This window comes from Streptomyces sp. NPDC003943, assembly GCF_053605265.1.
In genome coordinates this window covers 57,672-111,501 of record NZ_JBSGIW010000012.1, presented here as the reverse complement: position 1 = coordinate 111,501, position 53,830 = coordinate 57,672, and the positions used below count along the sequence as shown (strand labels likewise).

The window sequence follows — 53,830 nt, the reverse complement described above, 5'->3', positions numbered from 1 at the left end:
ATGGTCGTGTGGCGCAGCAAGGGCGTCTCCTGGCGCGACGGCGCCCCCGCCCTGCGCTGGGCGGGCGGTCGCGTCAGCCCGCTCGCGTACGGGCGGGACATCGCCTTCCGGGCCGTCGGCGAGCGGCACTGCGCCGGCGCCCGCGGCAACGCCTGTCCGCTGGCCGCCGTCGTGTCCGGGCGCAGCACGGGCGGGCGGTGCCCCGAGTGCGCGCGGCTCGACCGGGCGCACTCCGTGGCCGCCGACACGATCGCCGACGATCCGCGCCCGTACCGCGTGTACCTCGCCTGGTCGGGGCCCGGGATGGTGAAGGTCGGCATCACCGCCGAGGAGCGCGGCGACGCCCGGCTGCTCGAACAGGGCGCGGTCGCGTTCAGCTGGCTGGGGCGCGGGCCGCTCATGGCCGCGCGGCGGACCGAGGAGGTGCTGCGCCATGCGCTCGCCGTCCCCGACCGCGTGCCGTACGCCCGCAAGCGCGCCGTCCGGCACACCCTGCCGCCGGCCGCCGAGCGGGAGCGCGAGATCGGCGAGCTGTACGGGCGGGCGACCGGCGTCCCCGCCTGGGCGGAGACCCTGGAGGTGCTGCCCTGCGAGGTCCACGACCACGGGCGGCTCTTCGGGCTCGACGCCCTCACGTCGTACGCCGCCGCGGTCACCGAACTCGTCGACGGCGGCGTCGTCGCCGGCCGGCTCCTCGCCGCCGCCGGGCCCGACCTGCACCTCCTCGACCGCGCCGGGCGGACCGTCGTCCTCGACACCCGGCTGCTCACGGGCTGGGACCTCCGTCGCGCCGCCCCCGACGAGGCCGTGACCGTGCCCCTGGCCGGCGGCGAGAGCCAGGGAGCGCTGTTCTGAAGCCCGGAAGCCGAGACCTCCGGAAGCCCGGAAGCCCGGAAGCCCGAATGCCCGGCTGTCCGGATGCCCGGCTGTCCGGATGCCCGAACGCCCGGAAGCCCAGACGCCCTGAAGCCCCGTAGTCCTCAACCGTAAAGTCTTGGATCCCTTCGCCGGGCCCCCATGGACACCGGCCGCCCCGCCCCCGCAGGGTGATCACATGACCCAGAGCCTGGTGGCGGGCCTCGAACCGCCTTACTACACCGCTGTCTTCACCTCGATCCGGCCCGACGCCCCCGAGGGCTACGCCGAGACCGCCGCCCGTCTGAACGAGATCGTCAAGGACATCCCCGGCTTCCTCGGTTACGAGTCCGCCCGCACGCCCGGCGGCATCGGCATCACCGTCGCCTACTTCCGCGACGAGGCGGGCCTCACGGCCTGGCGGCAGAACGCGGAGCACGCCGCCGCCCAGCGGCGCGGCCGCGCGGAGTGGTACGACGCGTACAGCCTGCACATCGGGAAGGTCGAGCGGAGCTACAGCTTTGTCCGCGAGTGACGCGGCCGAGGTTCGCGCATGGGCCCGGCGCCTCGGGTTGCCCGGACTCGTCGACGTCCACACCCACTTCATGCCGCAGAACGTCCTCGACAAGGTGTGGGCCTACTTCGACTCCGCCGGGCCGCTCACCGGCCGCCCGTGGCCCATCACCTACCGCGCGGAGGAGGAGCGCCGGGTCGAGCTGCTGCGCGAGTTCGGGGTGATCGCCTTCACCTCGATGCTCTACCCGCACCGGCCCGGCATGGCGGCCTGGCTCAACGAGTGGGCCGCCGGCTTCGCCGCCCGCACCCCCGGCTGTCTGCACACCGCCACCCTCTTCCCCGAACCCGAGGCCGCCGGCTACGTCCGCCGGGCCCTCGACGAGGGCGCCCGCGTCTTCAAGGTGCACGTCCAGGTCGGCGACTTCGACCCCGGCGACCCGCTCCTCGACGACGTGTGGGGGCTGCTCGAAGAGACGGGGACACCCGTCGTCATCCACTGCGGCTCCGGTCCCGCGCCCGGCGCGCACACCGGCCCGGCGCCGATCGCGGCGCTCCTCGCCCGCCGTCCCCGCCTGCGGCTGATCGTCGCGCACATGGGCATGCCGGAGTACGGGGAGTTCCTGGACCTCGCCGAGCGGTACGAGGGCGTCCACCTCGACACCACCATGGCCTTCACCGACTTCGCCGAAGAGCTCGCGCCCTTCCCGGTGGAGGAACACAAACGGCTCCAGGGCCTCGGGGACCGGATCCTGCTCGGCACCGACTTCCCCAACATCCCCTATCCGTACGGGCACCAGCTCCACGCCCTCGAACGGCTCGGCTTCGGCGACGACTGGCTCCGGGCTGTCTGCCACGACAACGCCGTGCGCCTCTTCTCGCTTTCTCAGGAAATTCACAGGGAAGCGAAAGAAACGTCTCAGTAGCCGTGGACACCTTGGTCGCATGACTGCTGCGACCACTTCCCGCTCGCGGACCACCTCGCGGACCACCTCGCGGACCACCTCGCGCACCGCCGCCGATGCCTCCACCGTCCGCGTCCTCGTCGTGGACGACGAGGCGTCGCTCGCCGAGCTCCTGTCGATGGCCCTGCGCTACGAGGGCTGGCAGGTGCACAGCGCGGGCGACGGGGCCGGCGCGCTGCGGACCGCGCGGAGCTTCCGGCCCGACGTCGTCGTGCTCGACATGATGCTGCCCGACATGGACGGGCTGTCGGTCCTCGGGCGGCTGCGGCGTGAGCTGCCCGACGTGCCGGTGCTGTTCCTGACGGCGAAGGACGCCGTCGAGGACCGGATCGCCGGGCTGACGGCGGGCGGCGACGACTACGTCACCAAGCCGTTCAGTCTGGAGGAGGTGGTGGCCCGGCTGCGCGGGCTCATCCGGCGCTCCGGGGCCATGCAGGCGCGCAGCGAGTCGCTGCTCACGGTCGGCGACCTCACCCTGGACGAGGACAGCCACGAGGTGACCCGGGGCGGCGACTCGATCCACCTCACCGCCACCGAGTTCGAGCTGCTGCGCTATCTGATGCGCAACCCGCGCCGGGTGCTCAGCAAGGCGCAGATCCTGGACCGGGTGTGGTCGTACGACTTCGGCGGCCAGGCGAACGTCGTCGAGCTCTACATCTCCTACCTGCGGCGGAAGATCGACGCCGGGCGCGAGCCGATGATCCACACCCGGCGCGGGGCCGGCTATCTGATCAAGGCGGCGGAGTAGCGAGCCGTGCCCCTGATCCCCCGGCGGCCCCGGTCGGCGACCGCCCGGCGCCTGTTCCCCCGGCGGCCGGTTCTGCAAGGTCTGGCTCCCCGGCGCCTGATCCCCCGGCGGCCCTGGTCGCTGCGCACCCGGCTCGTCCTCTCCGCCGTCGGACTGATCGCGGTCGTCTGCGCCGTCATCGGGACGGTGACGACGATCGCGTTCCGGTCGTACCTCTACGAGCAGGTCGACCGGCAGGTGCAGGAGGTCGCCAACCGGGCCGCCGGGCCGCCTGCCTCCGCGCCCGGTCCCAGCCTCGGGCCGGGCCGCTCCGGGGCCCCGCTGGGCTTCGTCATCGGGCCCGGCGCGCCGCTCGGGACGGTCGGCGCCCGGGTGGAGGACGGGGAGGTGACGTCCGCGGACGTCTCCGTGGCGCCGCCGGAAGGGGTGTACGGGCCGCTGTACGTACGCCACCAGCTCGACGCCGGCCAGCTCGCCGCGCTCGCCGCCGCACCCCGTGACGGCGACCCGCACACCGTGGCGCTGCCGGGCGGCCTCGGGGACTACCGGGTCGTCTACGGGACCGGCAAGAACGGCGACTTCCTCATCGGCATCCCGCTGACCGGACTCCAGGACTCCCTCTCCACGCTGATCGTCGTCGAGCTGAGCGTGACCGCCGCCGGGCTCGTCGCCGCCTCGCTCGCCGGGACCGTGCTCGTCCGGGTCGCGCTGCGGCCGCTGCGGCGGGTGGCCGCGACGGCGGCCGAGGTCGCCGGGCTGCCGCTGCACAGCGGTGAGGTGGCGCTCGACCACCGGGTGCCGGAGGCCGAGGCGGATCCGCGCACGGAGGTCGGGCAGGTCGGCGTGGCGATCAACCACATGCTCGACCACGTGCATTCGGCGCTCGACGCCCGGCAGCGGAGCGAGACCCGCGTCCGTCAGTTCGTCGCGGACGCCAGCCATGAGCTGCGCACGCCGCTGGCCTCGATCCGGGGGTACGCGGAGCTGACCCGGCGCGGTCGTGAGGAGCAGGGGCCCGACACCCGGCACGCGCTCGGGCGGATCGAGTCCGAGGCCGTCCGCATGACGGGCCTGGTGGAGGACCTGCTGCTGCTCGCCCGGCTCGACAACGGACGCCCGCTCTCGTACGAGAGCACTGATCTCGCCCTGCTCGTCGTGGACGCCCTCTCCGACGCCCGCGCCGCCGGACCCGACCACCGCTGGCGCCTCGAACTCCCCGAGGGCGAGGCCGCGGTGAAGATCCACGCCGACGGTGCCCGGCTCCACCAGGTCCTGGTCAACCTGCTCGCCAACGCCCGCACCCACACCCCGCCCGGCACCACCGTCACCGCCCGGCTGCGCGAGACCGCCGGCCACGCGGTCGTGGAGGTCGAGGACGACGGACCGGGCATCCCGGCCGACCTGCTGCCCTCCGTCTTCGAACGGTTCGCGCGCGGCGACGCCTCGCGGTCGCGAGCCGACGGAAGCGCCGGCAGTACGGGCCTGGGCCTGGCCATCGTCCGGGCCGTCACCCTCGCCCACGGCGGCGAGGTGACCGTCGACAGCGCGCCCGGCCGCACCGTCTTCGCCGTGAGCATCCCGCGCCGGCGCTGAACTCACAGGCCCGCCACAGGCTCAGCACACGGTCGTGACAGCCGCCGCGTCGAGCCTCTGACCATGCGAACGCTTCCCGCGCGGGAGCACCTTCCCGTGGGCGCGGCCGGCGGTCCCAGCCGCCGGCCCGTCCTCGACGTGGTGATTCCCGTCTACAACGAGGAGAAGGACCTGGAGCCGTGCGTGCTGCGGCTCCACGACCACCTCTCCCGCACCTTCCCGTACGCCTTCCGCATCACGGTCGCCGACAACGCCTCCACCGACTCCACCCCCGAGGTGGCCCGGGTGCTCGCCGCCCGCCTCCCGGACGCCGTCCGCTCCGTGCGCCTGGAGGAGAAGGGCCGCGGCCGGGCGCTCCGTACGGTCTGGTCGGCCTCGGACGCACCGGTCCTCGCGTACATGGACGTGGACCTGTCCACCGACCTCAACGCACTGCTCCCGCTCGTCGCCCCGCTCATCTCCGGCCACTCCGACCTGGCGATCGGCTCGCGGCTCGCCCGCTCCTCCCGGGTCGTGCGCGGGCCGAAGCGGGAGTTCGTCTCCCGCGCCTACAACCTGATCCTGCGCGGCTCGCTCGCCGCCCGTTTCTCGGACGCCCAGTGCGGCTTCAAGGCGATCCGGCGGGAGGTGGCCGAGCGGCTGCTGCCGATGGTCGAGGACTCGGGGTGGTTCTTCGACACCGAGATGCTGGTGCTCGCCGAGCGGGCCGGGCTGCGGATCCACGAGGTGCCGGTCGACTGGGTCGACGACCCGGACTCGACCGTGCACATCGTCCGTACCGCCGCCGAGGACCTGAAGGGCGTGCTGCGGGTGGGGCGGGCGCTCGCGACCGGGTCGCTGCCGCTCGACCGGCTGGCCCGGCCGTTCGGCGACGACCCGCGCGACCGCGAACTGACCGGCGTGCCGGGCGGTCTCGCCCGCCAGCTGGTCGGCTTCTGTGTGATCGGCGCCCTCTCCACGCTCTTCTACCTGGGCCTCTACTCCCTCTTCCGGCTCGGCGCCGGCCCCCAGCTCGCCAACGCCGCCGCCCTCCTCGTGTCCGCCGTCGCCAACACGGCCGCCAACCGTCGCCTCACCTTCGGCGTCCGCGGCCGGGAGCGCGCCGCCCGCCACCAGGCGCAGGGCCTCGTCGTCTTCGGCATCGGCCTCGCCCTGACCAGCGGCTCGCTCCTCGCCCTGGACGCGGCGACCGGCGACCCGGCGCACTCGACCGAACTCGCCGTGCTGATCGTCGCCAACCTCGCCGCGACCGTCGTGCGCTTCCTCCTCTTCCGCCTCTGGGTCTTCCCGGCCCCGGAGCGTTCCCAGAACCAGAACAGGACGACTCGATGAATCCGCCGAACGCACGGCTCCGCCGCCTCTGGCGCGGGCGGCCCGAGGACGCGCCCTGGGTGCGGCCCGCCTTCCTGGGCCTGCTCCTCGCCACCGCCGCCCTCTACCTGTGGAACCTGAGCGCCGGCGGCTACGCCAACTCCTTCTACTCCGCGGCCGTCCAGGCCGGCAGCCAGAGCTGGAAGGCGTTCTTCTTCGGCTCGCTCGACGCGGCCAACGCCATCACCGTCGACAAGCCGCCGGCCGCGCTCTGGCCGATGGCCCTGTCCGTGCGGCTCTTCGGGCTCGGCTCCTGGCAGATCCTCGTGCCCGAGGTGCTGATGGGCGTCGCCACGGTCGCCGTCCTGTACGCGGCGGTCCGCCGCCGTTTCGGCGCGGGCGCCGGCCTGCTCGCGGGCGCGGTCCTCGCGCTCACTCCGGTCGCCGCGCTGATGTTCCGCTTCAACAACCCGGACGCGCTGCTCGCGCTCCTGATGACCGTCGCCGTCTACTGCGTCCTGCGCGCCCTGGAGCTGGACGAGGGCGCGGGGCGGTGGCTGGTGTGGGCCGGGGTGGCGCTCGGGTTCGCGTTCCTCGCCAAGACCCTGCAGGCGTTCCTGATCCTGCCGGCGCTCGCGCTGGTGTACGTGGTGTGCGCGCCGGGCGGCCTGGCGCGGCGGCTCGGGCGGCTCGGCCTGGGCGGGCTCGCGCTCCTCGGTTCGGCGGGCTGGTGGGTGGCCCTGGTCGAACTGTGGCCGGCGTCCTCCCGCCCGTACATCGGGGGCTCGCAGAAGAACAGCTTCCTGGAGCTCACCTTCGGCTACAACGGACTCGGCCGGCTCAACGGCGACGAGGTCGGCAGCGTGGGCGGCGGCGGCAAGGGCGGCCCGGGCCGGATGACGGTCGACCTGCCGGCCGGCATGGAGCTGCCCGGGCGTGGCGGCGGCATGGGCGGCGGCTGGGGCGAGACGGGCCTCGGGCGCGTGTTCAACGAGCAGCTCGGCGGCCAGATCTCCTGGCTGCTCCCGGCCGCGCTGATCCTCCTCGTCGCCGGGCTCGTGGTGACCTGGCGGGCGGCGCGCACGGACACGGCCCGCTCGGCGTTCCTGGTGTGGGGCGGCTCGCTGCTGCTCACGACGGGCGTGTTCAGCTTCATGGCCGGCATCTTCCACGAGTACTACACGGTGGCCATGGCCCCGTACCTCGCCGCCCTCATCGGCATGGGCGCGGCGGTGCTGTGGGAGGAACGGGGCCGCTTCCTCGCCTCCGCGACCCTGGCGGCGACGGTCGCGGTGACGGCGGTGTGGGGCTGGCTGCTCCTCGGCCGTACGCCCGACTGGCAGCCGTGGCTGCGCTGGCCGGTGCTCGTGGCCGGTGCTCTGGCCGCTGTCGGGCTGCTCTTCGCGGGCCGGACCGACCGTCGGCTCGGCCTCGCGGCGGCGGGACTCGCCGTCGCGGCCGGACTCGCGGGCCCGTTCGCGTACACCCTCAGCACGCTCGGCGAGGGCCACCAGGGCTCGATCGTGACGGCGGGCCCGGGCGGGATGCGCGGCCCCGGCGGGCAGAGGATGCCTGGCAACGGCCGGATGCTCGTCCTGTACGGGCCGGGGCCGGGCGGCGGTCAGGGCATGGGGCAGCCCCCGGCGGGCGGTCAGGCTCCCGGCGTGCCCGGCGGCGCGCCCGGAGGCACGCCCGGCGGGCCCGGCGGTGTGCCCGGAGGCGCCCCCGGCGGTCCCGGCGGCGAGAACCAGGGCGGCCCCGGCGGAATCGGCGGTCTCCTCAACGGCCCGACCGTCGGCACCGAGGCCAAGCGGAAGCTGCTCGCCGACGCCGACTCCTACACCTGGGTCGCCGCCGCCGTCGGCTCGCAGAACGCCGCCGGCTATCAACTGGCCACCGAGAAGCCGGTGATGGCGATCGGCGGCTTCAACGGCAGCGACCCGTCACCGACCCTCGCGCAGTTCAAGCAGTACGTGGCGGAGGGGCGGATCCACTACTTCATCGCGTCGGGCGGCGGTTTCGGCGGCGGCATGGGCGGCGGGAGCGCGATCAGCTCCTGGGTCGAGTCCACCTTCGAGAAGGTCACCGTCGGCAGCGCCACCTTCTACGACCTGACCAGCAGGAAGTAGCCCGCGAGAAAAAACCCCTATACAGCGTAAGAGAGCTCCTATACGGTGTACGAGAACTCGCCTCGTACACCGTATAAGGAGTTGCCATGACGGCGTCGACCGCCGCGAACGAACCGGCCGCCACCGGCGGCCACCCGCAGCGCTGGCTGATCCTCGGCGTCATCTGCCTGGCCCAGCTGACCGTGCTGCTCGACAACACCGTGCTCAGCGTCGCCATCCCGTCCCTCACCGCCGAACTCCACGCGTCCACCAGCGACATCCAGTGGATGATCAACGCGTACTCGCTCGTGCAGTCCGGTCTGCTGCTCACCGCCGGCAACGCCGCCGACCGCTACGGCCGCAAGAAGCTCCTCGCCCTCGGCCTCGCGCTCTTCGGCATCGGCTCGCTCACCGCCGGACTCGCCGACTCCACCGCCCAGTTGATCGCCGCGCGCGCCGGAATGGGCGTCGGCGGAGCGCTGTTGATGACCACCACGCTCGCCGTCGTCATGCAGATCTTCGACGACTCGCAGCGGGTCAAGGCCATCGCCGTCTGGGCCACCATCGGCTCCCTCGGCTTCGCCGCGGGCCCGCTGATCGGCGGCGCGATCCTCGACCACTTCTGGTGGGGGGCGATCTTCCTCGTCAACCTCCCGGTCGCGGTCATCGGCCTGGTCGCCGTGCTCAAGCTCGTCCCGGAGTCGAAGAACCCGCAGGGCGAGCGCCCGGACCTGCTCGGCGCGCTGCTCTCCACCATCGGCATGGCCTCGGTCGTCTACGCGATCATCTCCGGCCCGACCCACGGCTGGACCTCCGCGCAGGTCCTCGTCCCGGCCGCGATCGGCATCGCCGTGCTCGGTGCCTTCGCGTGGTGGGAGCTGCGCATCCCGTACCCGATGCTCGACATGCACTTCTTCCGCAACCAGAAGTTCGTGGGCGCGGTCGCCGGCGCGATCCTGGTGATGCTCGGCATGGGCGGTTCGCTCTTCCTGCTCACCCAGCACCTGCAGTTCGTGCTCGGTTACGAGCCGCTGGAGGCCGGTCTGCGGATGGCGCCGCTCGCGCTCACCATCGTCGTGCTCAACCTCTCCGGCATCGGCCCGAAGCTCGTCATGAAGATCGGTACGCCGCCGGCGGTGGCGCTCGGCCTGTCGCTCGTGGCCGCCGGTCTGACCTCGATCGCCGTGCTCGGCGGCGGCACCGACGGCTCGTACGGCGGCATGCTGCTCGGCCTGGTCCTGATGGGCGCGGGCATCGCGCTTTCCAACCCGGCCATGGCCAACGCCATCATGAGCGCCATCCCGCCGGAGAAGGCCGGCGTCGGCGCCGGCGTCAACGGCACCCTCGCCGAGTTCGGCAACGGCCTCGGCGTCGCCATCCTCGGCGCCGTCCTCAACGCCCGCTTCGCCGCGCTCGTCACCGTCACCGCGACCTCCCTCCCGGCCGCCCTGGCCGCTGCGGGCAGCGACGCCGAGCGCGCCCAGATCCACGACGCCTTCGCCACCGGCCTCCAGACCAGCCAGCTGGTCGGCGCGGTCGCCGTCTTCGCCGGCGGTCTGCTCGCCGCGGCCCTGCTCAAGCGGGCCGAGCGGGCCGAGGCACGGGCGGAGCAGCACGAGATGGCTGCCTAGCATGGTCGGGAACCACTGAGCAGACGGAGGAACGCGACCATGGTGAAGGCAGCGGACAGGGCCAAGAACCCGGCGCGTTCCAGCGTCTGGCTGGAGAACCGGGCCGCCCGCAGCGGCGGCGGCCCGGCCGGGCTCGACCGGGACCGGATCGTCGCCACCTCGATCCGGATGCTCGACGAGGAGGGCCTGGCCAAGCTGTCGATGCGCAGGCTCGCCACCGAGCTGAACGTCACCGCGATGTCCCTCTACTGGTACGTGGACACCAAGGACGACATCATCGAGTACGCCATCGACACGGTGTACGGCGAGATCGACCTGGCCGTGGTGGCCGGCGCCGGCGGCTGGCGGGAGCGGATCCGGGCGCTCGCGCTCGACTACCGGCGGATGCTGGTGCGCCACCCCTGGATGTCGGCGGTCGCCGGCCAGTACCTCAACATCGGCCCGAACGCGCTCGCCGTCGGCGTGAAGATCCAGGAGGCGATCCGGGAGACCGGACTGCCGATCTCGCGCCAGCCGAGCGCGATGTCGGCGGTCTTCCAGTTCGTCTACGGCTACGGCACGATCGAGGGCCAGTTCAGCCGCGTGGCGCAGCAGGCCGGGATGTCGCAGGACGACTACTACACGGACTCGCTGAAGGCGTTCCGCGAGGACGAGAGCTTCATGGGCGCCCTTGAGGAGATGACCGAGATCCTCGACGAGCGCCAGTCGCACGGCAGCGTCACCGAGATCTGGGACCGGGACTTCGACTACGCGCTCGACGTGCTGGTGGCGGGCATCGAGGTCATGGTCGAGCGCAGCCGCAACGAGAAATGACGGAGCGGCGGGCCGTCCCCTGCCCGCCGCTCCGTACCGAACCCGGCCGCGCCTCCGCTCGAAGCGCGGCCGGGAGTCTTTTTACTTGGTGGCCTTGGCGGCCTTGCCGGCCTTGGCGTCCGCCTTCACGGCGGCGTCGGCCTTGACCGTCGCGCTCGCGTTGCTCTTGAGCGCGACCTCCTTGATGAACAGCGTCACCAGGAAGGCCAGCAGCGCGAACGGCGCCGCGTAGAGGAAGACGTCGCCGACGCCGTGCCCGTACGCGCTCTCCATGACCGTGCGGATCGGGGCGGGCAGCTTGTCCAGGTCCGGGATGCCGCCACCGCCGCCGCCCTGGCCCAGGGCCGCCGCGGCCTTCGGGCCGAGCTCGGTCAGGCCGTCCTTGACGTAGCCGGTGACCCGGTGGGCCATGAGCGCGCCGAGCGCCGAGACACCGACCGCACCGCCGAGCGAGCGGAAGAAGGTGACGACGGAGGAGGCGACGCCGAGGTCGGACGGGGCGACCTGGTTCTGCGTGCAGAGGACCAGGTTCTGCATCATCATGCCGAGGCCGAGGCCGAGGAGCGCCATGAAGAGCGCGATGTGCCAGTACGGGGTGTCGTAGCGCAGGGTGCCGAGCAGGCCCAGGCCGGCGGTGGCGAGGGCGCCGCCGCTGATCAGCCACGCCTTCCAGCGGCCGGTCTTGGTGATGATCTGGCCGGAGACGGTGGAGGAGACGAACAGGCCGCCGATCATCGGGATGGTCAGCACGCCGGACATCGTCGGCGACTCGCCGCGGGCCAGCTGGAAGTACTGGCTGAAGAAGACCGTGCCGGCGAACATCGCGACGCCCACGAAGAGCGAGGCGAGCGAGGCCAGGGTGATGGTGCGGTTGCGGAACAGGCGCAGCGGGATGATCGGCTCGCTCGCCTTGGACTCCACCAGCACGAAGACCGCGCCGAGCAGGACCGAACCGCCGACCATGGCGGCCGTCTGCCAGGACATCCAGTCGTACTTGTCGCCGGCGAAGGTGACCCAGACGAGGAGCAGGGAGACGGCGGCGCTGATGAAGAAGGCGCCGGCCCAGTCGACCTTGACGTCGCGCTTCACGACCGGGAGCTTCAGGGTCTTCTGCAGCACGATCAGGGCGATGACGGCGAAGGGCACGCCGACGTAGAAGCACCAGCGCCAGCCGAGCCAGTCGGTGTCGGTGATGACGCCGCCGAGCAGCGGGCCGCCGACGGTGGCCACGGCGAAGGTGGCGCCGAGGTAGCCGCTGTAACGGCCGCGCTCACGCGGGGCGATCATGGCGGCCAGGATGATCTGGGAGAGGGCGGTCAGACCGCCGACGCCGATGCCCTGGACGACGCGGCAGGCGATGAGCATGCCGGTGTTCTGGGAGAGACCGGCGACGATCGAGCCCGTGACGTAGATGACCAGGGCTATCTGGACCAGCAGCTTCTTGGAGAAGAGGTCGGCGAGCTTGCCCCAGAGCGGGGTGGTCGCGGTCATCGCCAGGAGGGCGGCGGTGACGACCCAGGTGTAGGCGGACTGGCCGCCGCCGAGGTCGCTGATGATCTGCGGGAGGGCGTTGGAGACGATCGTCGAGGACAGGATGGCGACGAACATGCCGAGCAGGAGCCCGGAGAGCGCCTCCATGATCTGCCGGTGCGTCATCGGGGCGGCGCCGGATCCGTCGGTCCGGCCTTCCGTGGCACCCGTGGCAGGTGCGGTGGTAGCCATGAATTTCCTTTACGTGTGCGGTGAAGTCTCGGACCGTGAGGTCCCGGGCCGGGAGGGCTCAGGCGTGGGCCCGGCAGTCCCCGAAGGAGTCGCGGAGGCGGCCGAGCAGGGTGGTGAGCAGTTCGACGTCGTCGTCGGACCAGTCGGCCAGGTGGTGGGCGAACATGGCGGTCAGCCGGGCGTCGAGCTCGGCCAGCTTGTCCTCGCCCGCGGGGGTGAGGCGCAGGATGCGGGAGCGCTTGTCGGCGGGGTCGGGCAGGCGCTCGACCCAGCCGCGCTCGGCGGTGTGGGCGACGTGCCGGCTGCTGACCGACATGTCGACGGCCATCAGCTCGGAGACGCGGCTCATCCGCATGTCCCCGTGGTGGTGGAGCAGGGCCATGACGATGGCGGAGCCGCCGGGGCAGTCGGCGGGCAGGGAGCGCGCCATGCCGCGCTTGACCGCGCCGATGGCGCTCACCTGGCGGGCGAGGGCCTCGTACCGGCTCTGCCTGTCCATCGGAACACCTCTCCATCTTGTTGCTTAGGGCAACCATAGATATGGATGGTTGCTTCAGGCAAACTAAATCGGTCAAAGCGACCTAAAGAATCGGCAAAGCGCGGAGGGGAGGTGTGGGTACGGGGCGGGGTGGGCGACCGCGGCTTGGGGCGGCGGCGGCGACTTCGCTAGGGTCCGGGCCATGGCACACAACCCCCAAGCACCGTACGGCCAGGGCGGTCAGGCCCCCGAGGGCTCCTACGACCCCGCCGGCAGCACCCAGATGTTCCGCGCCTTCGTCGACGAGGGCACCACTCCGCAGCGCACGGGCGGCACCGGCCACTCCGCCGCGACCACCCACTCCGCCGGCCCCCGCGTCGGCCTGATCGTCGGCATCGTCGTCGCGATCGCGGTCCTCGCGGGCGTGGCATGGCTGGCGCTGGGCTGACGTTCTGTACTGACCTTCTGCACGTGTACTGACGGCGAAGGGCTCGGCAGACACGTCGGGGCCGGTGCCACGGGATGTGGCACCGGCCCCGAGGGTGCGCTCGTTCAGCCGCCGAGCGGCAGGCCGCCCAGGCCGCCGAGGCCGGACGTCGCCAGGCCGCCGAGACCCGACGTCGTCGGGCCGTTGGCGCCGGGCGCCTTGGCGGAGTGGTTGGCGAGGCCGCCGAGGCCGTCCGTCAGCTGACCCAGCGGCAGTGGCGCGGCGCTCGCGGCGGGGGCGGCGGCAGCGGCGACGGCGAGGGTGCCGATGACAGCGGCGGCGACCTTCATCTTCTTCATGGGGAACAACCTTTCTCGGCAACGCGCGGTCGCCCGGGGGTCGGTACGCCGTGCCTAACGACCGGGTCACGGCCTGGAAACCCCCCATCGGGGGTGACCGGCGGGGCCGGGGCCTCGGCCGCGCGCCCCCCCCGGGACGGCGCGTCAGAGAACGGCGAGCCGGTCCACCAGCAGCTCCACCCTCAGCTCGGTGTACTCCGCCGGCTGCCGTCCCGCCCGGGCCAGAGTGGCCAGCCCGTGCAGGGCCGCCCAGAACGTCTCGGTGAACACACCCGGATGGACGCCCTCCCCGGTGACCTCGCCCAGGCATTCAAGGAGGGCGGCGAAGGCGTCCTTCAGCGGCTCCGGGGTGTCCTCCTGTGCGAACGCCAGGCCGCCGTCGAGCTGGAACATGGCGTCGTAGACCGCCGGATTGCGCTCGGCGAAGTCGAGGTACGCGCGGGCGAGCGCGGCGACCCGGGCGCGCGGCCCGTCCGCGGCCGAGGTCGCGGCCCGCAGCGCGACGGCCAGCTCGGCGGCACCCTCAAGGGCGACGGCCCCGATGATCTCGCGCTTGCCGCGGAAGTGGCTGTAGAGGACGGGCTGGCTGTACTCGATGCGCTCGGCCAGCCGCCGGGTGGTGACCGCGTCCCAGCCCTGCTGCTCGGCGAGTTCGCGGGCCGCCGCCACGATGAGGCGCTCGCGGTCCGCCCGTTCACGCTGCTTGCGTTCCTGTACCGACATACCTCGATGCTAGCACTGCTAGACAATCGAGCGGCAGCAGTACTAGCGTTGCCTCATCAGCTAGCAACGCTAGATCCCAGGGGGTCGTCATGCTCAACGCACTTCAGGTCTTCACCACCGTGGTCGTCGGCCTGATGGTGGGGGTGGAGTTCTCCGTCGCCTTCGTCATGAACCGGATCTTCGACGCGCTCCCCGAGGACAGCGACCAGATCGCCCGCGCCCACGGGGGTCGCATGCTCGGCGCCCTGATGCCGTTCTGGTACATCGGCTCGCTCGTCCTGAGCGCGGTGTGGGCCGTCGCCGGATGGCACGACCACGGCGCCGGCCTCGTCGTCACCGCCGGCGGGCTGCTGATCCTGAGCGTGCTCATGTCGCTGCTCGTGCTCGTCCCCATCAACAACCGGGGCAAGACGTGGACCCCCGAGAACCGGCCGGAGGACTGGAAGGAGCAGATGAACCGCTGGGACCGCTGGCACTACGCCCGCGTCGCCGTCATCGTCGCCGCCTTCGCCCTTCTCGTCACCGCCCTCGTCTGAGCCCCGCGAAGGCTTCCAAAAAAAGTCGGCGGCGCGGTCACACGTACGTCGCACGCGGTGTCAGTGCAGTGCGAGCGCGGGAAACGCCCGCCGCCGCACGAGCGAGGAGCCCGAGATGTCCACCACCGCCACCGTCGTCACCGCCGTCGCCGCCTTCATGGCCGGTTTCTCCGGTGTCTCGATCTTCGTCCGCGCCAAGTTCGTCGTCGAGCCGCTCGCCGAGTACGGGGTCCCGCGCTCGATCTGGAACCTGCTGGGCGCCCTGAAGCTGGCGGGCGCGGTCGGCCTCCTGGTCGGCTACGTGGTTCCGGCGATCGGGATCGCCGCCGCGATCGGTCTGGTCCTCTACTTCGCAGGCGCGGTCATCACGGTCGCCCGCGCCCGCGCGTACGGCCACATCCCGTTCCCGCTGATCTACATGGCCCCGGCCGTCGCGGTGCTGGCCCTGGCGGCGTGAAGGGTCTTACAGGCCCCGGACGAACGAGTCCCAGGCCGCCCGCCCGAAGACGACAGCAGGGCCCTCAGGGGCCTTGCTGTCACGTACGGGGACGAGGCCGGGGAATCCGGGGGCGACTTCGAGGCAGTTGCCGCCGTTGTCTCCGCTGTAGCTGCTCTTGATCCAGATCGCCGCGCTCAGATCGTGCTGTTCCATGGTGCCCGTACCCTTCCATCAAGTCGCTGATCATCGCGGCGGATTCGCGGGCTGACAGAGCGTCGGCCCTCAGCCCATGATAGGTCCGGGCATGCCGCGCCAGAGCGGCTGGATCGTCGGTGAAGTAACCGCTGTCGAGCGATTCCGAGTAGCTCCACTCGTGCCCGTCGGGCAGCCTGATCAGCGACATCGACGTGTTGGGACGATGTAGTTCCGCGTCGTGGGCCGGTGCCACCTGGACGAAGACGTTGGGGAGCCTGCCGACGTGCAGCAGGTGGGCGCACTGGGTGCGCATGACATCGGCGCCGCCGATCACCGTCCGCAGGCAGCTCTCGTCAAGTACGACCGTGTACAGCGGGCCGTCCTCCGACAGGAAGCGCTGCTGGCGGCTCAGCCTCGCACGTAGGCGCTCCTCCAGGTCCTCCCCGCTCGTGACGCGGGCGAACAGGGCGTGCGCGTACTCCGGGGCCTGGAGCAGGCCGGGCACGACGCCGACTTGGTACTCGTGCAGGGTCACCGCCTCCGCGTCCATCTCCGCCCGGCGCTCGAACCAGTCCGGATGTTGCACCTCCGGATACCAGTCGATCCGCCCCCACAGCCTGAGTAACACCCCGCCCGTCCCCAGCACCTCGTCGCACGCCTTCGCGAACGTGTCCGTCGGCACCCGTTTCGCCGCCTCCACCCGGGCCACGAGCGACCGGTCGCAGTGCAGCTGGCGTGCCAGCGCCTCCTGGGTCAGGCCCGCTGACTCCCGGTAGTGACGGAGGAGTTCGCCGAACATCTCCGCCGTCGTGGCGGCCTCCGCGCCCGCCCTCGCGCTCCTCTGGCTCACACCGGCCCCCCTCGTGACAGCGGCCCTTGGCACGCGTCGAGCGTTGTGGCCGCACCTCCCATTGAGCAACGCTTGGGGCACGGAGAGTAATCGCCCGATCGGGTGAGGTGGGAGAGGAGCGGTGAGATGGCATGCATGGGCCCGGAGCGCGGGGACTTCCTGTACGACCCGGTGGCGCGGAAGGTCGGCGAGTACCGGGGGCAGGCCGGGCCGTACGCCATGCTGCGGCCCATGGGTGGCGGGCGCGAGTGGCAGGCGGATCCGGGGCGGGTGCGGCCGGCCACGCGGGACGAGCGGATCACGGCCGGGGTGCGGGCCGTCAACGAACGGGCGAGTGCGGCGTACGAGTTGATCCGGCCGCCCGCGCCCGTGCCGGACTGTGCCGACTGCACCGAACTCGCCGCCTCCCGTGCCGCCGCCCGGGCCCGGTTCGACTGGAGTGCCGAGACCGACGCCAACGTCCTCTTGCGACGCCATCAGGCTGACATCCATTCCTAGGGATGTTAGGTTGATGCCTAGGAGTCCTAGGTATCAAGCAGTAAGGGGGGCGGTATGGTCCGCGCCGGAATCACCGTCGACCGCCTCGTCCAGGCCGCCGCCGAGCTCGCCGACGAGTCCGGCCTGGAGAAGGTCACCGTCTCCGCGCTCGCCCGGCGCTTCGGGGTGAAGGACGCGAGTCTGTACTCGCACATCAAGAACCTCCGTGACCTGCGCGTCCGCCTCGCCCTCCTTGCCTCCGGCGAGATGAACGAGGCCATCGGAGCGGCCGTCGCCGGCCGTTCCGGCAGGGACGCGCTGGTCGCCTTCGCCGACGCGTACCGCGACTACGCGCTCGCGCACCCCGGCCGTTACGCCGCCACCCAGCAGCGGATCGAGCTGGACGAGGTCTCCGACACCGCCGTCTTCCAGCGGGCCGTCGAGCTGACGCAGGGCATGCTTCGCGGCTACGGCCTCGCCGAGCCCGAACTGACCGACGCCGGGCGGCTGCTCCGCGCCACCTTCCACGGATACATCCACATCGAACTGAGCGGCGGCTTCGCGCACCCGCGCCCCGTCGCCGCCTCCTGGGCGCGCTCGCTCGACGCCCTCCACGACCTGCTCGACAACTGGGGGAAAGCATGAACGTCGGAACGGTGAAGGTGCCGGGCGCCACCCTGCGCTACGAGGCGCGCGGCAGCGGGCCCGTGCTGCTCCTGATTCCCGGCGGGGCCGGGGACGCCGGACTGTTCGAGGGGATGGCGGACCTGCTCGCCGCCGCCGGGTACACGGTGGTCTCGTACGACCAGCGCGGGCTCTCCCGCAGCCCGCTCGACGGGCCGCTCGCCGACCAGCGGGTCGCCGAGTGGCGCGAGGACGCCCTCGCGGTCCTCGACGAAGTGAGCCCTCACGAGCCCGCGTACGTCTTCGGCAGCAGTTCCGGCGCCATCGTCGCCCTCGATCTGCTCGCCGCCCATGCGGGCCGGCTGCGCCGGGTGGTCGCCCACGAGCCGCCGCTGGTGGAGCTGCTCGCCGACCCGGCTCCGTACCGCGACCACTTCGCCGAGGTACGGGAGCTGCACCGCACCCAGGGGCTCGGGCCGGCGATGGCCCGGTTCGCCGAGACGCCCGACGGCCGGAAGCCGGCGCGGCAGGACCGGCAGACCGAACTCCCGCCGTCCGTCCGGCCGATGGCCTCCCGCATGGCGGCCAACATGCCCGTCTTCCTGGAGCACGTCCTCTGCCCCTTCTCCTCCTCCGACCCGGACCTCGACGGCCTGGCCGCCCCCGCAGTCGCCGGCAGGCTGGTCCTCGGCCTCGGCCGGGACAGCGGCGGTCAGGAGGCGCTGGTCGGTCCGGCCCGGCGGATCGCCGAGCTGACCGGGGCCGCGACGGTGGAGTTCCCGGGCGGGCACGTGGGGTGCGTCGAGCACCCGGAGGAGTTCGCGAAGCAGCTCCTCGACGTGCTCACTGCCACACGGCCGTGACCTCGCGGGTGTCGACCCGCATGCCGAGCGGCACCCGCCAGGATTCCACGCAGACCGTGTACGTACGGGTCTTCGCCGCCCCGCCCGCGATCGGCGCGGGCAGCGGCTGGCTCGACTTCACGGTCGCCCAGTCGATGCCGAGCGCGCCGATCACGTGCGTGGCGAAGGTGACCGCGCCCGAACGGGCGGCCGTGCCACCGGTGTTGCGGAAGGTGACGGTCACGTTCTCGCACCAGCGCGTGTCGGTGTCGCCGAGCACGGGTGCGGAGAGGGTGAGCGCGGCGGGGGTCGGAGGACTCGTCGAGGGCGCCGCGGTCGGGGTCGGGGACGGTGCGTGCGTCGCCGGCGGGGGAGTCGTCGTCGCTGATGTGGCCGGCGCCCCCGGGGTACGCGGCGGGGCGGTCGGCGTGGCCCGTACGGGTGGCGGAGCGGTCGCCCTCGGGGCCGTACCGCCCGGACCCGCTAGCCCCGGAGCCGTACCGCTCGGAGCCGTACCGCCGGGGCCAGGCGGCCGGGGGGACGGGGAGGACGTGCTCGACGTGAGGTCCGGACCCGTCGGGTCCAGGGGTACCAGCGTCACCGCGCCCGACGGCTTCACCGCGCCCTGCGGGCCGCCCTGGCCCGTGCCCACGGCCGCGTAACCGTCGCCGTCGTCGCCCGCGCCGCACGCGGTCAGCGCTCCGCCGAGGCAGAGCGCGACCGCCGCGAGTCCGAGATGCTTCCTCTGGAGCATGGCGCCAGTGTGACTGACGGAGCATCAGCAAGGAAGCGGAACAGCGAACTTCGCCGAAGCTCAGTCCGCGATCAGGCCCTCGCGCAGCTGGGCCAGCGTCCGCGTCAGCAGTCGCGACACGTGCATCTGCGAGATGCCGACCTCCTCGCCGATCTGCGACTGGGTCATGTTCGCGAAGAACCGCAGCATGATGATCTGCCGCTCACGGGGCGGGAGTTTGGCGAGCAGCGGCTTGAGCGACTCGCGGTACTCGACGCCCTCCAGGGCCGCGTCCTCGTAGCCGAGTCGGTCGGCGAGCGAGCCCTCGCCGCCGTCGTCCTCGGGGGAGGGCGAGTCGAGGGAGGAGGCGGTGTACGCGTTCCCGACGGCGAGGCCGTCGACGACGTCCTCCTCCGACACCCCGAGCACGGCGGCGAGTTCGGGCACGGTCGGGGAGCGGTCGAGCTTCTGCGCGAGCTCGTCGCTGGCCTTGGTGAGCGCGAGGCGCAGCTCCTGGAGGCGACGCGGGACGCGGACGGACCACGAGGTGTCGCGGAAGAAGCGCTTGATCTCACCGACGACGGTCGGCATCGCGAACGTCGGGAACTCCACGCCGCGTTCGCAGTCGAAGCGGTCGATCGCCTTGATCAGGCCGATGGTGCCGACCTGGACGATGTCCTCCATCGGCTCGTTGCGGGAGCGGAAGCGGGCGGCCGCGTAGCGCACGAGGGGGAGGTTGAGCTCGATGAGGGTGTCGCGGACGTAGGTGCGCTCCGGGCTGTCCTCGGCGGCGCCCGTCTCGTCGAGGGCGCGCAGGCGCAGGAACAGGGAGCGGGAGAGGGTGCGGGTGTCGATGGCCCCGGGCGTCACGAGCGCCGGCGGGGCGGCGACGAGGGTCTCGTCGTGCTCCGCCGTCACGGCGCTGTCCGTCGCGGTCTCGGTGTGCTCCGCAGCGGTCGGCGCCGTCGTCTGCGCGGGCAGGGGAACGGGCGTGAGCGTGAGCACCTTCGAGCTGCCCTGTTCTGCGGACATGCCACCCCCTTGAGGTCGCGGACGATCGTGGCGGCCACGACCGTCTGAGGAACGCAGCCTCCACCTGAATACCGGCGGCAGGGCCGCGGCAAACGCGCTTCCAGCAGAATGTCACATGTCGGCAACACGCTGTAGTGACTTGTCGACACAGCGGGGTCGAATATCCGCAGGAAACAAGGGGTGTAAGGCATTTGAGGGGCCGTCGGACTACTCCGGAACGGTCTACCCGTTCCGGTTACGCCTCGATCCGATTTGCGGATCTCAATCGGGCGAAGCTCCGGGCGAGGAGCCTTGACACGTGCATCTGCGAGACGCCCAGCTCCTGGCTGATCTGTGACTGCGTCAGGTTCGAGTAGTAACGCAGCATCAGGATCCGCTGTTCGCGCTCGGGCAGCTGGACGAGCAGGTGCCGTACGAGATCGCGGTGCTCGACGCCGGCGAGCGCGGGGTCCTCGTACCCGAGCCGGTCGAGCAGCCCGGGCAGCCCGTCGCCCTCCTGGGCCGCCTCCAGGGAGGTGGCGTGGTACGAGCGGCCGGCCTCGATGCAGGCGAGCACCTCGTCCTCGCCGATCTTCAGCCGTTCGGCGATCTCGGCGGTGGTGGGGGAGCGGCCGTGGGCCGTGGTGAGGTCCTCGGTGGCGCCGTTGACCTGCACCCACAGCTCGTGGAGGCGGCGGGGGACGTGGACCGTCCGGACGTTGTCGCGGAAGTAGCGCTTGATCTCGCCGACGACGGTCGGCATGGCGAAGGTCGGGAACTGCACGCCCCGGTCCGGGTCGAACCGGTCGATGGCGTTGATCAGGCCGATCGTGCCGACCTGGACCACGTCCTCCATCGGCTCGTTCCGGGAGCGGAAGCGGGCGGCGGCGTACCGCACGAGGGGCAGGTTGGCCTCGATGAGCGCGCCGCGCACCCGGTGGTGCTCGGCGGTGCCCGGCTCCAGGTTCTTGAGCTGCCCGAAGAGCACCTGGGTGAGGGCGCGGGTGTCGGCTCCGCGGGTGCTCTGGGGCCGGGGGCGGGGGGTGTCCAGGGGGCGGGGACCGTCCAGGGCCTGGGGGGTGTCCGGGGGACGGGGAGCGTCCGGAGGGCGGGGGGCGTCCACGGCTCGGGGGGTGTCCAGGGGCCGGGGGGTGTCCGGGGCCCCGGCCTCGTTCTGGGGCGGGACCTGAGGCGCTGTACTGGCCGGCACGTTCACGCCACCCCTTCACGTCAACGTCGTTAGCGTCAACTTCGGTCGACTCATCCGTCAAAAGCGGTCATAGCATCACAAGACATGTCCACTGTGTGCAAGCACCGCATAACGACGTGTTGGGTGTGGGGCGGGCGGGTAATAATTCGGGCCCTCCGTCGTGGTCGACGAAGGGCCCGGACAGGCGAAGGCGTAGGGTCAGCCTTCGATCTCGTAGTCGGCGATGACCCACGTGGAGAACTCGCGCCACTGGGCCACACCCGCCTGGTGAGCAGGGTGGTCCAGGTAGCGCTGAAGGGCGTCCTTGTCCGCGACGGCCGAGTTGATGGCGAAGTCGTACGCGATCGGCCGGTCGGTGATGTTCCAGTCGCACTCCCAGAACTTCAGCTCGGGGATCTGCGAGCCGAGGGCACGGAAGGCTTCGACGCCCGCGACGACGCGCGGCTCGTCACGCTGCACGCCGTCATTGAGCTTGAAGAGGACCAGATGGCGGATCACTGTCGTCTCCTAATTCACGAGCTCGGTCATGAACTGACCGACACCTTGAGCGGCGCTCGATATGCCTTCGAACCCTACCTGGACGAGTTCCGCCGCCCGGGCCGGGGACGTGATGATCGTGTACAGCACAAAGACCACGACCGCATAGAGCGCGATCTTCTTCGCCTGTGCCATCCGTCTGCCCCTCCCCGTGTCTCCCCTGTGTCCGCCCGTGGGCGGTCGCCGAGTCTAGCCGAGCGCCTTCTGACGGCACCTGATCGCACGTGACTCGCACCTGGCCCGCACCTGATCGATCCTTTATGGACCAAGGGCCCGGCGGTCGGGGCCTTTTGCCGATGCCCGGAAGGGTGGCGGAAGAGCAGGATGGATGTCGAGCCCGGCGGATCTGGCAGGAATCCGCGGGGCTGTGGAACCGGTCCTCACTGCGGGGTCCGCGCCGCGAGCTTCCCCCCTGACCGCGGCGCCGGATCGGCAGGACCGGTTCTCATCGGGGGGAGCGGCTTGTCCCCCCGATGCCGCTCCCCCCGTCCAACCGGCCCGCACATACGACGAAGGCCCGGTGTCATACGACACCGGGCCTTCAATCAGAGCGGTAGCGGAGGGATTTGAACCCTCGGTGAGTTTCCCCACACTCGCTTTCGAGGCGAGCTCCTTCGGCCGCTCGGACACGCTACCGAGAGAGAGCTTAGCCCAAAGGTGCCCCAGGACTGAAATCCATTGGTTCCCGCAGGTCAGAGCGGGGCCGGCGAGGGGTCGGAGAAGGGTTGGACAGGGGTCGGAGACGGGTCAGCGGTCGCGGAAGAAGCGGGTCAGCTGGGCCGAGCACTCCGCCTCCAGGACGCCCTGGATCACCTCGGGCCGGTGGTTGAGCCGCCGGTCCCGGACGAGGTCCCAGAGGGATCCGGTGGCGCCGGCCTTCTCGTCCCAGGCGCCGAACACCACCCGTTCGACCCGCGCCTGGACGAGCGCGCCCGCGCACATCACACAGGGCTCCAGGGTCACGACGAGCGTGCAGCCGGTCAGCCGCCACTCGCCGAGCGCCGCCGCGGCCCGGCGCAGCGCCAGCACCTCGGCGTGGGCGGTGGGGTCGCCGGTCGCCTCGCGCTCGTTGTGGCCGAGCGCGAGGACGCCGCCGTCGGGCGAGAGCACCACCGCGCCGACCGGCACGTCACCGGCCAGCGCGGCCTTGTCGGCCTCGTCGAGCGCGCGCCGCATGGGGTCGCGCCAGGGGTCCCGTACGGGATCGGGGCCGGCCTCCCGGGCGGCTCCCTCTTCCCGTACGGGATCGGGGACTCCGCCAGGGCCGGGTACGGGTACGGCGAGCGGCACTAGCGCACGGCCTCCAGGATCTCCCCGGCACCGATGGCGTCCGCGATCTCCCCGAGGGCGTCGCCGGTCTCCAGGCCGAGCAGGTCCCGCTCGGACATGCCGAGGTCGGCCAGCACCCGGCCCTCGCCGAGCGGACCGGCCGGCGCGATGGCGCCGTCGGTGTCGTCCGCGTCCGCGTCGGCCTCGACCGCCTCCGGCTCGCCGTCCTCGGTGCCGTCCAGGTCCAGCGCGTCCAGGTCGGTGTCGGCGCCGTCACGGTCCTTGCCGAGGAGTTCGCCGGTGAGGATCTCCCCGTACGAGGAGCGGGACGCGGCGGCGCCGTTCGACACGAAGACGCGCGGGTCGTCCTCGCCGTCGACCCGGACGATGCCGAACCACTCGTCCTCCTGCTCGATGAAGACGATCACCGTCTCGCCGTCGTCGGCCGCGGACTCGCGGGCCAGGTCGGCGAGGTCCGCCAGCGTTTCCACGTTGTCGAGCTCGATATCGCTCGCTTCCCACCCGTCTTCGGTGCGCGCGAGCAGTGCGGCGAAGTACACCTGACTCTCCCACTGATCAGAGGTGTGATGATCCGGCGGCGCGCTCCTGATGCCCCGCCCAATCGGCATCGTGACAGAAACCTCGCCCGTTGGAGAGGTCTTCGGCTCTTGCGTCGTGCATCAGTCTGAACGACGCCCGGATCGGGCGGGCGTGCGACCCCGGCGCACTGAGGGGGCGCACGGCCGGCGCCCCTTCCCACTGGTCACCGCCGTTCACCAGCGGAACGTCCGCATGCGCATCGCCTGCCGCATCCGTGCCGCCCGGGCGCGCCGCGGCTGGACGCGGTCGCGCAGCGCCTTGGCCTCGTTCAGCTCGCGCAGGAACTGCGCGCGGCGTCTGCGGCGCTCCGCGTCGGTCTCCCGGCGGGGCTCCTCCTCGGGAGCCTCGTCGCCCGGCTCGTGCCGTTCCAGGTCGGCCATAGGCCACACCACCCCATCAGCGGGTTCCCTGTGCCCCCACCTTCCCCCGCTCGCGAGGGTTGACGCCAGTTCCGGCCACCGTTCCCGGCTACTGTTGAGTCATGCGTCTCCATGTTGTTGACCACCCGCTGGTCGCCCACAAGCTCACCACCCTGCGCGACAAGCGCACGGACTCCGCCACCTTCCGCCGGCTCGCCGACGAGCTGGTCACGCTGCTCGCCTACGAGGCGACGAGGGACGTGCGCACCGAGCAGGTCGACATCGAGACCCCGGTGACGCCGACGACCGGCGTGAAGCTGTCGCACCCGCGGCCGCTCGTGGTCCCGATCCTGCGCGCCGGCCTCGGCATGCTGGACGGCATGGTGCGGCTGCTGCCGACGGCCGAGGTCGGCTTCCTCGGCATGATCCGCAACGAGGAGACGCTGGAGGCGTCGACCTACGCGACGCGGATGCCGGAGGACCTGTCCGGCCGCCAGGTGTACGTCCTGGACCCGATGCTGGCGACCGGCGGCACGCTCGTCGCGGCGATCCAGGAGCTGATCCGGCGCGGCGCCGACGACGTGACCGCGGTCGTGCTGCTCGCCGCCCCGGAGGGCGTCGAGGTCATGGAGCGCGAGCTCGCGGGCACGCCGGTGACCGTCGTGACGGCCTCGGTCGACGAGCGGCTCAACGAGCACGGCTACATCGTGCCGGGCCTGGGCGACGCGGGCGACCGGATGTACGGCAGCGCCGAGTAGTCGCCGGGCAGCCCGGGCCCGTGGCGGCCCCGGGCGGCAGCTAGCTCTTGCAGGGCGCGGCCGGCTTCGGCTTGTTGAGCGCGACCAGCGCCGCGTCCGCCGCCGCCTTCGGGTCGAGCTGCTTGAAGGCCGTACCGATGATCAGGTCGACGTCCGCCGTGGGGCGGGCGTCGACCTTTGTCGTTGCGCCCTTGAGCTGCGTGCCGACGACCGAGAAGGTGCCCTTGGTGGCGCCGGGCGCGCCGAGCAGCAGTCCGGTGCCGGGGACCTTCTTGTCGTACGCGGCGGGCGCGTTGCCGACCTTCCCGATGACGAAGCCGCGCTTCTTCAGCTCGTCCGCGGTCGCCTTCGCGAGCCCGCCGCGCGGGGTCGCGTTGTAGACGTTCACGGTGATCTGGGCCGGCTTGGGGAGGGCGGCGGCGCCGGGCTGCGCACTCGCCTTGGGGACGGGCTTGCAGTCGTTCTGCTTGCCGGCGGCCGTGGTGGTCTTCTCGTCGCCGCCGGAGAAGACGTCCACGAGCTGCAGCGTCCCCCAGCCGGCCGCGCCGAGCACGAGCACGGCGGCCGTAGCCCCGAGGACGATCCTGCGCCGGCGGTGGGGGCGGCGCATGCGCGGGTAGACGTCGCCCGTGATGCGGTACTTTCCGCCCATTCCGGGGGGAGTGAGCATGCTCATGAACGCAGCGTAATGCGACCCGCCGGGGATGCCTACTGGATGATCATGTGATCGCGTCCGGATGGGCGCGAAGAGACCCCGAAAGGATCAGCCGGAAGGCCCGGAGGGGCCTTCGGGGCTCAGTCCGGTTGGGCCTCAGTCCAGTTCGAGGACGCGCGCGTGCAGCACCTGGCGCTGCTGGAGCGCGGCGCGGACCGCGCGGTGCAGTCCGTCCTCCAGGTAGAGATCGCCGCGCCACTTCACGACGTGCGCGAAGAGGTCGCCGTAGAAGGTGGAGTCCTCGGCGAGCAGCGTCTCCAGGTCCAGCTGGCCCTTGGTGGTCACCAGCTGATCGAGGCGGACCGGGCGCGGTGCCACGTCCGCCCACTGCCGGGTGCTTTCCCGGCCGTGGTCGGGATACGGCCGGCCGTTTCCGATGCGCTTGAAGATCACACGGAAAGCCTACCGGGCAAGCGGCTCCCGGCGCAGCCACGCGACCCCGGTGCGAAGCTGGGCAAAACACCCGAAAGCATGACAGGGGTCCGCCATGACCGAGAGCGCGCAGCCGCCGTCCGAGCCCTGGGCGGACATCGCCGCCGGGTACGCCTTCGACGGAGCCGCACTCGAACTGGGGGCGGTGCTCTGGGACGGCGCGTGTCACCCGGACGCGCGGGTGCGCGTGCCGCTGCCGATGCTCAACCGGCACGGACTGGTCGCCGGCGCCACCGGCACCGGCAAGACCAAGACCCTCCAGCTGCTCGCCGAACAGCTCTCCGCGAACGGCGTGCCCGTCTTCCTCGCCGACATCAAGGGCGACGTCTCCGGCATCTCCGCGCCCGGCCAGGACGGCGAGAAGGTGCGCGAACGGGCCGGCCAGGTCGGCCAGGAGTGGACGGCGACGGGATTCCCGTGCGAGTTCTACGAGCTCGGGGGCGAACCGGGCGGTACCGGCATCCCCATCCGGGCCACCGTCACCGGTTTCGGCCCGCTGCTCCTCTCCAAGGTGCTCCGGCTCAACCAGACCCAGGAGCAGTCGCTCGGCCTGATCTTCCACTACGCCGACAGCAAGGGCCTGGAGCTGATCGACCTCAAGGACCTGCGGGCGGTCGTCGCGTTCCTCGTCTCGGACCAGGGCAAGGCCGAGCTGAAGGGCATCGGCGGACTCTCGACGGTCACCGCCGGGGTGATCCTGCGCGCGATCACCGCCTTCGAGCAGCAGGGCGCGGCCGGCTTCTTCGGGGAGCCGGAGTTCGACACGAGCGAGTTCCTGCGGACGGCGCCGGGCGGCGACGGACGCGGCGTCGTCTCCGTACTCGAACTGCCCGCCGTACAGGACAGGCCGCAGCTCTTCTCCACCTTCCTGATGTGGCTGCTCGCGGATCTGTACGGGGAACTGCCGGAGGTAGGCGACCTCGACAAGCCCAAGCTGGTCTTCTTCTTCGACGAGGCCCATCTGCTCTTCAGCGGGGCCTCGAAGGCGTTCCTGGAGTCGGTCACCCGGACCGTGCGGCTCATCCGCTCCAAGGGCGTCGGCATCTTCTTCGTGACGCAGACCCCGAAGGACGTGCCCGCGGACGTCCTCGCCCAGCTCGGCAACCGGGTCCAGCACGCGCTGCGCGCCTTCACCCCGGACGACGCCAAGGCGCTGAAGGCGACCGTCCGGACCTTCCCGAAGTCGGCGTACGACCTGGAGGAGGTGCTGACCGGGCTCGGTACGGGCGAGGCGGTCGTCACCGTACTCAGCGAGAAGGGCGCCCCGACGCCGGTGGCGGCGACCCGGCTGCGCGCCCCGCAGTCGCTGATGGGGCCGGTCCCGGCGGCCGACCTCGCGGCGGCGGTGAAGGCCTCGCCGCTGTACGGGCGGTACGCGGAGGCGGTGGACCGGACGTCGGCGTACGAGAAGCTGACGGCGGAGCAGCAGGCGGCGGAGCAGGCGGCGGAACAGGCCGCGGAACAGGCCGCCGCCGAAAAGGAGGGAGCGAGGGCCCCTCAGGCACGGAAACAGCCGGAGGAGGAGCCCTCGCTCGTCGAACAGGTCGTCGGCAGCGGCCTGTTCAGGTCCCTGGCGCGGTCGGTCGGCACCCAGCTGGGCCGGGAGATCAGCCGTTCGCTGTTCGGGACCGCGCGCCGGAAGCGGTGACTACTCGGTCACCTCGTCGTGGTCGCCGTGCAGGCCGCCGCCGCTGCTGCCCGAGTCGCCGGTGCCCGTGGTCGGCACGAAGGTCACCGGCCGCTTGAGGGAGCTGATGTCGTGGGCGTAGGTGCCCACGGCGTTGGCGATGACGTCGATGTTGACGTCGAAGGCGCGCATGTCGATGTTCTCGATGGTGTCGCCCTTGGCGTGGTAGTTCACGTCGTACGCGACGCCCGCCTGGCCGCCGAACTTCTGCGCCTGGGCTGCGGTCTTGAGGCCCTCGGCGCCGGTGAAGGTGCCGCCGGAGGGGATGCCGGCCCCGATGAACGGGCCGTAGTCGGAGCGGCCGGTGAAGTCGGTGCCCTCGTGCGGGGCGCCGCTCCGGTCCATGAAGTCGGTGATGTCCCGCTCCAGCTGGGCGGAGCCCTCGGGGCCGGCGCCCGCGCCGACGCCGTCGGAGTTGTCGCCGTCGTAGACGAAGAGCCCGTAGTTCGGCGAGGCGATCATGTCGAAGTTGAGGTAGAGCCTGATCTCCTTCCTGCCGAGGTCCGTGAGGTTCTCGACGTAGTGCTCGGAGCCGAGCAGACCGTTCTCCTCGGCGGACCACCAGGCGAAGCGGAGCTTGTTGCGGACCTTGCCCAGCTCCTTGGTCCTGGCGAGCTCCAGAGCGGTCTGGAGGAGACCGGCGGAGCCGGAACCGTTGTCGTTGATGCCGGGACCGGCGGTGACGGAGTCGAGGTGGGAGCCGAGCATCACGGTGTTGGCGGCGTTGCCGTTCGGGGTCTCCGCGATGACGTTGTTGGTGGAACGCTTCTCCTGGAGCTGGCGCAGCTCGAAGGAGAGGCGGACCGGGCCCTTGGCGAGGTCGGCGGCGAGTTGCTCGCCCTCGGCCTTGGGGAGGCCGCCGGTCGGGATCCTGACGGCGGCCGGGTCGCCGAGGGTGCCGGAGAGCAGGCCGTCGACGTTGTTGTAGACGATCGCGGCGACGGCGCCGGCCGCGGCGGCGTTCGCCTGCTTGACGGCGAAGGTGCAGCCGCCGCGCTTGATCAGCGCGATCCTGCCGGTGAAGGCGCCGGCGGCGAAGTCGCCCGGCTCGCAGCCGTTGCTGCCGTCGGCGTCGACCGGGGCGGCGGCGAGTTCGGCCGTGATGCCGCCTTCCGGGGTGGAGGCGGTGTAGGTCATCGCGCGGAGCGTCAGGTCGCGGGCCGGGGTGGCGGAGGCGACGGTGGCCTTCTCGGCGAGCGTCTGGGTGTAGATGAAGTCGAACTTCTGGTACGTGACGGCGTAGCCGGCCTTCTTCAGCTGCGTGTAGACGTACGCGGCCGAGGCGTCGTGGCCGAGGGTGCCGGCCGCGCGGTTGCCGCCGGCCGAGTCGGCTATCGCCTGGAACCTCTGCAGGTGCCTGTACGCGTCCTCGGCGGACGTCGCGCGGACCAGCTTCCGCGCCAGCCGGGCGGCGTCCCGGGCCTGCGCCGCCCCGGGTTCGGGGGAGGCGGTGGCGGGCGCGGCGAGCACCAGCGGGGTGGCGAGTGCGGCGGCGGCGAGGACGGCGGCGGCTCTGCGCTGGGATGCGTTCACAGAAGTCCTTCCCGAGGTGTCGAGTTGAGGGGAAGCTAGCGACTTCGAGGTGGTTCTGTGAACACGACCGACACAATTCCCGTCACATAGAACAGGACTGCCATCTGGAATTATCAATTCCTGCTACTTTTCCCGGACTTTGCCGAGGAGGATGGCGCGGTGGCTGATTTCGCGGCCTTGGCAGCGGCCTTCATCTCCTGCTTGTGGGCCCGCACTTTCGCCAGCGAGTCCGCGTCGGTGATGTCGGCGGCCGAGCGGTAGCAGTTCGCCTCCCCGTACGGCCCGGCCGCCTCCCGCCAGCCCTTCGGATGCACCCCGTACTGCTTGCCGAGCAGCGCGAGGAAGATCTGCGCCTTCTGCTTCCCGAAGCCGGGCAGCGCCTCCAGACGGGCCAGCAGGTCCCGGCCGTCGGCCGCATCGCGCCACACCGCCTCCGCGTCGCCGCCGTACTCGTCGACGAGGAAGCGGCACAGCTGCTGGATCCGCTTGGCCATGGAGCCGGGGTAGCGGTGCACGGCCGGCTTCTCGGAGAGCAGCGCGGCGAACGTCTCCGGGTCCCGGGCGGCGATCTCACCCGCGTCGAGGTCGTCCCGGCCCATGCGGGTCGCGATGGTGTACGGACCGGAGAAGGCCCACTCCATCGGCACCTGCTGGTCGAGGAGCATGCCGACGAGCGCGGCGAGCGGGGAGCGGGCGAGGAGCGCGTCGGCGTCGGGCTGCTGGGCGAGGTGGATCGTGGGGCGCGTGGGGCTCATGCCCTGATCATCGGACCGGGCGGGTGCCCCCGCCCGGTGGGTCACCCCTCCGGGTCACCGCTCCGGGTCACCTCGCCGCGTCACCTCGCCGGGCTCCGGGCCACGTTGCAGGTCAGATCTCCGGGCCACCCCTCCAGGCCACCCTCCGGGTCAGCTCTCCGGGTCCGCCTTCGCGAAGCGTTCGAGGGCGGTCATGAGGTGACGGTGGGTCTCGTCGTCGCCGAGGTGGCCGGCCGCCTCGACGACGTGCAGCTCGGCGTCCGGCCACGCCCTGGTCAGCTCCCAGGCGGTGGTCAGGGGCCCGCCCATGTCGAGCCGGCCGTGCACGAGCACGCCCGGGATGCCGGCGAGCCGGTGGGCGTCCCGGATCAGGGCGCCCTCCTCCAGGAACGCGCCCTGCGCGAAGTAGTGCGAGCAGATCCGTACGAAGCCGAGCCGGGCGGCGTCGGCGCGGTCGGCGTAGGGGGTGCCCTGGCCCTCCAGCGACAGGACGGCGTCCTCCCAGGCGCACCAGTCGTTCGCCGCCTTCTCCCGTACGGCCGGGTCGGGGTGGGCCATGCGGGCGCCGTACGCCTCGATCAGCTCCTGGGCGCCGGCGTGCGCGGGCGCGTCCACGGCCTCCCGGAAGCGCTCGTGGGCCTCGGGGAAGTAGGCGCCGACGCCTCCGTACAGCCAGGCCGTCTCGGAACGGCGGGTGGTGGTCACGCCCGCGATCACGATCTCGGTCACCCGCTCCGGGTGCGCCTCGGCGTACGCGAGGATCAGCGTGGAGCCCCAGGAGCCGCCGAACAGCAGCCAGCGGTCGATGCCGAGATGGACGCGCAGCCGCTCCATGTCGGCGATCAGGTGTGCGGTGGTGTTGACCGTCAGGTCGGTGGCCGGGTCGCTCGCGTGCGGGGTGGAGCGGCCGCAGCCGCGCTGGTCGAACTGGACGATCCGGTACCGGGCCGGGTCGAAGTACCGCCGGGCCCCTTCCGACGCCCCGGAGCCCGGGCCGCCGTGCACGAGGAGTGCGGGCTTGCCCTCGGGGTTGCCGGCGACGGACCAGTGGACGTGGTTGCCGTCGCCGACGTCGAGCATGCCTTCGTCGTACGGCGGGGTGCGGGGAAACGTCTCGATGGGCATCCGCCCGACGCTAGCGGTTGCCGCCCACCCGCGCCTCCGCGTTCTCGCACCAGGCGAGCACATCCGGCCATGCGCCGTATCCGGCATCGAGGTCCAGGTGCGCGCCCCCGGGTACGTGGTCCGCGTCGAGCCCGAGCGGGCCGCCGTAGTGCACGTCGGCGCCCTCGGGGCAGTACGGGTCGCCGTCCCCGTGCACGAGCCGGGCGTTCTTCACGTCGAGCCCGGTCAGGTCGAGCCCCTCGGCGAACTCCGCGATCTCCGGAATCGAGGCCACGACCCGCGGCGACGGCGGCGCCACGAGCAGCACCCGGTCCGCCTCCGGCGCCCGCCCGGCGGCCACCGCCCGCAGCCACAACAGCACGCTCAGACTGTGCCCGAGCACGACGAACTCGCTCCCGTCACCCGGCCGTTCCCCCTCCCTCGCCAGCGCGTCCAGCCACTCCCCGAGCCGCGGCGCGTCCGGCTCCGGAAGCTGCGGATACCGCACCTCGTGCCCGCGCTCGCGCAGCGCACCGGCGAGCCAGTGCTGCCAGTGACCGGGCGGGCGGTGGTTCTGGAAGCCGTGGAGGACGAGGAAGGTCTTGGAAGCGCTGTTCATGGCCTGATCATGCGCCGGTGGCGCGAGGCCGGTCCAGCGTTTCCAAGGGGCGGACGGGCAAGGCGGTCAGAGGCTCCGCAGACTCAGCAACTCCCTTACGCCCGCCTTCAGTTCCTCCGCCGACAGCTGCTGCTCCTGGGACAGGTGGTGCATCAGGCTCGGTGAGAACGGGGCGAGGAGGAGGTGCGCCACGAGGGGGGCGTTCGCGGTGGGGCGGGTGTGGGTGACCAGCATCGTGACGTGGGCGTGCATCGCGAGGTAGGCGCCGCTGGTGTAGCGGGCGCTGGGGGCGGCGGTCTGGGCCGCGAGGAGGATGGCGCGCTGTTCGACGACGCGGTCGACGAGGGCGTCGAGGAAGGCGTCGAGGCGCTGGGCGGCGGGGGCGCCGGGGCCGAGCGGGGGCGGGCCGCCGAGGTACGCCTCCTGGAACTGCCGCTCGCGGTCGTCGAGGAGCGCCCACAGCAGCTGGGAGACGTCGCCGAAGCGGCGGTAGACGGTCCCGACGCCGATCCCGCTGGCGTGTGCGACCAGGTTCATGGTGACCGCCTCGGGGCCCGACTCGGCGACGATCCGGGCGGCGGCGTCCAGGATCCGGCGGCGGTTGCGGGCGGCGTCGGCGCGCTCGGGGGCCGGGGTGCCGGCCGTCGGCAGCAGGCTGAGCAGCGGCGCGGGCCGGGCCGTCGGCCCGCCCTCGGCCTGCGGTTTCCTCGTGCTCATCGCCTGTTGCCTGCCTCTCCCGCTGCTTCCCCCATCGGTCGTTTCCTGCCTTCGAGCATACCCGCCCCTCCGAAGAAGCGGATAGCTGTCCGCTTAGCTCCCGCTGGATACCCCCGGGGGTACTTCTGTTATCGTCGGCCGAGTCGGATGTATACCCCGGGGGGTAATTGGGATCGGGTGTCTCGTTCCTGGAAGGAGTACGGGAGTGTTGGTGACAGTGACCGCCCTCGCGGCCGGTGCCGTCGTCGGGCTCGCGCTCGGGGCGCTCGGCGGAGGCGGCAGTGTGCTCGCCGTCCCGGCCCTCATCTACCTGCTGGGATTCACCCCGGGCGCCGCCGCCACCGCGAGCCTGCTCATCGTGCTCGCGACCTCCGCGACCGCGCTCTACGGGCACGCCCGCGACGGCCAGGTGCGCTGGCGCACGGGCGCGGTGTTCGCCGCGGCCGGGCTCGTGCCGGCCGCGCTCGGCGGACTGCTCGCCGCGCGGGTACCGGAGTGGCTGCTGACCGCCGGCTTCGTGGCGGTGGCGGGGTTCGCGGCGGTACGGATGGTCCGCCGCGCCCCCGAGGGCGCGGCCGTCCGGCGCTCCGCCCCGGCCGTCGCGGGCGCGGGCGCCGGGCTCGGCGCGGTGACCGGGGTCCTGGGCGTGGGCGGCGGTTTCCTGACCGTACCGGCGCTCGTCCAGGTCGTCGGCCTGCGGATGCGCCCGGCCGTCGGCACGAGCCTGCTCGTCGTCGCCGTCAACGCGCTGGCCGCGCTGCTCGCCCGCTCGGGGACCGCCGCGCCACTCGACTGGGCGGTCGTCGCGCCGTTCGCGGGGGCGGCGGTGCTCGGCGCGTGGGACGGCCGAAGGCTCGCCGGCCGCATACCGGCCGACAGACTGCGAAGAGCCTTCGGCCTCCTCCTGCTGGCGGTGGCGGCCCTGATGCTTCTCGATCTGCTGCTCTAGCGCACCCGTGCGCTAGGCCAGCGACAGGAAGAGCTTCTCCAGCCGGGCCCGCATCTGGTCGGGGTCCTCGCCGGTCCTGCGCCCGGTCTCCATGTCCGCGACGCACTGCTGGAGCCCGGTCGCGATGATCGCGAACCCGGCCCGGTCCAGGGCCCGGGAGGCGGCCGCCAGCTGGGTCACGACCTCCTCGCAGTCGCGGCCTTCCTCGATCATCCGGATCACTCCGGAGATCTGTCCCTGCGCCCGGCGCAGCCGGTTCAGTACGGCCTTCAGCTCGGCGCCCGCGAGATCCAGTTCCACGACCACTCCTCCACAGATACCCCAGGGGGTAATTTACTCCCCGCCACGGGGTCCCGTCGAAGACCAAGGATGACACCTGACATGACCCTCACCGCCGCCCTCGACGCCGACCAGGCCCACGCCCGCCTCGCCGAGCTCACCGTCGTCGACGTCCGCAGCCCCGCCGAGTACGCCGGCGGCCACGTCCCCGGCGCCCTCAACATCCCCCTCGACCGCCTCGACCAGGCCGTCCCCGCCCTCAAGGAAGCCGCCGCCCGCGGCGGACTCCTCGTCGTCTGCCAGTCCGGCAACCGCTCCCGCACCGCCTGCGCCCGCCTCGCCGCCCACGGCATCCCCACCCTCGACCTGACCGGCGGCACCGCCGGCTACGCCACCCGCGGCCACACCCTCGCCCGCCCCGCCGGCGCCCCGGCCCGCACCCCCTGGGCCATGGACCGCCAGGTCCGCCTCACCGCCGGCACCCTCGTCCTCCTCGGCCTCCTCCTCGCCCTCCTCGTCCACCCCGCCTTCCAACTCCTCTCGGCCTCCGTCGCGGCCGGCCTGGCCTACTCGGCCCTCACCAACACCTGCGGCATGGCAGCGATGCTCGGCAAGCTCCCGTACAACCGGACGACGTCCTGCGGGGTGAACCTGGACACGACACTGGCCCGCCTGCGCGAGGGCTGACGGCCGACTACCAGGAGCCGGGCTCACGGACCGACTCACGGACCGACTCACGTACCGAGGCTCACGGATCGAGCCGTGCCGCACGCATCTGCAGATAGCGCCGTTCCGGGAGGCTCTCGGTCGCGCGGGCGGCCGTGCGGTAGGCGGCGGCCGCGGCTCGGTGGGCGCCGGTGCGTTCGAGGAGGTGGGCGCGGACTGCGGGGAGGCGGTGGGCGGTCACCGGGGCGGGGAGGCGGGGTTCGAGCGCGGTGAGGGCGGCCAGGCCGGCCTCCGGGCCGGCGGTCATCGCGAGGGCGACCACGCGGCCCAGCTGCGCCATCGGGTCGTCCGGGATCTTCGTGAGCAGGACGTCGTAGAGGGCCAGGATCTGCGGCCAGTCGGTGTCGTCCGGGTCCGCGGCCTCGTCGTGGAGGGCGGCGATGGCGGCCTGGAGCTGGTACGGGCCGGGCGGGCCCTCCGTCAGGGCCTCCTCGACCAGGGCGGTGCCCTCCGCGATCGCCGCCCGGTCCCAGCGGGAGCGGTCCTGCTCGTCGAGCGGGACCAGCTCCCCGTCCGGGCCGGTGCGGGCCGCGCTGCGCGCCTCGGTCAGCAGCATCAGGGCGAGCAGCCCGGTCACCGCGCCCTCGCGGGGCAGCAGCCGGCGCACCGCCCGGGTCAGCCGGATCGCCTCGCGGGCGAGGTCGGCGCGGTGGAGGGCGGGGCCGGAGGTGGCGGTGTAGCCCTCGTTGAAGATCAGGTAGAGGACCTGGAGGACGGAGCCGAGGCGGGCGTCCCGGTCCTCGGGCCGCGGAGGATGGAAGGGGTGGTCCGCGCCGGTCGCCCGCAGCTTCGCCTTCGCCCGGCTGATCCGCTGCGCGACCGTCGCCTCCGGCACCAGGAACGCGTGGGCGATCTCCGCCGTCGTCAGGCCGCCCACCGCCCGCAGCGTCAGCGCGATCCGGGCGGCCGGCGGCAGCACCGGGTCGCAGCACAGGAACAGCAGCGTGAGCGTGTCGTCCTCGGCCGGCGCCGCCCGTACCACGCGCGGTTCGAGCCGTACCGCCGTCTCCTCGCGCCGCGCCCGCGCCTCCTCCGACCGCAGCGCGTCCACCAGGCGTCGCGACGCCACCCGGATCAGCCAGCCGCGCGGATTGCCCGGCACCCCGTCCCGCGGCCACTGCCCGGCGGCGGCGAGGAGTGCCTCCTGTACGGCGTCCTCGGCGGCGTCGAAGTGCCCGTACCGGCGCACGAGCGCGCCGAGGACCTGCGGCGCGTGCAGCCGCAGCAGGTCCTCGACGGCGTACGAAGGCTTCAACCGAGGTCAGCCCGGGTCGGCCGGCGTCAGCCGAGGTCCGTCAGGAGGTCGGCCCCGCCCCGCTCGTCGATCTGCCGGATCACCACCGGATACTCCGGCGCCCCGGCCGGCTGCGGGCAGCTCGCCGCCCGCGCCGCGATCTCGGTCACCCGCTCCAGGCTCTCGCAGTCGACGATCCAGTATCCGGCGAGCACCTCCTTCGTCTCCCCGTACGGCCCGTCCGTGACCACCGGCCGCCCCTCGCCGTCGACGCTCACGAACCGGGTCCGCCCCGGCTCGACCAGCCCCTGCGCGTCGACGAGCTCCCCGCTCTCGGCGAGGTCGTCGTTGATCGCGTTCATGTGCGCGAACATCGTCTTCAGGTCCTGCTCGCTCCAGGCCGGGCTGTGCGCGGACGCCTTCCCGTTCATGGCGTCGTAGTCGGCCTGCGCGCCCTGCACCATCACCAGGTACTTCATGACGTTCTCCTCGTCCGGAGGGAGGGTGTGCTGTGGTTCTTCCACAGGGGACGTCGGAGCCGGACCGGGTTTCTCGACATCGGGCCGACAGTCAGCCCGATGCCTCCCGCGATGTCACCCGGAGGAACGAACGGTCCCGCTCCGCGACCCGCTCCCGGGGGCCCGCCGACCGCAGGACCACGTCGAGGACCGCGCCGGAATCCGCCGCGTAGCACTGGGCGAACCACGCCATGTTCGCCTCCACCACCGCCCAGCCGCCGTCCTCCAGCGGGCCGACGTCCACGACCACCCCGCTCGGCAGCGTGTCGCCGACCGCCGCGAGCAGCTCCGCGCCGAAGCGGCGGGCGTCCGGCGTCAACGGGCCCGGGTCGAGGCGCCCGTACACGGCGTAGCGGCTGCCCGTCACGACCTGCCCGTCGAGGACGAAGAGGCGGTACTCGGCGGTGAAGGTCACCGGGTCCGAGACGAGGACCGGGGTGTGCGGGGGCAGGGTGCGGGCGAGGTCGGAGAGGCCGCGGTCGGGATCGCCGTACACCGCCGCCTCGAAGGACTTGTCCGACGGCGGCTTCAGGAACACCGGCTGCCACACCTCGCGGTAGACGGAGGAGAACGCCTCAAGGCTGATCCGGCGCCGGGTGAACTCCCGCGGCAGCTCCGCCAGCCAGCCGTCCGACGGCTCCAGCAGCCCGAGTCCGAACCGCTCGGTGATCTCGTCGGCGAGCCGCGGGCCGCCGTGCCAGTGCACCGCCTCGCCCGGGCGCACGACGGTGTCCGCCGGCCGTCCGTCGAGCACCCGGGCCGCCAGGCCGCGGCGCGCGGCCGCCTCGGTCAGGAGGAGGGCGGTGGAGGTGCGCTGGGCGGATATCAGGAGGAGGTCGGTGTCTGCGTCGCTCACGCGGAGAGCGTCGCTCACGCGGAGAGTTCCCTTTCGAGCGGGGTACGGAAGCGGGGTGTGACCCGGACGTCGCCGACCCAGGCCGCCAGCCGGGCCGCTTCGGCCTCCACCGCCCGTACGGCATCCTTCCCCGGGTCCGTGAGCAGCCGCCAGACGATCTCGCCGTCGGCGCGCTGAGCCCAGCCGCCGACGATCCGGCCGTCCCACCACACCGTCGGGCCGATGTTCCCGCTCCGGTCGAAGAGCGGGGCGCGGTGGGCCGGGTCCAGGTACCAGTCGCGGGCCTGCCAGCCCATCGCCGTCGGATCGAGCGCCGGCAGCAGCGCCGCCCAGGACCCGTCGAGCGGCGGTACGGGTTCGAGGTCGTCCGGCAGGACGAAGCCCGCCCCGTCCTCCAAGGTCACCGGCTCCGCGCCGAGCGCCGCCAGGGCCCGGCGCACGTCCGTCACCTTCCAGCCCGTCCACCACTTCAGGTCCGCCTCCGTCGCCGGGCCGTACGCCGCGAGCCAGTGGCGTACGAGCTCCGCGCGGGCCTCGGCGGGCGGGAGGTCCTCGTGGGCCGGGACCGGCGACCAGCGGAAGCGGCTCGACGTCCAGCCGCCCTGCGGACGGCCGCGGGCGATGCGGCCCTCCATGCCGAGGACCCTCAGGATCCGGCTGGAGACGGACTGCGGGCCTTCCTGGTTGGTGCCCACGCCGTACAGGAACTGCGCCCGCAGGCGCGGTACGGCCGCGCCGAGTTCCGTGCCGGTGGCCTCGCCGCGGGCCGCCAGTTCGGCCAGGACCTGGCGCTCGGTCTCGGCGAGCCACGCTTCGTCGTAGTCGCTGCCGGCGGCCAGGTGCTTGAGGAGCGTGGTGCGTTCGCGGGCCGAGGCCGCGTCGGCGGTGGAGGAGTGGACGACGGCCGCGAGCGCGGAGGGCACGACGAAGACGGTGTGCCGCATGCCGTGCATCCGGGTCAGCGTCCGCTCCTCGTACAGCGCCCGCTCCACCTCCGCCACCGGGTCCCGGTCGGCCGCGAGCCGTGCGCCCGCCGCCAGGAACACCGTCGCCGGGTCCGTCGCGTGCAGCGCCACCAGCGAACCGGCCACCTCCTCGGCCGTCCCCGCCCGCGCCGCCCCGGCCAGCCGGTGCCGCACCGCGAGCCGGGCCCGGCGCTCGGCAGGGTCGATCCTTCTCGTCTCATGCCTCTCACCCATGGGGCCAAGCATGGCCCTCAGGCCGCCGGGAAGTCCGTCACCGCTGCCGCCGGTCGCTGCCGCCGGTCCCCGCCGCCGGCTCCCGGCTGTTCTCCACCGGCACGGTCGCGGGTGGTCCCGCGTGCAGCCGGTCACTCGGCGAGGAGTCCGGACACGAGGAACCCGGAGACGAGTGCGTGGAGGACGTCCGGCCGCTCCAGATGCAGGTCGTGGCCGGTGCCGGCTACGCAGACGGCCCGGAGCCGCTCGGGCTGCCGCCGTGCCATCTCGGCGTACTCGTCGCCCGGGATGATCCCGTTCCGGCCGAGCACGGCGAGGACGGGCACGTCGATGGCCGCCCACTCCTCCCACCAGGCCCGCCCGGTGTTCTCGGCGAGCGAGGCGATCAGCACCTCGGGGTCGAATCGGGGCCGGAGCCCGCCGTCCCGCTCCTCCAGGCCGTCCGCCCAGCCCTCCCCTACGGGACCGCCGCCGAGGTACGCGACCGCCGCCTCGCGCGTCGGGAACGGCACCGGCCACCCGCGCAGCCAGCCGCCGACCTCCGCCAGGGTCTCGGGAGAGCCGGCGCCGGGCCCCGCCTCGACGAGGACGGCCGCCGAGATCCGGTCGGAGTGCGCGGCGGCGGTCAGGAGCGCGGCGTGGCCTCCGTACGACTGCCCGATCAACACCGGCCGGTCGAACCCGAGTTGTCGGCACACCTCGATGACGTCGGCGACGTACGCGGCCCGCGACACGTCCTTCGGCCGCCGCTCGCTCGCACCGTGCCCGCGCTGGTCGAGGGCGACGACCCGGTGCCCGTCGGCGCGCAGACGCCGGGCGAGCGCGTCCCATTCGCCGGCGTGCCCGGCGAGCCCGTGGAGCAGGAGGAGCGGCTGCCGGTCGCCGTCCCCGTCCCCGCCGCCCCAGTCGCGGAGCGAGAGCCGCACCCCGTCCCGTACGCGAAGTGTCCGCTCGGTCCAGGTCACAGGAGTAGAAGGGGTCACACGGGTCACACGGGCTCCTTGGCCGGGCAGAGCAGCGCGTCGGCGACGGCGGTGCGGGCGTAGAGGACGGACCGGCCGCTGCGGTGCGCGGTGACCAGGCCGGCGTTGCGCAGGGCGATGAGGTGCTGGGAGACCGCGGGCGCCGAGAGCCCGAAGGCGGCGGCGAGCCGGGTCGTCGACGCGGGTGTGTCGAGCTCGGCGAGCAGCAGGGCGCGCGAGCGCCCGAGCACGGCGGCGACGGCTTCGGTGGCGGCGGTCGTGGTGCGGGGCTCCCAGAGGTTGCCGATCCCGCGTGCGGGATAGGCGAGTTGGGGTGGATCGGGGGACACGGAGCGGGTCAGGACCTTCGGCCAGGCGAACGCGGACGGGATGAGCAGCAGTCCGGCCCCTGCCTGGTCGCGGGTGAGCCCGCAGGCGTGCCAGACGAGCCGCAGGGTGTCGTCGTCCCACCGCACGGTCTCGTGGAGTTCGCCGAGCACGCGCGCCGAACCGTGTTCGGCGACCTGCCGGGCGCGGTGGAAGACATCGGCTTCGAGGAGGCCGCGGATGCGGGCCCAGTAGGGGGCCAGGGCGAGTTCCCAGTAGGTGAGGATCTCGTCGCGGAGCCGGTCGAGGTCGATGTCGGAGGGGTTGAGGCGGATGCCGTGGGCCCCGTCGAGGATTTTCAGGTCGTGGGCGATCCGGTCGGCGGGGGTGCGGCCGATGGCGTCGAGTTCGGTGCCCAGGGAGGGGAAGGGGGTGGTGGGGGTGGGGTTCAGGAAGTCGGCGAGGTAGCCGTGGGCCGGGACCAGCGCGGCGAGCCGTCCCCGGTCGAGCCCGGCGCGCAGGAAGCGGGGCCGGACCTGTTCGAACCAACGGCGGTGCAGAGGATGGCTGTTGGGGGCGCGGAGCAGCTGCCGGAAGCTGGTGACCACCTCCCACATGGGGGAGACGGCGAAACGGGTCTGCGCGAGGTCCGCGGCGGAGAAGACGAGCCCGGCTTCCATGCGCACCCCCGTGTCCGCGCCCCGTGTCCGCGCCCCGCGCCCCCGCGGCGGATTCGGTCCGATTCGGTCTGAGCTTAATCATTGGAGGGCGGTACGGGCAGGGGAGCACGCTCCCGGCATGCCCAGCTCCTTCAGAGACCTCCCCGCCGTCGTGTGGACGATCTTCGCCGGTACGGTCGTCAACCGCCTCGGCTTCCTCGTCACGCCCTTCCTCGTCTTCTTCCTCGCCTCCCGCGGGGTGACCGGCACCGACACCACGTGTGTCCTCGGCGCGCTCGGCGCCGGCAACCTCCTCGGCCCGGCCGTCGGCGGTGTCCTCGCCGACCGCCTCGGCCGCCGCCCCACCATGCTCATCGGCCTCGTCGGCTCGGCGGCGGCGCAGGGCGCGCTGTTCGTGGCGCCCGGCGTGTGGGCGATGGCCGCCGCCGCGCTGCTGGTGAGTGCCACCGGAATGGTCGTCGCCCCGGCCGCGTACGCCCTGATGGCGGACGCCGTCGACGCCGAACGCCGGCAGCGCGCGTACGCCCTCTTCGGCTGGGGCGTGAACCTCGGTACGGCGGTCGCCGGCGTGCTGGGCGGAGTGCTCGCCGCGCAGGGCTACTGGCTGCTGTTCACGGTCGACGCGGGAACGATGCTGCTGTACGCGCTCGTGGTCGTGACCCGCCTGAGCGAGCCGCCGCGTCCTCCACGGCCTGTGGACGACCCGGCGGGCGACGGCGACGGCACCGGCCGCGGCGGCAGCGGTATCGGCCGCGGCGGCATCGGGTACGGCGTCGTGTTCCGCGACCGCCGCGCCCTCGTCCTCCTGCCGCTCTTCGGCGTCCAGCTCTTCGTCTACTCCCTCACCGAGGTCGCCCTGCCGCTCGCCGTCCACGACAGCGGCCTGCCGCCCGCGGCGTATGGCGCGATGGCGGCCGTCAACGCCGTCCTCGTCGTCGCCCTCCAGCCCTTCACCGCCGCCCGCCTGGCCCGGCTGCCCCAGCTTCCGGTGCAGGCCGCGGGCAGCACCCTCGTCGCGGTCGGGGTCGCCCTGACCGGCATGGCCGACGGCATCGTGGGCTTCACGGTCTCGGTCGTCGTCTGGTCCCTCGGCGAGGTCGTCGTCTCCGGCATCGCCGCCACGATCGTCTCCAACCTGGCCCCGGCCCACGCCCGCGGCCGCTACCAGGGTGCCTTCAGCTGGACGTGGGGCACGGCCCGCTTCGCCGCGCTCACCCTCGGCGTCACCGTGTACACGTCGCTCGGCCCCGCCACCCTCTGGTGGTCGGCCCTGCTCGCCGGACTCGGCGCGGCGGCGGGAACGCTGGCCCTGGCGGGCCGGCTGCCCGGAAAGCGGGCCGAGGAATCCAGCGGCGGGGCGGCGGCCTCCGAGAAGGACACCTCCTCGGCCTGCGTGTCGCGCGAATTGCGGCCCCGGGCCCGTACCGACTCCTAGGCTCGACGTGTGACCGAGAACGAGATCAAGATCAAGGCGATCGCCGCACTGACGGCCCTGCGCGGCGGGGTCGACGAGAGCCTGGTCTCGGACCTGCTGGGGGAGGTGATCCCGGGGCAGTTCGCGGTGCCGGCCGAGGCCAGCGCCGAGGAGATCGGGTTCTCGGTCCTGGCCCAGCTCTCCGAGCCGCTGAGCGCGCTCGTCAACGGCTTCATCACGGCCTTCGACGCCCTGGCCGACGCGCACGACGCCTCGGGCGCGGAGCCGGACACCGAGCACATCCTGCAGGACCTGGCGCTCCGGCTGGCCAGCGACAACTTCGACGACTGAGCCGCACGCGCGCGGCGCGGATCCCCGCGCGCCCCGCGCACCCTCCACCCACCCGGCTGTGGTGCACGCACCGCATCGGGTGAAGGCGCGCGGCGGCGAGGTGTCGCTGACGCCTGCGCGCCCGGGCGCGCCCGCATGGTGAGCGCGTCGGCCGGAGCCGTTCCGGCCCGGTGAGAGGAACGCGTATGCACGTCCCCACCCTCCGAAGACCACTCGCCGCCGTCCTGGGCGTGGTCGCCGCGCTCGCACTGTCCGCCCTGCCCCCCGCGTACGCCGACGGCGCGGGCGGACGGTTCGGCGGAGGTCCGGACGTCGCGCGGGACATCCGGACCGGCCCGCCGGGCACGGCCCTGGCCTGGGGCAGCAACGGTCTCGGCCAGCTCGGCGACGGCAGCACCGTCGGTACGAGCACCGTGCCCGGGCGGGTCTGCGGGAACGCTCCCTGCACCGTGCCGCTCGACAAGGTCGTGCAGGTCGCGGCGGGTGACGGGCACAGCATCGCCCTCCTGGAGGACGGGTCCGTCGTCGGCTGGGGCAACAACGCGAACGGGCAGCTGGGCGACGGCACCACGACCACCCGCACCACGCCCGTCCACGTCTGCGCCTTCGGCGAGACCGCGCCGTGCACGAGGTTCCTCACCGGAGTGGTCTCCGTCGCGGTCGGCGACGTCCACAGCTTCGCGCTGCTCACCGACGGAACCGTGCTCGCCTGGGGGAGCGGCGTCGGTGGCAGGCTCGGCGACGGCACCACGACCGACCGGCCCACCCCGGTCCGCGTCTGCGACGTGGGCACGACCGCGCCGTGCACCCAGTTCCTGTCCAGGGTCACCAGCCTCGCCACGGGTTACCAGCACGCCATCGCGGCGCGCTCCGACGGCTCGGTCGCGACCTGGGGCTTCAACGGCAACGGCCAGCTCGGCGACGGCACCACCCTGGCCCGCGCCACCCCGGTGCAGATCGAGCTCTCCGACGTGGTCTCCGTGGCGGCCGGAGAGTTCCACAGCGTCGCGTCCCGCACCGACGGCACCGTCTACAGCTGGGGCGCGGGCGGCCTTCTGGGAATCGGCGACAACGACCAGCACGCCAGCCCCGTACGGGTCTGCGCGGTCGGCCAGACCGCACCGTGCTCGGTCTTCCTGACGGGCGTGAAGTCCGTGGCCGCGGGAGAGACGCACAGCCTGGCCGCGCGGGCCGACGGCACCGTCGTCTCCTGGGGCGGCAACGGGTACGGCCAGCTCGGCGACGGCACCACCACGTTCCGGAACATCCCGGTACAGGTCTGCGCGCCGGGCAACTGCGCCGCGCGCCTGACCGGGGTCACCGCGGTGGCCGCCGGCATCACCGGCTACCACAGCCTCGCGCTGCGCTCCGACGGTTCCGTACGCGCCTGGGGCGACAACGCGAACGGCCAGCTCGGCGACGGCACCACGACCAACGGTCTGACGCCGGTCCGCGTCTGCGCCCTCGGCCAGACCGCGCCCTGCACCCGATTCCTCGAAGGCGCCACGTCGATCGGCGCGGGCTTCGAGCACAGCATCGCCGTCAGCCGCCCCCTCGCCGACCTCGCCACCTCGATCGCCGCGAGCCCGGAGCCGGTCGCCAACGGCGGCACCCTCACCTATTCCGTACGGGTCCACAACTACGGCCCGACCTCCGCGGACGACGTCGTCCTCACCGACCACCTCCCCGCCAACGCCCGCTACGCGAGCGCCAGCCCGTCGGTCGGCTACTGCGACACCCCGCCGACCGGTACGACGGACACGGTGACCTGCCACTTCGGCACCCTGGGCCGGGGCGCGGCCGCGACCGTCACGATCGCCGTGAAGGTCCGCGCGACCAGCGGCGGCGTGACGAACGAGGTCTCCGCGACCAGCGACACCCCGGACCCGCGGCCCGGCAACAACGCGGCGACGATCACGACGCCCGTCGGCTGACGCCGTTTCGATCTGAAAAGCCGCAGAAAAGCCAGAGGGCCGGGCCGCTTTCGCGGTCCGGCCCTCTGGGCTGGCGGAGGATACGAGATTCGAACTCGTGAGGGGTTGCCCCCAACACGCTTTCCAAGCGTGCGCCCTAGGCCTCTAGGCGAATCCTCCGTGGAGAACATTACATGACCGGAAGGGGTGCTCGCGCACGTGATCCGGAGCGGGGGTCCGGCGAAGGACGCAGGTCGGGGTGCGGGTCGGGAGGCGGGTCGGGGAGGGGGACGAGAGGGGGCCCGGATCGGGTACTCTGGGCGGAGCCCCTCACGTGGCGCTATCTGACTGAACTCCCCCAGGGCCGGAAGGCAGCAAGGGTAGGTCGGCTCTGGCGGGTGCGTGGGGGGCGCTTGCGTTCCCGGGGGCGCCGACCGGGGCCGCCCCGGCCGTCCCGGCCGCGCCTGTCCGTCGTTCCCGGGTTGTCGGTGGGCGCCTATAACCTCGTATACGTGTCGTCTCTCGCGCTGTACCGCCGCTACCGTCCCGAGTCCTTCGCCGAGGTCATCGGGCAGGAGCATGTCACCGACCCGCTGCAGCAGGCGCTGCGGAACAACCGGGTCAATCACGCGTACCTGTTCAGCGGGCCGCGCGGCTGCGGCAAGACGACCAGCGCGCGGATCCTCGCGCGGTGTCTGAACTGTGAGAAGGGTCCCACCCCGACGCCGTGCGGCGAGTGCCAGTCCTGCCGCGACCTGGCGCGGAACGGGCCGGGGTCGATCGACGTCATCGAGATCGACGCGGCCTCGCACGGTGGTGTGGACGACGCCCGTGACCTGCGCGAGAAGGCGTTCTTCGGGCCCGCGTCGAGCCGCTACAAGATCTACATCATCGACGAGGCGCACATGGTCACCTCGGCGGGCTTCAACGCCCTGCTGAAGGTGGTCGAGGAGCCGCCGGAGCACCTCAAGTTCATCTTCGCGACGACGGAGCCCGAGAAGGTCATCGGGACGATCCGGTCGCGCACCCACCACTACCCCTTCCGGCTCGTGCCGCCGGGCACGCTGCGGGAGTACCTGGGCGAGGTCTGCGGCCGCGAGGGCATCCCGGTCGAGGACGGGGTCCTTCCGCTGGTCGTGCGCGCGGGCGCCGGGTCCGTGCGTGACTCGATGTCGGTGATGGACCAGCTGCTCGCCGGTGCCGCAGAAGACGGTGTGACGTATGCCATGGCGACGTCCCTGCTCGGGTACACGGACGGCTCGCTGCTCGACTCGGTCGTGGACGCGTTCGCGGCCGGTGACGGTGCCGCGGCCTTCGAGGTCGTGGACCGGGTGATCGAGGGCGGGAACGACCCGCGCCGCTTCGTCGCGGACCTCCTTGAGCGGCTGCGCGACCTGGTGATCCTCGCCGCGGTGCCGGACGCCGCCGAGAAGGGGCTCATCGACGCGCCGGCCGACGTCATCGAGCGCATGCAGGCGCAGGCGTCGGTGTTCGGCGCGGCCGAGCTCAGCCGGGCCGCCGACCTCGTGAACGCCGGGCTCACCGAGATGCGCGGCGCCACCTCGCCGCGCCTTCAGCTGGAGCTGATCTGCGCTCGCGTGCTGCTGCCCGCCGCCTTCCACGACGAGCGCTCGCTGCAGGCGCGCCTCGACCGGCTGGAGCGCGGGGCCGCGGCCGCGCCGCCGGCCGCCGTGTTCACGACCACCTCGCCCGCGCCGCAGATGGGGTACGTGCCGACGGCGGAGGCCCATGTCCCGCCGCCCGCGCCCATGCAGCCGGCTCCCGTGCAGGCCGCTCCCCTGCAGGCCGCGCCCGCCCCGGCTCCGGCCCAGGCTCCCGCGCCCGCTCCGGCGCCCCAGGCCGCCGCGCCCCAGCCCGGTGCCTGGCCCGGCGCCGCGCGGCCCGGCAGCGGTGCGCCCGGCGCCTGGCCGGGAGCCGCCGCACCCGCGGCGCCCGCGCCCGCACCCGTCCCGCAGGCCCAGGCGCCCGCGCCGCAGCAGCCCTCCGCCGCCTCCGGCGACATGGCCGCCGGTGCCGCGCAGGTGCGGAACATGTGGCCGCAGATCCTGGAGGCGGTCAAGAACCGCCGCCGCTTCACCTGGATCCTGCTCTCGCAGAACGCGCAGGTCGCGGGCTTCGACGGCACCACCCTCCAGCTCGGCTTCCTGACCGCGGGCGCCCGGGACAACTTCGCGAGCAGCGGCAGCGAGGACGTCCTCAAGGCGGCCCTGGCCGAGCAGTTCAACGTGCACTGGAAGTTCGAGGCGATCGTCGACCCCTCGGGCGGCGCCAACCCGCCTCCGGCCGCCGGAGGCTTCGGCGGCGGCTTCGGCGGCGGCCGTCCGTCCGCCCCCGCCCCGGCCCCGGCGCGTACGCCCGCCCCGGCGCCCGCGCCCGTACAGGCACCGCCCGCGCAGTACGCCCCGGCCCCGCAGGCCCCGGCGCCCGCACCCGCCCCGGCTCCGGCCCCCGCGCCGGCGCCCGTGCAGGGCCCGCCCCCGGTCGCGCCCGAGGACGACGTGCCGGAGGAGGACGATCCGGACCTCGTGGACTCGGCGCTGTCCGGTCACGAGCTGATCGTGCGCGAGCTCGGGGCCACGGTCCTGGAGGAATACACGAACGAGTAGCCGCGTCTCGCTCGGTGGCCCGCACAAGGGTCACCGGGTCCCGCGGGCTACCCTGGCTGGCGTGAAGGTCCTCGTCATCGGCGGCGGCGCCCGCGAACACGCCCTGTGCCGCTCCCTCTCCCTCGATCCCGACGTCACCGCTCTGCACTGCGCGCCCGGCAACGCCGGAATCGCCGAGGTCGCCGAGCTCCACCCGGTCGACCAGCTCGACGGCGCCGCCGTCGCCGCGCTCGCGACCGAGCTCGGCGCCGACCTGGTCGTCGTCGGCCCGGAGGCCCCGCTGGTCGCCGGTGTCGCCGACGCCGTGCGCGCCGCCGGCATCCCGGTCTTCGGCCCGTCGCAGGAGGCGGCGCGGCTGGAGGGCTCGAAGGCGTTCGCCAAGGACGTCATGGCCGGCGCCGGTGTGCCGACCGCCCGCAGCTACGTCTGCACCACCCCGGAGGAGATCGACGAGGCGCTGGACGCCTTCGGTGCCCCGTACGTGGTCAAGGACGACGGTCTCGCGGCCGGCAAGGGCGTCGTCGTGACCGACGACCTCGCCACCGCCCGCGAGCACGCGCTCTCCTGCGAGCGCGTGGTCATCGAGGAGTTCCTGGACGGCCCCGAGGTCTCCCTCTTCGCGATCACCGACGGCACCACCGTCCTCCCGCTCCGTCCCGCGCAGGACTTCAAGCGCGCGCTCGACGGCGACGAGGGCCCGAACACCGGCGGCATGGGTGCCTACTCGCCGCTGCCGTGGGCCGACGCCGGCCTGGTCGACGAGGTCCTCGCGACCGTCCTGCAGCCCACCGTGGACGAGCTGCGCCGCCGCGGCACCCCGTTCTCCGGCCTCCTCTACGCCGGCCTGGCGATCACCAGCCGCGGTGTGCGGGTCATCGAGTTCAACGCCCGCTTCGGCGACCCGGAGACCCAGGTCGTCCTGGCCCGCCTCAGGACGCCGCTGGCCGGCGTGCTGCTGAACGCCGCCAACGGCACCCTCGCCGACCAGGAGCCGCTCCGCTGGAGCGACGACGCCGCCGTCACCGTGGTCGTGGCCTCGCACAACTACCCGGGCACGCCGCGCACCGGCGACCCGATCGAGGGCCTGGCCGAGGTCGCGGAGAAGGACGCGCCGCACGCGTACGTCCTGCACGCCGGTACGAAGCGGGACGGCGACAGCATCGTGAGCGCGGGCGGCCGGGTGCTCTCGGTCACCGCCACCGGTTCGGACCTGACCGAGGCCCGCGAGCGTGCCTACGCGGCGGTCGGCCGTATCCGTCTTGACGGTTCCCAGCACCGTACGGACATCGCCGAGAAGGCCGCGCGGGGCTGACGCCCGGCCCCTTCGCGGCCTCTTCCCGGCCTCCTCGCAGTGCCAGAGGGCGCGGCGGCGCAGTCAACCGCACCGCCGCGCCTTCGTCATCACCTTTACCCAAAGCCATTCCATCGAGTGACGACTCGCCCATACGGATGACGCCCGCCGAAGCCCCCAACTAGGGTGCGGCGAAGGCGATCCGGCGTTGCCCGGCCGTTTCTCCGGCACTTGGCCCACCGACATTGCGTTGTCGGTGGCGGGTGCCACAGTGGGGGAGTGAGCAACACCGCCACGGGCCGCATGGGCCGTCCCGACGAGGGCAGGAGGGGGTGATGTACGGCGTGACCAGCACCGGTTCAGCGGCCGGCGACGAGCTGGGCGCGCGCGCCGCGCGGGTCCGGGCCCTCGCCGTGCTGCGGGTCCGCGGCCGGGCCCTCGGCCTCGCGGTGTTTCCCGCCGCCGTGGCCGTCGTCCTGTACGCGGGCGGGGTCACCGGCCATTTCACCGGCGCGGGCTGGGATGCCGCGCGCTGGGTGGTGACCGCCCTCGCCGTGGTCGTCCTGCTCGTGGCCGCGGCCGTCGCGCTCGTCGTGGCGCGCGCCAGGCCGGCCGTGACGCCGACGGTGGAGCTGGCCGAGAACTCGGCCCCCGACCTCTACCGCCTCGTGCGGGACCTCGCCGACCGGCTCGGCGTGCCCGCGCCCTCCGCGATAGCCCTGACGCCGGACTGCGACAGCTGGCTGGAGGACCGCTCGCACCGGGCCCACGGCCTGCACCGCACCGGCGACGCGCCCGTCCTCGTCATCGGTTCGCCCTTCCTGTGGTGGATGCGCGTCGGCGAGCTCCGCGCCGTCCTCGCCCCCGTCGTCGCCGGTACGGGCCCGGCCGCGCATCCCGACATAGCCGCCGCCCGGCGCTTCGTCCGCGGCCTGGACGCGGCGGTGGCCGTGCCCCGGAGCCCCGGCCTCGACCCGGTCCGCAGGCTCGGCGCGCAGGGCGTGGGCCGGATAGCCCGGGTGCTGCTGCAGAGCTGCCGGGGCCACGCCGCCGAGATGGAACGGGGCGTCGCCGCGGCCGGCTCGGAGCGCGCCCAGGCCGTCGACTACGGGGTGCGGATCGTCGCCCAGGAACAGGTCGGCCTCGCCTACGCGGGCTGGGACCGCCTGCTCACCCGGGTCGCGCTGCCCGCCTGGCGGATGGGCCGCTGGCCCGCCCACCTGGACGCCGGCGTGGTCTCCGCGCTCACCGAGCTGTCCCGCCGCGACCGGCTCGCCGAGGGCTTCACGTCCCGGCTCGGCGAGCGCCCCGCCTGCGACCTCCTGGAGGAGCCCGGCGCCGTCGACGAGGCCACCTCGCTGCTCGCCGCCCGCCTCTTCCACGGGGTCCCGGCCGAGCCCGGCCCGGACTGGGCGCGGGTGGAGTGGAGCGCGTACGCGGAGGAGGTCGTCGACCGGAAGTGGCGCGCCGACGCGGCCCGTCTCCACCACGTCCTGGACCGCCTCGGCGCGGCCGCCGCGGACGCGGAGCCGGAGCCGCCCCGGTCCAAGCGTCCGGCCGACCACGACCCCGCCGCCGACGGCCCCACCATCTCGCGGATCATCGCCCACCTCGCCGCGCCGCAGACCGGCGCCGCCGACTCCCTCGCCGCCGCGCTCACCGCGCAGAGCGCCCGCGAGGAGGCGCGGCGGCCGGTCGCGCCGGCGGCGGAGGGGCCGGACGGTACGGCGCCGCTGTTCCCGCTGCAGGCGCCCCGCAGCGGGCGGGACCTGCTGGCCGACCACGTGGCCGCGATGGTGTGCTGCGCCGCCGTGGACACGGCGGAGGCGGCGCCCGGCCTCGACTGGCTGGACGGTCCGGCGCTGTTCGTGGGCGGCGCGCGGTGCACGGACCTGACCGCGACGGTCCTCGCGCTGGTCGAGGACGGGGACCCGGAGCCGCTGCGGGCCTGGCTGGCCCGGACCGGCGTGCGCCCCGAGAAGCCCGTCCGGCTGATCTGACATCAGCGCACCAGCCGGAAGGCTGTCTTCCACCTTCGTCAATTCACGACGAAGGGTGACGGAGTGCGTGCGTTATGTGATGTGCTGGAGACCGGCACTGACAGAGGCAGTATCCAGCGGCACTGACCAGCCGACCATCCGACCAGACGGGCAGACGAGAGAGCCACCGCCGGGGGAGTCGAGGGAGGGGCGCACCATGGGGGCGGAGCAGATCAGACGATGGGAGTCGGGCGCGCTCGCCCACGCGGTCTCGGACCCGTTCGGCCAGGGCCCGCTGCCGTGGCTGCGCGGTTCGGACAACTACTTCGACGACACCGGCCAGATGGTTCCCTGGTACGCGGACGAGACCCTGGCCCGCGGCGGCGCCGGCGGCCCCCGCACGGCCGACGACGTGCACGGCCAGATCAAGGGCTTCGTGTCCGGCGCGGCCGTGGCGCCGGGCGAGGCGATCGACTTCCACATCACCGTGGACCCGCCCCAGCAGTTCTCGGTCGACATCTACCGGATCGGGCACTACGGCGGCGACGGCGCCGCCAAGATCACCACCAGCCCGCGGCTCTCCGGCATCGTCCAGCCGGCCCCGCTGACCGCCGACCGGACCGTCTCCTGCCACCACTGGTGGCAGTCCTGGCGGCTGCAGATCCCGTCGTACTGGTCGATCGGCGCGTACGTCGCCGTGCTCACGACCGTCGGCGGCTACCGTTCCCACATCCCCTTCACGGTCCGCGACAGCCACCCGGCCGACCTGCTCCTCGTCCTGCCGGACGTGACCTGGCAGGCGTACAACCTCTATCCGGAGGACGGCCACACCGGCGCCAGCCTCTACCACGCCTGGGACGAGGAGGGCCGGCTGCTCGGCGAGGAGGAGGCGGCGGTGACCGTCTCCTTCGACCGCCCGTACGCGGGCGCCGGGCTGCCGCTGCACGTGGGCCACGCCTACGACTTCATCCGCTGGGCCGAGCGGTACGGCTACGACCTGGCGTACGCGGAGACCCGCGACCTGCACGCGGGCCGCGTCGACCCGAGCCGCTACCGGGGCCTGGTCTTCCCGGGCCACGACGAGTACTGGTCGGTGCCCATGCGCCGGACCGTCGAGCTCGCCCGCGACCAGGGCACCTCGCTGGTCTTCCTGTCCGCCAACACCATGTACTGGCAGGTGGAGCTCGGCCCGTCGCCGTCGGGTGCGCCGGACCGGCTGCTCACCTGCCGCAAGCGCCGCGGTCCGGGCCGTCCGGCGCTCTGGCGGGAGGTCGACCGGCCGGAGCAGCAGCTGCTCGGCATCCAGTACGCGGGCCGGGTGCCCGAACCGCACCCGATGGTCGTGCGGAACGCGGAGCACTGGCTGTGGGAGGCCACCGGCGCGGGTGACGGCGACGAGATCCCGGGCCTGGTCGCCGGCGAGGCCGACCGCTACTTCCCGCGCACCGCGCTCCCGGAGCACCAGGGCCGTATCCTGCTGGCCCACTCGCCCTACCGGGACGGCGAGGGCGCCCTGCGCCACCAGGAGACCAGCCTCTACCGGGCTCCGTCGGGGGCCTGGGTGTTCGCCTCGGGCACCTTCGCCTGGTCGCCGGCGCTGGACCGGCCGGGCCATGTGGACGTCCGGGTCCAGCGCGCCACCGCGAACCTGCTGGACCGCATCTGTAAGAGGGAGTGAGCGCGGGCTCACACGGCCCGGCGGCCGGGGCCGTCCGCCGGTGCGAGAGAATCGGACACGCTCCTGGATCAACCTACGCGGAGGAACCGTGTCCGGATTCGTAGAAAAGCCCGAACCCGTCCAGGTACCGGGCCTGACCCATCTCCACACGGGCAAGGTGCGCGACCTGTACCGCGACGAGGCCGGTGACCTCGTCATGGTGGCGAGCGACCGCATGTCCGCGTACGACTGGGTGCTGCCGACCGAGATCCCCGACAAGGGCCGGGTGCTCACCCAGCTCTCGCTGTGGTGGTTCGACAAGCTCGCCGACCTGGTCCCGAACCACGTCCTGTCGACCGACCTGCCCGCCGGCGCCCCCGCCGACTGGGCCGGCCGCACGCTCGTCTGCAAGTCGCTCAACATGGTCCCGGTCGAGTGCGTGGCCCGCGGCTACCTCACCGGCTCCGGCCTGCTCGAGTACGACGAGTCCCGCACGGTCTGCGGCCTCGCCCTGCCCGAGGGCCTGACCGACGGCTCCGAGCTGCCCGCGCCGATCTTCACCCCGGCGACCAAGGCCGCGGTCGGCGACCACGACGAGAACGTGTCGTACGAGGAGGTCGCCCGCCAGGTCGGCGCCGAGACGGCCGCGGTGCTGCGCCAGACGACCCTCGCCGTCTACTCCCGGGCCCGTGACATCGCCCGCGAGCGCGGGATCATCCTGGCCGACACGAAGTTCGAGTTCGGCTTCGAGACCACCCCGGAGGGCGAGCGCCTGGTCATCGCCGACGAGGTCCTCACGCCGGACTCCTCGCGCTTCTGGCCGGCCGCCGAGTGGCAGCCGGGCCGCGCCCAGCCCTCGTACGACAAGCAGATCGTGCGGAACTGGCTGACCTCGCCGGCCTCCGGCTGGGACCGCAAGAGCGAGCAGCCGCCGCCGGCGCTGCCGCAGGAGGTCGTGGAGAAGACCCGCGCCAAGTACGTCGAGGCGTACGAGCTGCTGACCGGGAACACCTGGTCCTGATTTCCCGGACGGTTCCCCGGCAGGGGAGCCGTGACAGGGAAGCCCGTGGCGGGAACGAGAAAGCCCCCGGTCGATTCGACCGGGGGCTTCTTCATGGAGCGGACGACGAGATTCGAACTCGCGACCCTCACCTTGGCAAGGTGATGCTCTACCAACTGAGCCACGTCCGCATGCGCCGTAGCGCGCTGCTAACTATACACAGTTTCCGAGGTGCGGATGACGGGGTTTTCCCGCTCCTGATCTGTGCCGCTGGTCACAGGAGAACGGTGCGCAAATGACGAAAGCCCCGGTTCCTGAGAACCGGGGCTTTCGCTCCCTGAGCGGACGACGAGATTCGAACTCGCGACCCTCACCTTGGCAAGGTGATGCTCTACCAACTGAGCCACGTCCGCATTGCTCCCGACCGGCTCTCACCGGGCGGTGCGTGCACCACTGTACCTGATCCACCGGAGTGGCCGGTAACCGTGATGCAGAGAGCGGGTGACAGGGATCGCACACTGCGGCTTCCCTCTGGAAGAGGGCTGTTCTACTACTGAACTACACCCGCACGCTCTGCTGGGGGACTTGGCTTTTCGGCCTCGCCCCTCGGCGTGATCCACACTCTAGGGATCTTCGGGGCCGGAACGCAAATCCGGTCCCGGCCGAGCCGGCGCCCGGCTCAGCTCGCGGCCTGGAAGGCCTCGTAGATGCGCTTGGGGATGCGGCCGCGGGCCGGCACGTCCAGCTTGTTCGACTGGGCCCAGGCGCGGACCGCGGCGGGGTCGGGGGCGAGCGCGGTGTGCGTGTAGTCGGCCCTGGCGGGCTTCGCGCCACGGCCCGGCTTCGCGGTGATCTTGCGTCCCGCGGTCAGGTAGGGGGCGAGAGCCTTGCGCAGTTTCTCTGCATTGGCGGGATTCAGGTCGATCTCGTACGTCTTCCCGTCGAGGCCGAACACGACCGTTTCCGCCGCCTCTCCGCCGTCGATGTCGTCGAAGAGAGTGACCACCATACGCTGTGCCACGGATATCGGTCCTTTCCTGCGCATCGCCGCGTCCCCGTCGGCGAGTTCACCGCTCTGACGTGCGGTGACGGCGTGCGGTGACGCCGATGCGACGGCTCTCCCGGGGCAATATCGTTGTTCCCCCGAGTGTCTCTGCATTCCCTTTGTACAGCCGCAGGCATCGCATTGTGAAGCCCAGCCAATTGCTTCCGCGTGTCACGGCCGGCGGGTGATATTCCGCATGAATTCACCGGCCGGGCGTTTGAGGGCGCTTTGTAGGATCCTTCAGACCTCTACTCGCGTAGAATTTGGAGGCAGGTACGCTGATGGAACCGCCCACGCAACACACCACCGGGAGTGCCAGTGGCACGCGTCGTAGTCGACGTCATGCTCAAGCCGGAGATCCTCGACCCGCAGGGACAGGCGGTGCAGCGTGCACTGCCCCGCCTCGGTTTCGACGGGATCGCCGACGTCCGCCAGGGAAAGCGCTTCGAGCTGGAGGTTGAGGGTCCGGTCGACGAGGCCGCCCTCGCCCGCATCCATGAGATGGCCGAAACGTTCCTTGCCAACACCGTGATCGAGGACTTCACCGTGAAGGTGGAGTCGTGACCGCACGCATC

General features: G+C 72.7%; 57 protein-coding genes, 5 tRNA genes, 1 other RNA gene and 1 pseudogene (2 of these 64 only partly in view). 30 read left to right on the top strand and 34 right to left on the bottom strand.

The window, feature by feature from the left end; all coding sequences use genetic code 11:
* The 9 genes from ACWEV0_RS07980 to ACWEV0_RS07940 form a co-directional block, all read left to right on the top strand.
* Positions 1–855: the 3' portion of a DUF2797 domain-containing protein gene (locus ACWEV0_RS07980; protein ID WP_453147466.1), read on the top strand. Its footprint begins 9 nt before the window's first position; 855 of the gene's 864 nt are visible here — the last part of the coding sequence; the start codon falls outside the window, past its left edge; the stop codon is at positions 853–855.
* 199 nt (positions 856–1,054) lie between these two features.
* Positions 1,055–1,390, top strand: coding sequence for an antibiotic biosynthesis monooxygenase family protein (locus tag ACWEV0_RS07975; RefSeq protein WP_453147465.1), 336 nt, complete (start codon positions 1,055–1,057; stop codon positions 1,388–1,390).
* On the top strand, positions 1,377–2,294 hold the full coding sequence (locus ACWEV0_RS07970) for an amidohydrolase family protein (RefSeq protein WP_453147464.1): 918 nt from the start codon (positions 1,377–1,379) through the stop codon (positions 2,292–2,294). Before ACWEV0_RS07975 ends, ACWEV0_RS07970 begins: the two co-directional genes overlap by 14 nt.
* 19 nt (positions 2,295–2,313) lie before the next feature.
* A complete protein-coding gene (locus tag ACWEV0_RS07965; protein WP_453147462.1) occupies positions 2,314–3,081 on the top strand; it encodes a response regulator transcription factor in 768 nt (255 codons plus the stop codon).
* A gap of 72 nt (positions 3,082–3,153) precedes the next feature.
* A complete protein-coding gene (locus ACWEV0_RS07960; protein ID WP_453147488.1) occupies positions 3,154–4,674 on the top strand; it encodes a sensor histidine kinase in 1,521 nt (506 codons plus the stop codon).
* 63 nt (positions 4,675–4,737) lie between these two features.
* A complete protein-coding gene (locus tag ACWEV0_RS07955) occupies positions 4,738–6,006 on the top strand; it encodes a glycosyltransferase (RefSeq protein ID WP_453147460.1) in 1,269 nt (422 codons plus the stop codon).
* Entirely contained in the window at positions 6,003–8,114 is a 2,112-nt protein-coding gene (locus ACWEV0_RS07950) for a glycosyltransferase family 39 protein (RefSeq protein ID WP_453147458.1), read from the top strand. The genes ACWEV0_RS07955 and ACWEV0_RS07950 overlap by 4 nt, the downstream gene beginning before the upstream one ends.
* Before the next feature lie 86 nt (positions 8,115–8,200).
* Positions 8,201–9,724: an MFS transporter gene (locus tag ACWEV0_RS07945; protein ID WP_453147457.1), complete on the top strand. Its 1,524-nt coding sequence runs from the start codon at positions 8,201–8,203 to the stop codon at positions 9,722–9,724.
* Positions 9,725–9,763: 39 nt separating this feature from the next.
* Positions 9,764–10,537: a TetR/AcrR family transcriptional regulator gene (locus ACWEV0_RS07940; protein WP_453147455.1), complete on the top strand. Its 774-nt coding sequence runs from the start codon at positions 9,764–9,766 to the stop codon at positions 10,535–10,537.
* An 81-nt stretch (positions 10,538–10,618) separates the two neighbouring features.
* On the opposite strand, the gene ACWEV0_RS07935 is transcribed toward ACWEV0_RS07940, so the two are convergent.
* Both ACWEV0_RS07935 and ACWEV0_RS07930 read right to left on the bottom strand, forming a co-directional pair.
* Positions 10,619–12,259, bottom strand: coding sequence for an MDR family MFS transporter (locus ACWEV0_RS07935; RefSeq protein ID WP_453147454.1), 1,641 nt, complete (start codon positions 12,257–12,259; stop codon positions 10,619–10,621).
* 58 nt (positions 12,260–12,317) lie between these two features.
* Positions 12,318–12,758, bottom strand: coding sequence for a MarR family winged helix-turn-helix transcriptional regulator (locus ACWEV0_RS07930; RefSeq protein WP_453147452.1), 441 nt, complete (start codon positions 12,756–12,758; stop codon positions 12,318–12,320).
* Positions 12,759–12,939: 181 nt separating this feature from the next.
* Here ACWEV0_RS07930 and ACWEV0_RS07925 point away from each other — a divergent pair, with 181 nt between their 5' ends.
* On the top strand, positions 12,940–13,185 hold the full coding sequence (locus ACWEV0_RS07925; protein ID WP_453147450.1) for a hypothetical protein: 246 nt from the start codon (positions 12,940–12,942) through the stop codon (positions 13,183–13,185).
* Between the two features lie 104 nt (positions 13,186–13,289).
* Here the strand turns inward: ACWEV0_RS07925 and ACWEV0_RS07920 are convergent, their stop codons facing one another.
* The gene (locus ACWEV0_RS07920; protein ID WP_453147448.1) at positions 13,290–13,523 is read right to left on the bottom strand and encodes a hypothetical protein; all 234 of its coding nucleotides are present in this window, start codon (positions 13,521–13,523) and stop codon (positions 13,290–13,292) included.
* Between the two features lie 144 nt (positions 13,524–13,667).
* Positions 13,668–14,246 carry a TetR/AcrR family transcriptional regulator gene (locus ACWEV0_RS07915; RefSeq protein WP_453147446.1) on the bottom strand — a complete coding sequence of 193 codons (579 nt, stop codon included), beginning with the start codon at positions 14,244–14,246 and terminating at the stop codon, positions 13,668–13,670.
* 89 nt (positions 14,247–14,335) lie between these two features.
* Here ACWEV0_RS07915 and ACWEV0_RS07910 point away from each other — a divergent pair, with 89 nt between their 5' ends.
* Both ACWEV0_RS07910 and ACWEV0_RS07905 read left to right on the top strand, forming a co-directional pair.
* On the top strand, positions 14,336–14,782 hold the full coding sequence (locus tag ACWEV0_RS07910; RefSeq protein ID WP_453147444.1) for an anthrone oxygenase family protein: 447 nt from the start codon (positions 14,336–14,338) through the stop codon (positions 14,780–14,782).
* A 115-nt stretch (positions 14,783–14,897) separates the two neighbouring features.
* Positions 14,898–15,239, top strand: coding sequence for a DoxX family protein (locus tag ACWEV0_RS07905; RefSeq protein WP_453147442.1), 342 nt, complete (start codon positions 14,898–14,900; stop codon positions 15,237–15,239).
* Between the two features lie 6 nt (positions 15,240–15,245).
* On the opposite strand, the pseudogene ACWEV0_RS07900 reads toward ACWEV0_RS07905, so the two are convergent.
* Both ACWEV0_RS07900 and ACWEV0_RS07895 read right to left on the bottom strand, forming a co-directional pair.
* A pseudogene (locus tag ACWEV0_RS07900) lies at positions 15,246–15,344 on the bottom strand (DUF397 domain-containing protein); the annotation flags it as partial.
* Positions 15,319–16,215, bottom strand: a complete 897-nt coding sequence (locus tag ACWEV0_RS07895; protein ID WP_453147486.1) for a helix-turn-helix domain-containing protein — start codon at positions 16,213–16,215, stop codon at positions 15,319–15,321. The pseudogene ACWEV0_RS07900 and the gene ACWEV0_RS07895, both read right to left, overlap by 26 nt.
* A gap of 177 nt (positions 16,216–16,392) precedes the next feature.
* On the opposite strand from ACWEV0_RS07895, the gene ACWEV0_RS07890 reads away from it, so the two are divergent.
* From ACWEV0_RS07890 to ACWEV0_RS07880, 3 genes are read left to right on the top strand one after another with little or no spacing between them, the layout of a single operon-like run.
* On the top strand, positions 16,393–16,764 hold the full coding sequence (locus ACWEV0_RS07890; protein WP_453147440.1) for a hypothetical protein: 372 nt from the start codon (positions 16,393–16,395) through the stop codon (positions 16,762–16,764).
* A 54-nt stretch (positions 16,765–16,818) separates the two neighbouring features.
* Positions 16,819–17,388, top strand: a complete 570-nt coding sequence (locus ACWEV0_RS07885; protein ID WP_453147439.1) for a TetR/AcrR family transcriptional regulator — start codon at positions 16,819–16,821, stop codon at positions 17,386–17,388.
* A complete protein-coding gene (locus ACWEV0_RS07880; protein ID WP_453147437.1) occupies positions 17,385–18,230 on the top strand; it encodes an alpha/beta fold hydrolase in 846 nt (281 codons plus the stop codon). The genes ACWEV0_RS07885 and ACWEV0_RS07880 overlap by 4 nt, the downstream gene beginning before the upstream one ends.
* On the opposite strand, the gene ACWEV0_RS07875 is transcribed toward ACWEV0_RS07880, so the two are convergent.
* The 9 genes from ACWEV0_RS07875 to ACWEV0_RS07835 form a co-directional block, all read right to left on the bottom strand.
* Positions 18,211–18,963 (bottom strand): hypothetical protein, encoded by a 753-nt coding sequence (locus ACWEV0_RS07875; RefSeq protein ID WP_453147436.1) that lies wholly within the window; start codon positions 18,961–18,963, stop codon positions 18,211–18,213. The two genes, ACWEV0_RS07880 and ACWEV0_RS07875, sit on opposite strands and share 20 nt — an antisense overlap.
* 60 nt (positions 18,964–19,023) lie before the next feature.
* A complete protein-coding gene (locus tag ACWEV0_RS07870; protein WP_453147434.1) occupies positions 19,024–19,974 on the bottom strand; it encodes an RNA polymerase sigma factor SigF in 951 nt (316 codons plus the stop codon).
* 235 nt (positions 19,975–20,209) lie between these two features.
* A complete protein-coding gene (locus ACWEV0_RS07865; protein WP_453147485.1) occupies positions 20,210–21,022 on the bottom strand; it encodes an RNA polymerase sigma factor SigF in 813 nt (270 codons plus the stop codon).
* 339 nt (positions 21,023–21,361) lie between these two features.
* On the bottom strand, positions 21,362–21,661 hold the full coding sequence (locus ACWEV0_RS07860; protein ID WP_451609736.1) for a Dabb family protein: 300 nt from the start codon (positions 21,659–21,661) through the stop codon (positions 21,362–21,364).
* Positions 21,662–21,670: 9 nt separating this feature from the next.
* Entirely contained in the window at positions 21,671–21,835 is a 165-nt protein-coding gene (locus ACWEV0_RS07855) for a hypothetical protein (protein ID WP_389210533.1), read from the bottom strand.
* Positions 21,836–22,251: 416 nt separating this feature from the next.
* Positions 22,252–22,336: transfer RNA gene (locus ACWEV0_RS07850), tRNA-Ser, on the bottom strand.
* Between the two features lie 111 nt (positions 22,337–22,447).
* Positions 22,448–22,876 (bottom strand): tRNA adenosine(34) deaminase TadA, encoded by a 429-nt coding sequence (gene tadA, locus ACWEV0_RS07845; RefSeq protein WP_453147483.1) that lies wholly within the window; start codon positions 22,874–22,876, stop codon positions 22,448–22,450.
* A gap of 113 nt (positions 22,877–22,989) precedes the next feature.
* Positions 22,990–23,529: a tRNA adenosine deaminase-associated protein gene (locus tag ACWEV0_RS07840; RefSeq protein WP_453147432.1), complete on the bottom strand. Its 540-nt coding sequence runs from the start codon at positions 23,527–23,529 to the stop codon at positions 22,990–22,992.
* Positions 23,530–23,742: 213 nt separating this feature from the next.
* The gene (locus ACWEV0_RS07835) at positions 23,743–23,949 is read right to left on the bottom strand and encodes a hypothetical protein (RefSeq protein WP_453147430.1); all 207 of its coding nucleotides are present in this window, start codon (positions 23,947–23,949) and stop codon (positions 23,743–23,745) included.
* A 101-nt stretch (positions 23,950–24,050) separates the two neighbouring features.
* Between ACWEV0_RS07835 and upp the strand changes: the two genes are divergently transcribed.
* A complete protein-coding gene (gene upp, locus ACWEV0_RS07830; protein ID WP_389210526.1) occupies positions 24,051–24,686 on the top strand; it encodes a uracil phosphoribosyltransferase in 636 nt (211 codons plus the stop codon).
* Positions 24,687–24,726: 40 nt separating this feature from the next.
* Here upp and ACWEV0_RS07825 read toward each other — a convergent pair whose 3' ends face one another.
* On the bottom strand, positions 24,727–25,362 hold the full coding sequence (locus tag ACWEV0_RS07825; protein WP_453147428.1) for a LytR C-terminal domain-containing protein: 636 nt from the start codon (positions 25,360–25,362) through the stop codon (positions 24,727–24,729).
* Between the two features lie 135 nt (positions 25,363–25,497).
* Positions 25,498–25,794, bottom strand: a complete 297-nt coding sequence (locus tag ACWEV0_RS07820) for a type II toxin-antitoxin system VapB family antitoxin (RefSeq protein WP_003949502.1) — start codon at positions 25,792–25,794, stop codon at positions 25,498–25,500.
* Positions 25,795–25,888: 94 nt separating this feature from the next.
* Between ACWEV0_RS07820 and ACWEV0_RS07815 the strand changes: the two genes are divergently transcribed.
* Positions 25,889–27,481, top strand: a complete 1,593-nt coding sequence (locus ACWEV0_RS07815) for a helicase HerA-like domain-containing protein (protein ID WP_453147426.1) — start codon at positions 25,889–25,891, stop codon at positions 27,479–27,481.
* Here the strand turns inward: ACWEV0_RS07815 and ACWEV0_RS07810 are convergent, their stop codons facing one another.
* From ACWEV0_RS07810 to ACWEV0_RS07790, 5 genes are all read right to left on the bottom strand, one after another.
* Positions 27,482–29,053: a M28 family metallopeptidase gene (locus ACWEV0_RS07810; RefSeq protein ID WP_453147425.1), complete on the bottom strand. Its 1,572-nt coding sequence runs from the start codon at positions 29,051–29,053 to the stop codon at positions 27,482–27,484.
* Positions 29,054–29,166: 113 nt separating this feature from the next.
* Complete coding sequence (locus tag ACWEV0_RS07805) at positions 29,167–29,808, bottom strand: HhH-GPD-type base excision DNA repair protein (RefSeq protein WP_453147423.1); 642 nt, start codon at positions 29,806–29,808, stop codon at positions 29,167–29,169.
* Between the two features lie 150 nt (positions 29,809–29,958).
* On the bottom strand, positions 29,959–30,933 hold the full coding sequence (gene pip / locus ACWEV0_RS07800; RefSeq protein ID WP_453147422.1) for a prolyl aminopeptidase: 975 nt from the start codon (positions 30,931–30,933) through the stop codon (positions 29,959–29,961).
* A 10-nt stretch (positions 30,934–30,943) separates the two neighbouring features.
* A complete protein-coding gene (locus tag ACWEV0_RS07795) occupies positions 30,944–31,531 on the bottom strand; it encodes an RBBP9/YdeN family alpha/beta hydrolase (protein ID WP_453147420.1) in 588 nt (195 codons plus the stop codon).
* A gap of 66 nt (positions 31,532–31,597) precedes the next feature.
* The gene (locus ACWEV0_RS07790; RefSeq protein ID WP_453147418.1) at positions 31,598–32,248 is read right to left on the bottom strand and encodes a TetR/AcrR family transcriptional regulator; all 651 of its coding nucleotides are present in this window, start codon (positions 32,246–32,248) and stop codon (positions 31,598–31,600) included.
* Between the two features lie 205 nt (positions 32,249–32,453).
* Between ACWEV0_RS07790 and ACWEV0_RS07785 the strand changes: the two genes are divergently transcribed.
* Entirely contained in the window at positions 32,454–33,197 is a 744-nt protein-coding gene (locus ACWEV0_RS07785) for a sulfite exporter TauE/SafE family protein (protein WP_453147416.1), read from the top strand.
* Between the two features lie 12 nt (positions 33,198–33,209).
* On the opposite strand, the gene ACWEV0_RS07780 is transcribed toward ACWEV0_RS07785, so the two are convergent.
* Positions 33,210–33,497 (bottom strand): metal-sensitive transcriptional regulator, encoded by a 288-nt coding sequence (locus ACWEV0_RS07780; protein WP_453147415.1) that lies wholly within the window; start codon positions 33,495–33,497, stop codon positions 33,210–33,212.
* Positions 33,498–33,578: 81 nt separating this feature from the next.
* Here ACWEV0_RS07780 and ACWEV0_RS07775 point away from each other — a divergent pair, with 81 nt between their 5' ends.
* Positions 33,579–34,163, top strand: coding sequence for a rhodanese-like domain-containing protein (locus ACWEV0_RS07775; protein WP_453147413.1), 585 nt, complete (start codon positions 33,579–33,581; stop codon positions 34,161–34,163).
* Between the two features lie 61 nt (positions 34,164–34,224).
* On the opposite strand, the gene ACWEV0_RS07770 is transcribed toward ACWEV0_RS07775, so the two are convergent.
* The 6 genes from ACWEV0_RS07770 to ACWEV0_RS07745 form a co-directional block, all read right to left on the bottom strand.
* Positions 34,225–35,457 carry an RNA polymerase sigma factor gene (locus ACWEV0_RS07770; RefSeq protein WP_453147411.1) on the bottom strand — a complete coding sequence of 411 codons (1,233 nt, stop codon included), beginning with the start codon at positions 35,455–35,457 and terminating at the stop codon, positions 34,225–34,227.
* 26 nt (positions 35,458–35,483) lie between these two features.
* On the bottom strand, positions 35,484–35,915 hold the full coding sequence (locus tag ACWEV0_RS07765; RefSeq protein WP_453147409.1) for a YciI family protein: 432 nt from the start codon (positions 35,913–35,915) through the stop codon (positions 35,484–35,486).
* Between the two features lie 91 nt (positions 35,916–36,006).
* Positions 36,007–36,810 (bottom strand): ATP-grasp domain-containing protein, encoded by an 804-nt coding sequence (locus ACWEV0_RS07760; RefSeq protein WP_453147408.1) that lies wholly within the window; start codon positions 36,808–36,810, stop codon positions 36,007–36,009.
* Positions 36,811–36,824: 14 nt separating this feature from the next.
* Complete coding sequence (locus ACWEV0_RS07755) at positions 36,825–38,009, bottom strand: winged helix DNA-binding domain-containing protein (RefSeq protein ID WP_453147406.1); 1,185 nt, start codon at positions 38,007–38,009, stop codon at positions 36,825–36,827.
* Between the two features lie 131 nt (positions 38,010–38,140).
* Positions 38,141–38,974, bottom strand: a complete 834-nt coding sequence (locus tag ACWEV0_RS07750; protein WP_453147481.1) for an alpha/beta fold hydrolase — start codon at positions 38,972–38,974, stop codon at positions 38,141–38,143.
* Between the two features lie 23 nt (positions 38,975–38,997).
* Positions 38,998–39,978, bottom strand: a complete 981-nt coding sequence (locus tag ACWEV0_RS07745; protein ID WP_453147404.1) for a DUF5937 family protein — start codon at positions 39,976–39,978, stop codon at positions 38,998–39,000.
* Positions 39,979–40,096: 118 nt separating this feature from the next.
* Here ACWEV0_RS07745 and ACWEV0_RS07740 point away from each other — a divergent pair, with 118 nt between their 5' ends.
* The 3 genes from ACWEV0_RS07740 (at position 40,097) to ACWEV0_RS07730 (ending at position 43,677) form a co-directional block, all read left to right on the top strand.
* Positions 40,097–41,413: an MFS transporter gene (locus tag ACWEV0_RS07740; protein WP_453147402.1), complete on the top strand. Its 1,317-nt coding sequence runs from the start codon at positions 40,097–40,099 to the stop codon at positions 41,411–41,413.
* Between the two features lie 9 nt (positions 41,414–41,422).
* Positions 41,423–41,743, top strand: a complete 321-nt coding sequence (locus tag ACWEV0_RS07735; protein WP_453147400.1) for a hypothetical protein — start codon at positions 41,423–41,425, stop codon at positions 41,741–41,743.
* Positions 41,744–41,928: 185 nt separating this feature from the next.
* Positions 41,929–43,677 carry an RCC1 domain-containing protein gene (locus tag ACWEV0_RS07730; protein WP_453147398.1) on the top strand — a complete coding sequence of 583 codons (1,749 nt, stop codon included), beginning with the start codon at positions 41,929–41,931 and terminating at the stop codon, positions 43,675–43,677.
* 71 nt (positions 43,678–43,748) lie between these two features.
* Here the strand turns inward: ACWEV0_RS07730 and ACWEV0_RS07725 are convergent.
* Positions 43,749–43,836, bottom strand: a tRNA-Ser gene (locus ACWEV0_RS07725).
* Positions 43,837–43,977: 141 nt separating this feature from the next.
* Here ACWEV0_RS07725 and ffs point away from each other — a divergent pair.
* The 6 genes from ffs to ACWEV0_RS07695 all read left to right on the top strand — a co-directional run bounded on the left by ffs (position 43,978) and on the right by ACWEV0_RS07695 (position 52,231).
* Positions 43,978–44,076, top strand: an RNA gene (gene ffs / locus ACWEV0_RS07720) — signal recognition particle sRNA small type.
* A 92-nt stretch (positions 44,077–44,168) separates the two neighbouring features.
* Positions 44,169–46,283: a DNA polymerase III subunit gamma and tau gene (locus ACWEV0_RS07715; RefSeq protein ID WP_453147397.1), complete on the top strand. Its 2,115-nt coding sequence runs from the start codon at positions 44,169–44,171 to the stop codon at positions 46,281–46,283.
* Between the two features lie 61 nt (positions 46,284–46,344).
* Entirely contained in the window at positions 46,345–47,595 is a 1,251-nt protein-coding gene (gene purD / locus ACWEV0_RS07710; RefSeq protein ID WP_453147395.1) for a phosphoribosylamine--glycine ligase, read from the top strand.
* 314 nt (positions 47,596–47,909) lie between these two features.
* A complete protein-coding gene (locus ACWEV0_RS07705) occupies positions 47,910–49,574 on the top strand; it encodes a hypothetical protein (RefSeq protein ID WP_453147393.1) in 1,665 nt (554 codons plus the stop codon).
* A 196-nt stretch (positions 49,575–49,770) separates the two neighbouring features.
* Positions 49,771–51,231, top strand: a complete 1,461-nt coding sequence (locus ACWEV0_RS07700; protein ID WP_453147391.1) for a N,N-dimethylformamidase beta subunit family domain-containing protein — start codon at positions 49,771–49,773, stop codon at positions 51,229–51,231.
* An 88-nt stretch (positions 51,232–51,319) separates the two neighbouring features.
* On the top strand, positions 51,320–52,231 hold the full coding sequence (locus ACWEV0_RS07695) for a phosphoribosylaminoimidazolesuccinocarboxamide synthase (RefSeq protein WP_453147389.1): 912 nt from the start codon (positions 51,320–51,322) through the stop codon (positions 52,229–52,231).
* Between the two features lie 94 nt (positions 52,232–52,325).
* On the opposite strand, the gene ACWEV0_RS07690 is transcribed toward ACWEV0_RS07695, so the two are convergent.
* The 4 genes from ACWEV0_RS07690 to ACWEV0_RS07675 form a co-directional block, all read right to left on the bottom strand.
* Positions 52,326–52,401: transfer RNA gene (locus ACWEV0_RS07690), tRNA-Gly, on the bottom strand.
* Positions 52,402–52,550: 149 nt separating this feature from the next.
* A tRNA-Gly gene (locus ACWEV0_RS07685) sits at positions 52,551–52,623 on the bottom strand.
* A gap of 83 nt (positions 52,624–52,706) precedes the next feature.
* Positions 52,707–52,778 (bottom strand) — tRNA-Gly (locus tag ACWEV0_RS07680).
* A 111-nt stretch (positions 52,779–52,889) separates the two neighbouring features.
* A complete protein-coding gene (locus ACWEV0_RS07675) occupies positions 52,890–53,231 on the bottom strand; it encodes a histone-like nucleoid-structuring protein Lsr2 (protein WP_453147387.1) in 342 nt (113 codons plus the stop codon).
* A 342-nt stretch (positions 53,232–53,573) separates the two neighbouring features.
* Between ACWEV0_RS07675 and purS the strand changes: the two genes are divergently transcribed.
* On the top strand, positions 53,574–53,819 hold the full coding sequence (gene purS, locus ACWEV0_RS07670) for a phosphoribosylformylglycinamidine synthase subunit PurS (protein ID WP_137994413.1): 246 nt from the start codon (positions 53,574–53,576) through the stop codon (positions 53,817–53,819).
* Positions 53,816–53,830 carry the 5' end (the start) of a phosphoribosylformylglycinamidine synthase subunit PurQ gene (gene purQ / locus ACWEV0_RS07665; protein WP_365344105.1) on the top strand. 666 nt of this gene lie beyond the right edge of the window, so the window shows 15 of its 681 coding nt (coding positions 1–15); it begins with the start codon at positions 53,816–53,818; its stop codon lies off the right edge, out of view. The genes purS and purQ overlap by 4 nt, the downstream gene beginning before the upstream one ends.

Bases quoted from the DNA above. Each gene is read 5' to 3' on its own strand.
- ACWEV0_RS07975 (WP_453147465.1), top strand. From the start codon at position 1,055: ATGACCCAGAGCCTGGTGGCGGGCCTCGAACCGCCTTACTACACCGCT.
- ACWEV0_RS07965 (WP_453147462.1), top strand. From the start codon at position 2,314: ATGACTGCTGCGACCACTTCCCGCTCGCGGACCACCTCGCGGACCACC.
- ACWEV0_RS07955 (WP_453147460.1), top strand. From the start codon at position 4,738: ATGCGAACGCTTCCCGCGCGGGAGCACCTTCCCGTGGGCGCGGCCGGC.
- ACWEV0_RS07950 (WP_453147458.1), top strand. From the start codon at position 6,003: ATGAATCCGCCGAACGCACGGCTCCGCCGCCTCTGGCGCGGGCGGCCC.
- ACWEV0_RS07945 (WP_453147457.1), top strand. From the start codon at position 8,201: ATGACGGCGTCGACCGCCGCGAACGAACCGGCCGCCACCGGCGGCCAC.
- ACWEV0_RS07940 (WP_453147455.1), top strand. From the start codon at position 9,764: ATGGTGAAGGCAGCGGACAGGGCCAAGAACCCGGCGCGTTCCAGCGTC.
- ACWEV0_RS07935 (WP_453147454.1), bottom strand. From the start codon at position 12,259: ATGGCTACCACCGCACCTGCCACGGGTGCCACGGAAGGCCGGACCGAC.
- ACWEV0_RS07930 (WP_453147452.1), bottom strand. From the start codon at position 12,758: ATGGACAGGCAGAGCCGGTACGAGGCCCTCGCCCGCCAGGTGAGCGCC.
- ACWEV0_RS07925 (WP_453147450.1), top strand. From the start codon at position 12,940: ATGGCACACAACCCCCAAGCACCGTACGGCCAGGGCGGTCAGGCCCCC.
- ACWEV0_RS07920 (WP_453147448.1), bottom strand. From the start codon at position 13,523: ATGAAGAAGATGAAGGTCGCCGCCGCTGTCATCGGCACCCTCGCCGTC.
- ACWEV0_RS07915 (WP_453147446.1), bottom strand. From the start codon at position 14,246: ATGTCGGTACAGGAACGCAAGCAGCGTGAACGGGCGGACCGCGAGCGC.
- ACWEV0_RS07910 (WP_453147444.1), top strand. From the start codon at position 14,336: ATGCTCAACGCACTTCAGGTCTTCACCACCGTGGTCGTCGGCCTGATG.
- ACWEV0_RS07905 (WP_453147442.1), top strand. From the start codon at position 14,898: ATGTCCACCACCGCCACCGTCGTCACCGCCGTCGCCGCCTTCATGGCC.
- ACWEV0_RS07895 (WP_453147486.1), bottom strand. From the start codon at position 16,215: ATGTTCGGCGAACTCCTCCGTCACTACCGGGAGTCAGCGGGCCTGACC.
- ACWEV0_RS07890 (WP_453147440.1), top strand. From the start codon at position 16,393: ATGGCATGCATGGGCCCGGAGCGCGGGGACTTCCTGTACGACCCGGTG.
- ACWEV0_RS07885 (WP_453147439.1), top strand. From the start codon at position 16,819: ATGGTCCGCGCCGGAATCACCGTCGACCGCCTCGTCCAGGCCGCCGCC.
- ACWEV0_RS07880 (WP_453147437.1), top strand. From the start codon at position 17,385: ATGAACGTCGGAACGGTGAAGGTGCCGGGCGCCACCCTGCGCTACGAG.
- ACWEV0_RS07875 (WP_453147436.1), bottom strand. From the start codon at position 18,963: ATGCTCCAGAGGAAGCATCTCGGACTCGCGGCGGTCGCGCTCTGCCTC.
- ACWEV0_RS07870 (WP_453147434.1), bottom strand. From the start codon at position 19,974: ATGTCCGCAGAACAGGGCAGCTCGAAGGTGCTCACGCTCACGCCCGTT.
- ACWEV0_RS07855 (WP_389210533.1), bottom strand. From the start codon at position 21,835: ATGGCACAGGCGAAGAAGATCGCGCTCTATGCGGTCGTGGTCTTTGTG.
- tadA (WP_453147483.1), bottom strand. From the start codon at position 22,876: ATGCGGCGCGCGCTCGACGAGGCCGACAAGGCCGCGCTGGCCGGTGAC.
- ACWEV0_RS07835 (WP_453147430.1), bottom strand. From the start codon at position 23,949: ATGGCCGACCTGGAACGGCACGAGCCGGGCGACGAGGCTCCCGAGGAG.
- upp (WP_389210526.1), top strand. From the start codon at position 24,051: ATGCGTCTCCATGTTGTTGACCACCCGCTGGTCGCCCACAAGCTCACC.
- ACWEV0_RS07825 (WP_453147428.1), bottom strand. From the start codon at position 25,362: ATGAGCATGCTCACTCCCCCCGGAATGGGCGGAAAGTACCGCATCACG.
- ACWEV0_RS07815 (WP_453147426.1), top strand. From the start codon at position 25,889: ATGACCGAGAGCGCGCAGCCGCCGTCCGAGCCCTGGGCGGACATCGCC.
- ACWEV0_RS07805 (WP_453147423.1), bottom strand. From the start codon at position 29,808: ATGAGCCCCACGCGCCCCACGATCCACCTCGCCCAGCAGCCCGACGCC.
- pip (WP_453147422.1), bottom strand. From the start codon at position 30,933: ATGCCCATCGAGACGTTTCCCCGCACCCCGCCGTACGACGAAGGCATG.
- ACWEV0_RS07795 (WP_453147420.1), bottom strand. From the start codon at position 31,531: ATGAACAGCGCTTCCAAGACCTTCCTCGTCCTCCACGGCTTCCAGAAC.
- ACWEV0_RS07790 (WP_453147418.1), bottom strand. From the start codon at position 32,248: ATGAGCACGAGGAAACCGCAGGCCGAGGGCGGGCCGACGGCCCGGCCC.
- ACWEV0_RS07775 (WP_453147413.1), top strand. From the start codon at position 33,579: ATGACCCTCACCGCCGCCCTCGACGCCGACCAGGCCCACGCCCGCCTC.
- ACWEV0_RS07765 (WP_453147409.1), bottom strand. From the start codon at position 35,915: ATGAAGTACCTGGTGATGGTGCAGGGCGCGCAGGCCGACTACGACGCC.
- ACWEV0_RS07755 (WP_453147406.1), bottom strand. From the start codon at position 38,009: ATGGGTGAGAGGCATGAGACGAGAAGGATCGACCCTGCCGAGCGCCGG.
- ACWEV0_RS07745 (WP_453147404.1), bottom strand. From the start codon at position 39,978: ATGGAAGCCGGGCTCGTCTTCTCCGCCGCGGACCTCGCGCAGACCCGT.
- ACWEV0_RS07740 (WP_453147402.1), top strand. From the start codon at position 40,097: ATGCCCAGCTCCTTCAGAGACCTCCCCGCCGTCGTGTGGACGATCTTC.
- ACWEV0_RS07730 (WP_453147398.1), top strand. From the start codon at position 41,929: ATGCACGTCCCCACCCTCCGAAGACCACTCGCCGCCGTCCTGGGCGTG.
- ACWEV0_RS07705 (WP_453147393.1), top strand. From the start codon at position 47,910: ATGTACGGCGTGACCAGCACCGGTTCAGCGGCCGGCGACGAGCTGGGC.
- ACWEV0_RS07700 (WP_453147391.1), top strand. From the start codon at position 49,771: ATGGGGGCGGAGCAGATCAGACGATGGGAGTCGGGCGCGCTCGCCCAC.